This is a genomic window from Paenibacillus sp. J31R120 (assembly GCF_056269225.1).
On the sequence record NZ_JBWDNN010000010.1, the window covers coordinates 1 to 57,671 of the forward strand.

The 57,671-nt window shown below is 50.9% G+C and carries 48 protein-coding genes (1 of these 48 running past the window's edge); 22 read left to right on the forward strand and 26 right to left on the reverse strand.

Annotated elements, in window-relative coordinates:
- Positions 1-2,336, forward strand: a 2,336-nt coding sequence (locus AC0YNW_RS25265; RefSeq protein ID WP_475834267.1) for an InlB B-repeat-containing protein, incomplete at its 5' end; no start/stop codon positions are given.
- Positions 2,337-2,684: 348 nt separating this feature from the next.
- Here AC0YNW_RS25265 and AC0YNW_RS25270 read toward each other — a convergent pair.
- Positions 2,685-2,822, reverse strand: coding sequence for a hypothetical protein (locus tag AC0YNW_RS25270; protein ID WP_165861395.1), 138 nt, complete (start codon positions 2,820-2,822; stop codon positions 2,685-2,687).
- A gap of 273 nt (positions 2,823-3,095) precedes the next feature.
- On the opposite strand from AC0YNW_RS25270, the gene AC0YNW_RS25275 reads away from it, so the two are divergent.
- Positions 3,096-3,275 (forward strand): hypothetical protein, encoded by a 180-nt coding sequence (locus AC0YNW_RS25275; RefSeq protein ID WP_387479874.1) that lies wholly within the window; start codon positions 3,096-3,098, stop codon positions 3,273-3,275.
- A gap of 125 nt (positions 3,276-3,400) precedes the next feature.
- Here AC0YNW_RS25275 and AC0YNW_RS25280 read toward each other — a convergent pair whose 3' ends face one another.
- Genes AC0YNW_RS25280 through AC0YNW_RS25295 form a run of 4 tightly spaced genes read right to left on the reverse strand, consistent with a single transcriptional unit; the run spans position 3,401 to position 7,324 of the window.
- Positions 3,401-3,865, reverse strand: coding sequence for a RidA family protein (locus AC0YNW_RS25280; protein ID WP_387479873.1), 465 nt, complete (start codon positions 3,863-3,865; stop codon positions 3,401-3,403).
- Between the two features lie 38 nt (positions 3,866-3,903).
- Entirely contained in the window at positions 3,904-5,514 is a 1,611-nt protein-coding gene (locus AC0YNW_RS25285; RefSeq protein WP_475834268.1) for an N-acyl-D-amino-acid deacylase family protein, read from the reverse strand.
- A gap of 27 nt (positions 5,515-5,541) precedes the next feature.
- A complete protein-coding gene (locus AC0YNW_RS25290; protein WP_475834269.1) occupies positions 5,542-6,666 on the reverse strand; it encodes an alanine racemase in 1,125 nt (374 codons plus the stop codon).
- Between the two features lie 25 nt (positions 6,667-6,691).
- Complete coding sequence (locus AC0YNW_RS25295) at positions 6,692-7,324, reverse strand: helix-turn-helix transcriptional regulator (protein WP_387479870.1); 633 nt, start codon at positions 7,322-7,324, stop codon at positions 6,692-6,694.
- Positions 7,325-7,506: 182 nt separating this feature from the next.
- On the opposite strand from AC0YNW_RS25295, the gene AC0YNW_RS25300 reads away from it, so the two are divergent.
- The 5 genes from AC0YNW_RS25300 to AC0YNW_RS25320 all read left to right on the forward strand — a co-directional run bounded on the left by AC0YNW_RS25300 (position 7,507) and on the right by AC0YNW_RS25320 (position 13,979).
- Positions 7,507-9,285 carry a cache domain-containing sensor histidine kinase gene (locus AC0YNW_RS25300; RefSeq protein WP_475834270.1) on the forward strand — a complete coding sequence of 593 codons (1,779 nt, stop codon included), beginning with the start codon at positions 7,507-7,509 and terminating at the stop codon, positions 9,283-9,285.
- Complete coding sequence (locus AC0YNW_RS25305; protein WP_475834271.1) at positions 9,282-10,817, forward strand: response regulator; 1,536 nt, start codon at positions 9,282-9,284, stop codon at positions 10,815-10,817. Before AC0YNW_RS25300 ends, AC0YNW_RS25305 begins: the two co-directional genes overlap by 4 nt.
- Before the next feature lie 94 nt (positions 10,818-10,911).
- Complete coding sequence (locus AC0YNW_RS25310) at positions 10,912-12,249, forward strand: extracellular solute-binding protein (RefSeq protein ID WP_475834272.1); 1,338 nt, start codon at positions 10,912-10,914, stop codon at positions 12,247-12,249.
- A gap of 11 nt (positions 12,250-12,260) precedes the next feature.
- Positions 12,261-13,280, forward strand: coding sequence for a CobW family GTP-binding protein (locus AC0YNW_RS25315; RefSeq protein ID WP_475834273.1), 1,020 nt, complete (start codon positions 12,261-12,263; stop codon positions 13,278-13,280).
- A 111-nt stretch (positions 13,281-13,391) separates the two neighbouring features.
- Positions 13,392-13,979, forward strand: a complete 588-nt coding sequence (locus tag AC0YNW_RS25320) for a hypothetical protein (protein ID WP_475834274.1) — start codon at positions 13,392-13,394, stop codon at positions 13,977-13,979.
- A 116-nt stretch (positions 13,980-14,095) separates the two neighbouring features.
- Here AC0YNW_RS25320 and AC0YNW_RS25325 read toward each other — a convergent pair whose 3' ends face one another.
- On the reverse strand, positions 14,096-14,404 hold the full coding sequence (locus AC0YNW_RS25325) for a hypothetical protein (RefSeq protein WP_387479864.1): 309 nt from the start codon (positions 14,402-14,404) through the stop codon (positions 14,096-14,098).
- Positions 14,405-14,621: 217 nt separating this feature from the next.
- Here AC0YNW_RS25325 and AC0YNW_RS25330 point away from each other — a divergent pair, with 217 nt between their 5' ends.
- Both AC0YNW_RS25330 and AC0YNW_RS25335 read left to right on the forward strand, forming a co-directional pair.
- Positions 14,622-15,452, forward strand: a complete 831-nt coding sequence (locus tag AC0YNW_RS25330; protein ID WP_475834275.1) for a MerR family transcriptional regulator — start codon at positions 14,622-14,624, stop codon at positions 15,450-15,452.
- Positions 15,442-17,187, forward strand: a complete 1,746-nt coding sequence (locus tag AC0YNW_RS25335; RefSeq protein WP_475834276.1) for an ABC transporter ATP-binding protein — start codon at positions 15,442-15,444, stop codon at positions 17,185-17,187. The genes AC0YNW_RS25330 and AC0YNW_RS25335 overlap by 11 nt, the downstream gene beginning before the upstream one ends.
- 73 nt (positions 17,188-17,260) lie before the next feature.
- Here the strand turns inward: AC0YNW_RS25335 and AC0YNW_RS25340 are convergent, their stop codons facing one another.
- From AC0YNW_RS25340 to AC0YNW_RS25365, 6 genes are all read right to left on the reverse strand, one after another.
- Positions 17,261-18,151, reverse strand: coding sequence for a DUF4358 domain-containing protein (locus AC0YNW_RS25340; RefSeq protein ID WP_475834277.1), 891 nt, complete (start codon positions 18,149-18,151; stop codon positions 17,261-17,263).
- Positions 18,152-18,339: 188 nt separating this feature from the next.
- On the reverse strand, positions 18,340-19,380 hold the full coding sequence (locus tag AC0YNW_RS25345) for an aliphatic sulfonate ABC transporter substrate-binding protein (RefSeq protein ID WP_475834278.1): 1,041 nt from the start codon (positions 19,378-19,380) through the stop codon (positions 18,340-18,342).
- Positions 19,381-19,427: 47 nt separating this feature from the next.
- Complete coding sequence (locus AC0YNW_RS25350; protein ID WP_475834279.1) at positions 19,428-20,774, reverse strand: LLM class flavin-dependent oxidoreductase; 1,347 nt, start codon at positions 20,772-20,774, stop codon at positions 19,428-19,430.
- Positions 20,775-20,828: 54 nt separating this feature from the next.
- Positions 20,829-22,040 carry an aminotransferase-like domain-containing protein gene (locus AC0YNW_RS25355; protein ID WP_475834280.1) on the reverse strand — a complete coding sequence of 404 codons (1,212 nt, stop codon included), beginning with the start codon at positions 22,038-22,040 and terminating at the stop codon, positions 20,829-20,831.
- 98 nt (positions 22,041-22,138) lie between these two features.
- Positions 22,139-22,942, reverse strand: a complete 804-nt coding sequence (locus AC0YNW_RS25360; RefSeq protein WP_387479857.1) for an ABC transporter permease — start codon at positions 22,940-22,942, stop codon at positions 22,139-22,141.
- Between the two features lie 53 nt (positions 22,943-22,995).
- Positions 22,996-23,787 (reverse strand): ABC transporter ATP-binding protein, encoded by a 792-nt coding sequence (locus tag AC0YNW_RS25365; protein WP_475834281.1) that lies wholly within the window; start codon positions 23,785-23,787, stop codon positions 22,996-22,998.
- Between the two features lie 108 nt (positions 23,788-23,895).
- Here AC0YNW_RS25365 and AC0YNW_RS25370 point away from each other — a divergent pair, with 108 nt between their 5' ends.
- Positions 23,896-24,792 (forward strand): LysR family transcriptional regulator, encoded by an 897-nt coding sequence (locus AC0YNW_RS25370; RefSeq protein WP_475834282.1) that lies wholly within the window; start codon positions 23,896-23,898, stop codon positions 24,790-24,792.
- A gap of 109 nt (positions 24,793-24,901) precedes the next feature.
- Positions 24,902-25,591 (forward strand): M50 family metallopeptidase, encoded by a 690-nt coding sequence (locus tag AC0YNW_RS25375; RefSeq protein ID WP_475834283.1) that lies wholly within the window; start codon positions 24,902-24,904, stop codon positions 25,589-25,591.
- A gap of 73 nt (positions 25,592-25,664) precedes the next feature.
- Here the strand turns inward: AC0YNW_RS25375 and AC0YNW_RS25380 are convergent, their stop codons facing one another.
- The 6 genes from AC0YNW_RS25380 to AC0YNW_RS25405 form a co-directional block, all read right to left on the reverse strand.
- On the reverse strand, positions 25,665-26,111 hold the full coding sequence (locus AC0YNW_RS25380; protein WP_475834284.1) for a hypothetical protein: 447 nt from the start codon (positions 26,109-26,111) through the stop codon (positions 25,665-25,667).
- Positions 26,112-26,223: 112 nt separating this feature from the next.
- Positions 26,224-26,874, reverse strand: coding sequence for a hypothetical protein (locus AC0YNW_RS25385; protein WP_475834285.1), 651 nt, complete (start codon positions 26,872-26,874; stop codon positions 26,224-26,226).
- A 69-nt stretch (positions 26,875-26,943) separates the two neighbouring features.
- Entirely contained in the window at positions 26,944-27,375 is a 432-nt protein-coding gene (locus AC0YNW_RS25390) for a hypothetical protein (RefSeq protein ID WP_475834286.1), read from the reverse strand.
- A 51-nt stretch (positions 27,376-27,426) separates the two neighbouring features.
- A complete protein-coding gene (locus tag AC0YNW_RS25395; RefSeq protein ID WP_475834287.1) occupies positions 27,427-27,750 on the reverse strand; it encodes a hypothetical protein in 324 nt (107 codons plus the stop codon).
- A 147-nt stretch (positions 27,751-27,897) separates the two neighbouring features.
- Positions 27,898-28,620, reverse strand: coding sequence for a hypothetical protein (locus AC0YNW_RS25400; protein ID WP_475834288.1), 723 nt, complete (start codon positions 28,618-28,620; stop codon positions 27,898-27,900).
- Between the two features lie 7 nt (positions 28,621-28,627).
- The gene (locus AC0YNW_RS25405; protein ID WP_475834289.1) at positions 28,628-29,866 is read right to left on the reverse strand and encodes an SPFH domain-containing protein; all 1,239 of its coding nucleotides are present in this window, start codon (positions 29,864-29,866) and stop codon (positions 28,628-28,630) included.
- Positions 29,867-30,091: 225 nt separating this feature from the next.
- On the opposite strand from AC0YNW_RS25405, the gene AC0YNW_RS25410 reads away from it, so the two are divergent.
- Positions 30,092-30,622 (forward strand): type 1 glutamine amidotransferase domain-containing protein, encoded by a 531-nt coding sequence (locus tag AC0YNW_RS25410; protein ID WP_475834290.1) that lies wholly within the window; start codon positions 30,092-30,094, stop codon positions 30,620-30,622.
- 493 nt (positions 30,623-31,115) lie between these two features.
- Here AC0YNW_RS25410 and AC0YNW_RS25415 read toward each other — a convergent pair whose 3' ends face one another.
- A complete protein-coding gene (locus tag AC0YNW_RS25415; protein ID WP_475834400.1) occupies positions 31,116-32,447 on the reverse strand; it encodes an FAD-dependent oxidoreductase in 1,332 nt (443 codons plus the stop codon).
- A gap of 215 nt (positions 32,448-32,662) precedes the next feature.
- On the reverse strand, positions 32,663-33,439 hold the full coding sequence (locus AC0YNW_RS25420; protein WP_475834291.1) for a TSUP family transporter: 777 nt from the start codon (positions 33,437-33,439) through the stop codon (positions 32,663-32,665).
- Between the two features lie 177 nt (positions 33,440-33,616).
- Here AC0YNW_RS25420 and AC0YNW_RS25425 point away from each other — a divergent pair, with 177 nt between their 5' ends.
- Positions 33,617-34,387, forward strand: a complete 771-nt coding sequence (locus AC0YNW_RS25425; RefSeq protein WP_475834292.1) for an SDR family NAD(P)-dependent oxidoreductase — start codon at positions 33,617-33,619, stop codon at positions 34,385-34,387.
- A 137-nt stretch (positions 34,388-34,524) separates the two neighbouring features.
- On the opposite strand, the gene AC0YNW_RS25430 is transcribed toward AC0YNW_RS25425, so the two are convergent.
- Positions 34,525-35,547 (reverse strand): M23 family metallopeptidase, encoded by a 1,023-nt coding sequence (locus AC0YNW_RS25430; RefSeq protein WP_475834293.1) that lies wholly within the window; start codon positions 35,545-35,547, stop codon positions 34,525-34,527.
- A gap of 218 nt (positions 35,548-35,765) precedes the next feature.
- On the opposite strand from AC0YNW_RS25430, the gene AC0YNW_RS25435 reads away from it, so the two are divergent.
- Positions 35,766-36,515 carry a response regulator transcription factor gene (locus tag AC0YNW_RS25435; RefSeq protein ID WP_475834294.1) on the forward strand — a complete coding sequence of 250 codons (750 nt, stop codon included), beginning with the start codon at positions 35,766-35,768 and terminating at the stop codon, positions 36,513-36,515.
- A 17-nt stretch (positions 36,516-36,532) separates the two neighbouring features.
- Complete coding sequence (locus AC0YNW_RS25440; RefSeq protein ID WP_475834295.1) at positions 36,533-38,296, forward strand: sensor histidine kinase; 1,764 nt, start codon at positions 36,533-36,535, stop codon at positions 38,294-38,296.
- Positions 38,297-38,322: 26 nt separating this feature from the next.
- Here AC0YNW_RS25440 and AC0YNW_RS25445 read toward each other — a convergent pair whose 3' ends face one another.
- Complete coding sequence (locus AC0YNW_RS25445; protein ID WP_475834296.1) at positions 38,323-38,997, reverse strand: PspA/IM30 family protein; 675 nt, start codon at positions 38,995-38,997, stop codon at positions 38,323-38,325.
- 53 nt (positions 38,998-39,050) lie between these two features.
- Positions 39,051-39,281 carry a PspC domain-containing protein gene (locus tag AC0YNW_RS25450; RefSeq protein WP_119801129.1) on the reverse strand — a complete coding sequence of 77 codons (231 nt, stop codon included), beginning with the start codon at positions 39,279-39,281 and terminating at the stop codon, positions 39,051-39,053.
- Positions 39,282-40,126: 845 nt separating this feature from the next.
- Between AC0YNW_RS25450 and AC0YNW_RS25455 the strand changes: the two genes are divergently transcribed.
- The 3 genes from AC0YNW_RS25455 (at position 40,127) to AC0YNW_RS25465 (ending at position 49,494) form a co-directional block, all read left to right on the forward strand.
- Positions 40,127-46,726: a cellulose binding domain-containing protein gene (locus AC0YNW_RS25455; RefSeq protein WP_475834297.1), complete on the forward strand. Its 6,600-nt coding sequence runs from the start codon at positions 40,127-40,129 to the stop codon at positions 46,724-46,726.
- Between the two features lie 16 nt (positions 46,727-46,742).
- Entirely contained in the window at positions 46,743-47,291 is a 549-nt protein-coding gene (locus AC0YNW_RS25460) for a hypothetical protein (protein WP_475834298.1), read from the forward strand.
- A gap of 502 nt (positions 47,292-47,793) precedes the next feature.
- Complete coding sequence (locus AC0YNW_RS25465) at positions 47,794-49,494, forward strand: FAD-binding dehydrogenase (protein WP_475834299.1); 1,701 nt, start codon at positions 47,794-47,796, stop codon at positions 49,492-49,494.
- A gap of 185 nt (positions 49,495-49,679) precedes the next feature.
- On the opposite strand, the gene AC0YNW_RS25470 is transcribed toward AC0YNW_RS25465, so the two are convergent.
- Both AC0YNW_RS25470 and AC0YNW_RS25475 read right to left on the reverse strand, forming a co-directional pair.
- On the reverse strand, positions 49,680-49,895 hold the full coding sequence (locus AC0YNW_RS25470) for a hypothetical protein (RefSeq protein ID WP_475834300.1): 216 nt from the start codon (positions 49,893-49,895) through the stop codon (positions 49,680-49,682).
- Positions 49,896-50,149: 254 nt separating this feature from the next.
- Positions 50,150-50,317: a helix-turn-helix transcriptional regulator gene (locus AC0YNW_RS25475; RefSeq protein ID WP_475834301.1), complete on the reverse strand. Its 168-nt coding sequence runs from the start codon at positions 50,315-50,317 to the stop codon at positions 50,150-50,152.
- A 283-nt stretch (positions 50,318-50,600) separates the two neighbouring features.
- Between AC0YNW_RS25475 and AC0YNW_RS25480 the strand changes: the two genes are divergently transcribed.
- From AC0YNW_RS25480 to AC0YNW_RS25495, 4 genes are all read left to right on the forward strand, one after another.
- A complete protein-coding gene (locus tag AC0YNW_RS25480) occupies positions 50,601-50,759 on the forward strand; it encodes a hypothetical protein (RefSeq protein ID WP_475834302.1) in 159 nt (52 codons plus the stop codon).
- A 48-nt stretch (positions 50,760-50,807) separates the two neighbouring features.
- A complete protein-coding gene (locus tag AC0YNW_RS25485) occupies positions 50,808-53,315 on the forward strand; it encodes a GH39 family glycosyl hydrolase (protein WP_475834303.1) in 2,508 nt (835 codons plus the stop codon).
- A gap of 243 nt (positions 53,316-53,558) precedes the next feature.
- Entirely contained in the window at positions 53,559-54,797 is a 1,239-nt protein-coding gene (locus tag AC0YNW_RS25490; protein ID WP_387479835.1) for a PTS sugar transporter subunit IIC, read from the forward strand.
- 72 nt (positions 54,798-54,869) lie between these two features.
- Positions 54,870-57,149: a beta-glucosidase gene (locus tag AC0YNW_RS25495; protein ID WP_475834304.1), complete on the forward strand. Its 2,280-nt coding sequence runs from the start codon at positions 54,870-54,872 to the stop codon at positions 57,147-57,149.
- A 180-nt stretch (positions 57,150-57,329) separates the two neighbouring features.
- Here the strand turns inward: AC0YNW_RS25495 and AC0YNW_RS25500 are convergent, their stop codons facing one another.
- Positions 57,330-57,671: the 3' portion of a hypothetical protein gene (locus AC0YNW_RS25500; protein WP_475834305.1), read on the reverse strand. It continues 153 nt past the right edge of the window; 342 of the gene's 495 nt are visible here — the last part of the coding sequence; its start codon lies beyond the right edge, outside the window; the stop codon is at positions 57,330-57,332.

A 57,671-nucleotide genomic window follows, 5' to 3' on the forward strand; every position in this document is an offset into this window, starting at 1 on the left:
TCGGCACGTCCAACGTAACGCTTTACGCGATCTGGACCTTGCTGCCAGAAGCAAAATATTATGTGACGTACCAAGGCAACGGGATTACATCCGGTGTAGCGCCGACGGATAACCAAGGCTACACGGCTGGTTCTACAGCAACGGTACTCGGCAGTGGAAACATGGTGAAGACAGGCTTCACTTTTGCGGGGTGGAATACGAAAGCTGACGGAACAGGTGCGATCTATGTTGAAGGCCAACCCATCACCGTGCTTTCCAATGTCACCCTGCACGCGCAATGGACGGCTGTTCCGATAGCAACCAATTCCATTACGTATTCGGGTAATGGCCATACTGCAGGCGAAGCCCCGGTTGATAACCAGGTATATCCGGAAGGAGCAGCTGCTCAGGTTGCTGACAGCGGCACGCTTCAAAGGCCCGGCTATACATTCGAGGGCTGGAACACCAAAGCCGATGGAACAGGAACAAGTTATTTGGCAGGAGCAACGATTACGGTTGGTTCGGACAAAATCATATTGTATGCGATCTGGATGAAAGTCCCAGAGATCACATACTCTATCACCTATGAGGGCAACGGTCATACATCAGGGGATGCTCCTTCGGATAGCATCAGCTATCCAGGCGGTTCCACTGCAACGATTCAAAACGTTGGCACATTGGCGAAAACAGGATACATCTTTGCAGGCTGGAACACAAAAGCGGACGGAACAGGTACTTCGTATACACAAGGGACAACACTGCAGGTGTCCGGTAATGTCACCCTGTATGCGCAGTGGTCGGCTGTACCTGCAGTCACCTATACAGTTACGTATAACGGAAATGGGCATACAAGCGGCAATGTTCCAGTAGACGGTATCGCATATGAATCTGGCGCAACCATAAAGGTTGCGGAAATCGGAACCGTAAGGAAATCCGGTTACTCCTTTGGCGGTTGGAATACAAAGGCGGACGGAACGGGTACTGCGTATGCGGTAGGTTCTACAATAACAGTAGGGACAGAGAATATCATCTTGTATGCCAAATGGATCGTTACTTCCAATCCGGGAACGCCTGGAACGAATCCAGACACTGGAACGGACACGGGAAATAGCATTGTATCGGGCAAAGTGGTCGGAGATTCGGAAGATTTGGTGGGCAAGGTTAACACATCTAACCAGAATAAGACGATCGATGTTCAATTGAACGAGGAGAAGGCAGCGCAAAAGCTGGATGAAGAGGGTCAGCAATCCCGATTGATTCTGGTTGTTGCTGCCGATCCGGAGCAACTTACTGTGAATCTGAGTGGTAAGCTGTTGGCGAAGATTCATGAACGAGAAGCTACACTGGAGATTCGTACCGAAAGCGCAGCCTATACGCTGCCGGCGTCGCAACTGAATCTGAATCAGGCTGCCGAACAGCTGGGAGCAAATATAGAGGATGTGCAAATTATTGTTGAGATAAAAAAAGTCTCTCCACAGCAACAAGCAAGCTTCGGTCAAGCGGTCGAACAATCGGGGGCACAGCTTATAGGCCAGCCGGTTGAATTCACGATTACCGTAACGAATGGCAGTCACTCTGTTCAGTTGAACAAATTCAACAGTTATGTAGAACGGGAGATCGTACTTCCAGAGGGTACTGATCCTTCTAAAATTACGACTGGGGTCGTGCTCGACAAAGACGGGAAAATTATTTATCATGTTCCGACAGTAGTATCTGTACAAGACGGACAGTATTCTGCTCATATTAACAGCTTGTCGAACAGTATGTATTCGATAATTTGGAATCCCGTTACATTCGCGGATGTGGAGAAGCATTGGTCGAAGCAGGACGTCAATGATATGGGCTCCAGACTAGTCGTGAAAGGAACGAGCAAAGATCGTTTCAATCCGGAGGGATCGGTCACCCGTGCAGAATTCGCTGCCATATTGGTTCGAGCGCTAGGTCTGCAGGAGAACGGTTCATCCAGTTCCTTCAGCGATGTAAGCAAGAGCGCCTGGTACTATCAAGCAGTGAGCAAGGCCGTAGAATACGGCATTGTTACGGGGTACACGGATGGTACTTTTAAGCCAGGTGCTACCATCAGCAGGCAGGAAGCGATGGTGATGATCGCTCGGGCTATGCGAATGACCGCTAGTCATCCAGCTTTATCGGATGCGGCGAAAGCAACGGCCTTGTCGAGCTTTAAGGATAAAGGCCAGGTAGCGGAATGGGCAGAGCAGTCCGTAGCAGAGACTGTATACAGCGGTTTAGCGAAGGGCAGCCCTGACGGCAACTTGAAGCCAGAGGCAACCATGACAAGAGCGGAGACGGCTGCGATGGTACGCAGGTTGCTTCAACAAGCGGGATTGATCAACTAATCCTAACAGGTACCTGGAATGATGGATATGAGAAAGAGAGCTGCCGCGGCAGCTCTCTTTTTATGTTCGCGCATCGGTTAAGAGCTTTGCTCGTGAGGCTCATCCATAAACCAGGAGATATACGTGCACTGCTCACAGATCAATATAACCACATTGCGATTAGCCCAGTCGATGCCGAAGAAGGTAGCTCCTCTTGAGTTGAGCTGTCTTTAGTCTTATAGCGGCCAGAGCTTTAAGTCTTGTCCATCGCAAAACGGAAGGAAAGGCCCGCCTGAGCGAGCCTTTCCGAATGTGTCAAGGGCATCTGAACATGTCTGCATGCATGGAGGATACATATCAGACGTTAGATTACCATTTACCGCCGCCGAAACCGCCATAGCCGCCGAAGCCAAAGCAACTGCAAGCGATAATCACCAACAGGATAAAGAGTACCAGGATCGCTCCAACGGAGTTGTTGCCGTAAGCACCACCAACGCAACCGGACATTGTTACATGCACCTCCTTACGTTTTGAGTACTCTGTATGTTATTCGCCTCTGGTTCAATATGACTGGGCAAGTAACATGAGGACATTAAACTTCGGCTATCGCCTAGATAACGGGGCAACGGGCTAGAGTAGCCTGGCCACATGCCGTGGCACATGAACAAAGGTGTGGGCACAAAGCAAAAATAAGCAAACACACAATTTTCCGATTCGCCTATACATCCCGGGGGAGAATACATAGGATACTGTACCTTCAAAAAAAAGGAGCTGAACAACTTGAATTACGCGGCAAACATGTCTGCAGCCAATGTATCTGGCGCAAATATATCCGGCGGAGCTAACGCCCACTACCCAGTAGCAGGCGTAGCTTGCGGAAGTCCTTGCTCAAACAGCGCTGGCGCTATCCTTGTTCTCTTCATTCTATTGGTTATCATTACACGCACGATTCTGTTCTAATCCAAATTCGACTCTGATCTTGCAACGAACCAAATCGCAAGCGTGTCCACATGCTGATGATAACGACAAAAAATCCCCAAGCGACAGAATCGCTTGGGGATTTTTACATTGTACAGACGTCAGAACTAGTCACGAACCTCAGCAATCAGTTCGATCTCAACCGGTGTATGGAACGGAAGATCGCTTGTGCCGATTGCGGAACGAGAGTGACGGCCTGCTTCTCCGAATACGTCGATCAGAAGCTGGGAAGCGCCGTTAATAACGTAAGGCTGATCGCCGAAGCCAGGAGCGCTGTTAACGAAAGCCAAAATTTTAACTACCTTTACAACGCGGTCCAGATCGCCAAGGTGTTGTTTCATAGCAGCAAGCAGGTTGATGACAACTTGGCGAGCCGCTTCTTGGCCTTGCTCGATGGTCAGATCGGAGCCAACTTTGCCTTCATACATAAGTACGCCGTCGATGCGGCAGTCGAAGCCGGATGTGTAGATCAGGTTGCCCGTTTGGTTCACGGTTTTGTACAGAAATTTTGGTTCTGGCAATACCGGCAAAGTAATTCCTAGTTCAGCAAGACGTTGTTCGATTTTAGACATGTTCATTTCTCCTTTAAATCTTTATTGGTTGCTGCCGATTAATGAGGATGCGAGCAGCAGTGCTGAGCCCGGATTAACGAGCCTTCGCGTTTATGTGTATGGACGCCATGCGACAGAGTCAGCTGGCCTCCTACAACGACATGTGAGATCCCTGTTGGGAATTGGCGCGGATCGGCGAAAGTAGCCGTATCCTGAATCGTTTCCATATCGAAAACGGTAATATCGGCAGCATAACCCGGCACAAGAAGTCCGCGTTTGCCCAGCTTGAAGCGTTGAACCGGGAAGGAAGTCAGCTTGCGGACCGCCTGCTCCAGCGACAATATCTTGTCATCGCGTACAAACTTGGCGAAGACGCGCGGGAATGTGCCGTAGGTGCGAGGATGAGGCTTGCCGATCTCGCAGTTCAAGCTATCGGATGCGATAAGCGATTTCTCGTACGAGATAACTTGCTTCACGTCATCATCAGACATATGGAAGTAGACGATCGCGATTTGTCCGTCTTCCTCCAGCAGCAGATCCATCATGCAATCTACAGGGTGCTGGCTGCGCATCTCGGCGATTTCCGAGATAGGCTTGCCTTCCAGATGCTTGTTTTTGTCCGAATTCACGGAAGACACAATAACGCTGTTCCAGCCAGTGGAGCATACGAGGTTATCCCATTCTGTCTGCTCGTGGCTAAGCTCTTCCTTAATGCGGGCACGCAGGCTCGGGTTGCGGAAGGTTTCCAGCGTCGCTTCAATGCCGCCCTCCAATACCCATGGAGGCAGCACTGTCGTCAGTGTAGTCGAACCCGCATTGTACGGATAGACGTCTACAGTTACATCCATGCCGCGCGCTCTTGCCGCTTCGACAAGCTCCAGCGCATCCATTACTTTGCCCCAGTTGATTTTGCCGGCGGCTTTGAGATGGCTGATATGAAGCGAGATGCCTGTTTTCTCGGCAATCCAGATGACTTCGGCTACCGATGGGAGCAGATTGTTGCCTTCGCCGCGAATATGAGTGGACAGCAGGCCGTTATACTTCGGCAGGACACTGCAAAGCTCAGCGAGCTCTTCACGGGACGTATAGCTGCCCGGTGCGTAGAGAAGACCGATGGACAAGCCGATGGCTCCCGCACGAAGGCCTTCCTCCAACAATTCCTTCATACGCACGATTTCAGCGGAAGTAGCGGGACGATTCTCGAAGCCCATGACGGCGATACGCAGCGCGCCATGCGCGACATAGGTGGCAATATGCTCGGAGATGGAAGACTTGGCGACATGGTCCATATATTGACCTACGGTCTCCCAAGGCCATTCCCAGCTTGTATTGCCGACAACGGGCTGAATGTAGGTTTTCAGCAGCTCCGCATTGCTTGGAACGAGCGGAGCAGGAGCCAGACCGCAGTTGCCTACAACTTCAGTTGTTACGCCTTGCTGCAGCTTGATATCACTGTTCGGATGATCCAGAATCATCAGATCGGAGTGGCAGTGACCATCGATGAAGCCGGGGGAAATAATTTGATGGCCGACATCGATTACTTTATGCGCTTCTTGATCGATGCTCCCTACCGATACGATGATGCCGTCCTTGACGCCGATATCTCCCCGAAACCAAGGGTTTCCGGTACCGTCGACAATTTTACCGTTCTTAAATACTAAGTCAAGCATGGTTAGCCAATCTCCTCTCGTATGGCGCTACTCCAGCAGGCCGCGTGCGGCTACTGGCGCTTGTACCAGCGTGCCGTCGGCTTGCTGCAGATAGACGAAGTTGTGCAAGTTGATCGTGCTGCAGATGTGATTAGGAATAATGGCAATGACGTCGCCGACTTGATATGGACTATCGGCTTGGACCGAGATGACGCCATGCTCTTCGTTCATGCGCTCGAACACAGCATCGGGATCGCCAACGATATGACCGAAGCCCTTCAGATGAAGCGGCGCTTTGTCCGGCTGCACGTCCGTTGCGAACGTCTTGCTTCCCCCGTCGATGACAATCCGGGTTGGCGTGGGACGGCTGACGACGGTAGCCATAACAGCGCCTGCGCAGTCGCTTGTCTCGCAAAGCCCGAATCCCGCTTGCATGACATCCTGGTAAATATAAGTACCAGGACGAACCTCTGTAATGCCCTCAATCTCTGCTGCGTACAGAGCCGTTGGCGAGGAGCCGACGCTAATGTCGCGAATCGCTACGCCAGCGGCGCGTATCGCTTCAGCCGTCTGTACCATAAAGCGGCCTTCCTCATGACCTGCCGCCTTAAGGTCCATTGTTGCCGAGCCGGCGAGCATCGCGCCGCGATAGGTGAAGATACCGCCTAGCAAGACGCCGTCCAGCTTGGAGATTTGCTGCGCCAGGGCTGGCGCTGCTTCTGCATCGACACCCGTCCGGTTCAAGCCGGATTCGACCTCCATTCTCACTTCCAGCTGCACACCGTGCTTCGAGGCAGCCTGCGAGATGCGCTGGGCTCCATCCAGGCTGTCCACGCCGATGATGAGGCGAATGCCGGATTGAACGAGCTTGACGGCTCTCTCCAGCTTGGACATCGCTACAATCGGATAAGCGACAAAAATATCGGTAATGCCGCCGGCTGCCATAACTTCCGCTTCGGCGATCTTGGCAACCGTAATGCCGATAGCGCCCGCATCAAGCTGACGCTGCGCCATCTGAGGCAGCTTATGTGTCTTGGCATGCGGACGAAGCTGAACGCCGGTCTTCTTGATCGCTTCGGCCATCTTGGCAATGTTGGATTCCACCGCTTCCAGCGAGATGACAACGCCAGGCGTTTCGATTGCTGCAGCGATTATGCTTGCGTTACGGCTCATTGTATAAGAACCTCCCATTATTCCTTCAAGATTTCGATTCTTCTAAGTAGTTATATAACGTAAATTTGGAGATGCTTAAATACCCGCATATTTTCTCTCCCGATTTCTTGATCAGGAAAGCGCCCTTCTGATCCAGGAGCTGGATCAGTCGTATCTTGTCTTCTTTGGTCATGAGCGCCGGCGGTCTGCCGATCGTCTCCTGGGCCTCCATGATTAGCGTATCCAGCAGCTCGTTCACATTGCTGACGAATGATTCGCGTACAGGCTGAAGGCCGCTTCCCGTCAAGGATTGAAGTGTCTTCTCCGCCATCATGATATCGGTTATATCCAGGTTAATGCACACGGCCCCGATAATCTGACCGGCTTTATTCTTCACGTACATCGAGGTAGAGCGTAGGATGCGCCCGTCCGCCGTCTGGGTTATATAATTGTGGCGGTTGTCGCCGTCGGAAGTACCGCGCATAATTTCCAGACCGAGATTGGTACTGGGATCGCCGACTTTGCGTCCCGTTACATGTCCGTTCTCAATGGCGACAATGGTGCTGTCGTAAGGCTTCGACCAGTCATGAATGACCACTTCGCAATTGTCCCCGAATTGTGCGGCAATGCCTTTGGCAAGCTCGAAAAAAAACATGAATTCTTGGGATATAGTCTCCAACGTACGCCCCCTTTCCATACCTCTAACCTTTATCTAGTCCAAATGGTACACCTACACAAACGAAAAATCAAACTAAAATTTTGTTATACTAAAAAAAAGTATGATAGGCTGTGAAGCCGATAGCCAATGGCCGAAATGGTCATTCTAAATAGAGGTTTTTTTGGCAGGAGGAATGAGGTTTTATGCGTTGGATCAGCAGCTCGTTGAAACGTAAACTATCCGTATTTTTATTATTGGCCGTTCTAATTCCCTTACTTGCGCTTGGTTTGTTCGCTTATAATATGGCGGCAACCGCAACGGAAGAGAAGGCTAAGCAGTCCGGCACCGGAATACTGAGGCAGATGGCGACCAATCTGGAATTCATCGTACAGGACGCCGACAATTTATCGCTTTTTATGATCGGACAGAAGGATGTGCAGCAATTTTTGAGCGGGACGGGAACAGATCCGGTTCAACAAACGAAAATGATTGAGTTTTTATCTAATTTGGTCTATTCCAAACGATATATTTCCGATATTACTATATATCCGGTTCATTCTTCTCCGCCGATTTCGAATACGACCATATTCCATACGGATCTGCAAAGTGCGGATGAACGGATAGAGGATTTTCAGTCACGAACCAAATTTTGGACGGCCAAATATGAGACGGACACAGCTACAGGCACGAATCAGGTTATTTCGCTTGTCAGGCCGATACGCAGCTTAACGAACTATAGACATTTGGGTACGCTCGTCATCAGCTTGAATGAACGCGCCATTACGCAAATATTGAATCAAGCCAGTATTTCAGAAAATGGAGAGGTGTGGCTAAGCAACAGCGAAGGCGTCGTACTGTCTGGTACCGGGGAGAATCCGGCGGAGTCAGGCAAGCTTGCTGAGCTGCTTACGGACCCGAGGCTTGAGAATGAGTCGGGCTGGCTATATGATGGGACTGGTGAAAAGAAGCGGACCGTGTTATATGACAAAGTCGATGGCGTGGAATGGACCGTGACGGGCGTTATGCCTATGGAAGACTTCCGCAATGAGAACAGCTATGTGCTGAAGCTGATGGTAGCCGTTATTGGCGTGTCCATGCTCATTGCTTCTTTACTTGTCTTATATTTTGTACAACGAATTACGAATCCGCTTATGATGCTGACGAGCTTCCTGAAAAGCTCAAGTCCAGAGGATTCCTTCCAGACGTATCCCGTCGAATCGATGGACGAGGTTGGCCAGCTTGTTCGAAGCTACAATGGGCTGAGCGACCGAATCGTCCAGCTCACTGAGCAGGTCAAGCAGGAGGAATCCAGCAAGAAGGAAGCGGATATGCAGGCGCTGCAGGCGCAGATCAACCCTCACTTCCTATATAACACGTTATCGTCGATACATTGGATGGCGCTGATGAACAGAGACGACAAGATCGCCGATATGGTGGGAAGCTTGAGCGATTTTCTGCGGTTCAGCTTGAACAAGGGGGAAGAGTTCTGCTCCGTGGAGCAGGAGGTGGCGCATGCCAAGCATTACGCCAATATTCAGTCGATCCGGTTCCCGGGCAAGTTCTGGATCAAGCTGGAGGTCGATCCTGACCTGGGCGCGGAACGTATGCTGAAGCTGCTGCTGCAGCCGCTGATCGAGAATGCGCTCATTCATGGCATCCAGCAGCAGCCGGAGGCGGGGGAGATCAAAGTGACCGCGGAGCGGGCAGAGGGGCGGATGCTCTTCAGCGTAGAGGACAACGGGGTCGGCATGCTGCCCGAGAAGCTGGCCGAGATCAGGCAAGAGCTTAAAGGCCCTGAAGACCAGAAGAAGGATATGGAGCGGCTGGAGCGAGGGAGCTACGGACTGCGCAATGTGCATAAGCGGCTTCAGCTGCATTATGGCATGGAGTCGGGATTGCGCATTGAGAGCGCGTATCAAGAGGGGACGAAGGTATCCTTCGCCATACCGCTTATGCTTAAAGAGGAGGCGGAGTCGGAATGAAGCTATTAATTGTAGATGATGAAGTCATTATACGCACGGGTCTAAGTACTGTGATTCCGTGGTCGGAATACGGATATGAGCTGCTTCGGCCTGCGGCATCCGCGGAGGAAGCGATCGCAAGGCTGGGGTCGGAGCGTCCGGATATTGTACTGACCGATATTCAGATGACCGGGCTTAACGGATTCGACCTGGCAAGAGAAGTGAAGCGGCTGCTGCCCAGCACGGAAGTCATTATCCTGACGGGGTATGATCAATTCGAATATGCGAGAAGGGCCATTACGGAGGGGGTAAGCGATTATTTGCTCAAGACGAGCCGTCCCGACGAAATCAAGAGCGCGGTAGGCAACGCTCGCGAGCGTATCATTATGCGAGGAGAAAGCGGCAACCGGAATGAGCTGCGCGAGAAGCTGATTGAGACGCTTATCCAAGGCGGCGAGGTGGACTATGCGACAATGCGCCAGAGCATGAGGCTCTTGCCAAGGCTCCGGATGGATACGGCTTCGCGTTATGTCGTCTGCTGTATTGGGGCTACCGGCTGGGGGACAGAGAACGGTTATGGCAAGCTCCTGCTGTTCGCAGCCCATAATGTGATCGATGAGCTGGTCGAGGGAGAAGCGGCTTTGCGGGAGGATCAAATTCTGTTGATTCTTCCTCTTATGAACGGCGAGGAAGGCAGCTTGGTCAAGCTGGAAGACATTCTGATGCGAATAGAGCGCAAGCTGAAATGCAAGCTTTACGCCGCGGTAGGCGAAGAGGTCTGCAGCCTCGACGAACTAAAGCGTTCCATTGGCAGCGCGCAGCACACATTCCTGTATCACGGATTGCTGCCCGATGTTCGAATGATCCATACTCGTGACGTTAGCAGCCGCAAGGGCAGCCGCCGGGCTTGTTCGCCGGGGGAGAAGGAGGATTTGTATGCACTGCTGCAGGAAGGGGATGCGCCCGCGCTTCAGCTTTGGCTGGAAGGCGTGGTAGATGCGTTGGAATCAGATGAAGAAACAACGCCGGAATCCTATCATGCTTATCTGAATTCTATGCTGCTGGAGGCGGAGGAGTCAGTCCATCGCTTAGTACAGGAGGCAGGCGCACAGTCCCCGGCGGCGATCAAGGCGCAGCCGATTCCGTTAAAGCTTGCTGCTGAGAACGGGCGCGAGGAGATAATGAATCGCGTGCTGGAACTATTGAAGGATTATTTAACCGCTTCCGGCCATCACAGCACGCCGCCTATGAATCGTGCGATCACCTACATACAGGAGCATCTGGAAGAAGACCTGTCGCTGGCTTTGGTTGCAAAGCGCGTCCAGCTTACTCCGCATCATTTCAGTGAAGTGTTCCGCAGGGAGACAGGCCGTACGTATGCTGAGTTTGTGGCAAAGACCAGAGTGGAGAAGGCGATGGAGCTGCTCAAAGAGTCAGATGCGTCTTTCAGCGAGATTGCAAGTCGTGTGGGGTACGGAGACGTGGAGTTTTTCAGCGGGCTATTCGAAAGTCAAACGGGCTATACGCCGTGGGAATATCGCCGCAGGGGATAAAAACAAGAGGGCTGCATAGGACATACAGTCTAAGCGGATTCACAAATTCGTTATCGTACCAATCGATTACATTATCATTTGGGGGGAACACGGGATGAAAAGAACTGTATTGGCAGTTGTCGCCTTGACCGTTCTTCTTGCCGTGTCGGCTGGTTGCAGTATCCTTAAGTCTTGGGATGCCAACAAGTCCGGCAATATAAAGGCAACCATTTCGTTGTGGCATAATTTCACCGGAGATGATCTGCGCGCGCAGACGATGCGTGCGATTATTCAAGAATTTGAAGAAGCTCATCCAAAAATCAAGCTTAAGGTAAGGGCGATTGCGCCTGACGAATATCGAAAGCGGCTGAAGGAAAGTGCGGAGACGGGCCATATGCCGGATGTGTTCGTCTTATGGAGCGGGTCAATGACAAGGGAATATGCAGCCGCATCCTTAATCCAACCGATCGATGAGCTGGTGGATGCGTATCCGGAATGGAGGGACGGCTTCCTGCCGAATTCGCTGGAAGCCTTCAATGATAGAGGGCTTGTCTATGGGGCGCCGATGGGGTTGTCGCCAACCTCAATCCTGTATTATAACAAACGGATCTTTGAGGAGAACAGACTGAGCGTGCCGAAGACGTGGAGCGAGCTGCTATACGTGATCGGTAAGTTTAACAGCAAGGGGATCACGCCAATCGCTCTAGGCAACAAGGCGGGATGGCCTGCTCAATCCAGTATTTTCAGTTCGCTTGCGGACCGTGTGACCGGTTCGGATTGGCTCATGTATGCAGCACGCCAGGAAGAGGGCGTCCGCTTCACAGACCCGGCATTCATCACAGCGCTGAATTATATGAAGCAGCTCGGTGATGCGGGAGCATTCCAGGAAGGCTACCAGCACATCGATAATGTGGAGATGGAGCTTATGTTCGCAAGAGGAGAGGCGGCCATGATGATCAATGGCGGGTGGGCGCTGACGAATCTGGCAGCGAATGCGACACAGGATGCGATGAGCGAGATGGGAGCGGCGCTGCTGCCCGTTGTTCCGGGCGGCAAGGGAGACCCGAATACGCTGGCAGGGGCAGTCGGCGAAGGCATGGCGCTGGGTGAACATGTTGATGGCGCTGAAAAGGAAGCCGCTTTTGAGTTAATCTATGCAATGTCCGGTCCGGAGGCTCAGCAGCGGACGCTGGATAGTAACCAACTGGTCAGCTATAAAATTGAACTGGACAAGAGCAAGGTATCTCCGATCTTTGCAGAAGTGTATGATTTGGTGAATAGCGTTAGCCTGACTCCTGTCTATGACGGCGTGCTGACGACAGAAGGCGCAGAGGCGTTGAACGACGGACTGCAGGAGCTGCTGGAGGGAGGAGATCCGAAGAAGATAGCCGCCAGCGTTCAGGAAGCGCATGCCAAGGCGCTGGGACAGCTGCTCGGGAATAGAATTGAATAAGGAGAATGAAAATGATGAGTGAGCAAAGTCAATCTGTTATAGCATCACAGAAGACGCCCGTCTATTTATTGTCAGGTTTCTTGGGCAGCGGCAAGACGACGTTTTTGAGCAGCATGCTGACCCGAATGAAGGAAGAGGGAAAGCGTCCGGCTGTTATTATGAATGAACTTGGCGACATTAATCTGGATGGTGAATTGATCGACCGCGATGTTCCAATGGCTGAGATGCTTGGCGGCTGCATCTGCTGCTCCATTCGCGGCGATCTAGGGGTAGAGATTGCATCCTTGATCGGCCAGCATCATCCTGATGCCATCATCATCGAGTCGACGGGCGCAGCCAATCCGATGGAGACGCTCGACGGGGTAACCGATGCGGCGATGTATGCTTCCTTGGAGCTCCGCTCCGTCATTACAGTCGTAGACGGACCCGAGCTGCTGGAGCGAAGAAAGCTGGGCAAGGGACGCACCTATAAGCTCATGGTGGAACAGATTAGATGCGCTACGCTCCTGTTGCTGAACAAGACCGACCGTCTGGCGCCAGATCAGCTGGTGGAAGCGCAGCAATTGCTTAGGGAGCTGAATGCGCATGCGGCGATTATGCCGACCGTTCGTTGCGGGATAACCGACTGGGAGTGGATGAGTGAAACGGCCCTCCAAGAGACGACTGACCGGCATGTGCAGGGGCAGGACGGGCATGGCGAGCATAGCGAGAATCACGAGCATCACGAGCATCATCATAGTCATGGACATGTCATGGCGTACACCCATTATTTGGACGGCCCCGTTCAGAGCGAGGCGTTCGAAGCGTTATTGCAGCAATTGCCGGATTCCATCTATCGCGCGAAGGGAGTGGTATCCTTCTCGGATATGTCCAGCGGGAGCCGTTATCTGTTCCAATATGCGTATAAGGAATCTGATTTCATGCGTATCGAGCCTCAGGGTCATGTGAATGATGTCGCTGTATTTATTGGCGAGCACTTCTCCAAGGCGGAGCTGCTGAAGATGATTGAGGAGATGAAGGCCAAGTCATAAATTGTTGAATCATGTCTATCTGACGTTGTGTATGGGAACAATACTCCAAATGAGGGGAATGCGCACACGCATCCGCTCCACATACATTGCGACAGAAGGGTGAGACAGCAAATGAAGAAGGTCAACATATACCTGATTATGGCGGCCGCAATCGGCATCGCAGCAGCCTCCGTAGGCTCGTCCCATACAGCCATCTATGCGGACCATCAGTCCGTGGCCCAGATGCTTGAAGGGCCGGTCCTTCAGGACGAAAAGGATATGAAGCATCATCGCGGCGGGATGTCCAAGGAGCAATTCGAAGCTTACCGGCTGAAGAAATTGCAGGAAATGGCTGTCTACTTCGGCATCTCGACAGATGGCAAATCCGCGGATCAGCTGAAGAAGGAGCTTCTTGTTGCCAAGGAAGCCAATAAGGAGAAGTGGGAAGCCTTCAAAGCGGAGCATCGGGCGAAGCGTCTGGAGCATCTGCAGAAGATTGCGGAGAAGCATGGCATCGAGACAAAAGGTAAAACCGAGGATCAGCTTCGCGAAGAGCTCGAGAAGGCTCACGTCGACAAGGAGAAGCATCACTGGAAGGAAAGAAGCGAGGAGCGCCGCGAGGAGCCTACTCCGCAGCCAACGGCTGCGCCAGAGAAGGAAGCGACGCCTCTGCCAACCGCTGCGCCAGAGAAGACGGCGCCTAAAGGGAAGAAATCCTGATTGCATGCACGCAGGCATAGAAGTTTGCCAGAGAGGTTCTGGCAGGCTCCTATGCCTTTTTTATATGCGCGCTTTGGGAAGCGGTCGCTGGCAGGTGCCAGGCTTGAAAGGCCATTCTAAAAGGTCGTCGCAAAAATCGTCCCGAACAATAGCACGACAATTAACAGATAAAAGGCCAGTATGATGGCCGCCCATATGAGCGCTGCCTTGAAGTAATTCTGCTTCGACGGGTTGCCTTCCCCGAAGGCGAATACGAACATCATGATAATGTTCACAACAGGAATGATCATAAGCAGCATGGTGAGCATCCATTCCTTGACCGACACGATAGGCGCAGTGTCCTGAGACTGCTGCAAGACATGCTGATGGTATGCTTGCTGAGGGCTGCCTTCGCTGAATGGCGGCGGAACCGAGTTGTTCTCCACATTAATCGCTCCTTCCGAACGGGATAGGTAGCTGAAGAGCCACAGTTCATTATATAGAGGAATGCTGTAATTAAAACCAAAATTATCGAGGTGCTTATCCAACATTCGACCGAAGCTGACAAGCTATGATGAGCCATAGTTTTTTTTGAAAAAAAGGCTTGCGCTTGACGTTACGTCAAGTGATATGCTCGTATCATAGAGGGAGGAGGACGACAGGATGGAGAGTCAATCGGCTACGGAAAAGACCTACGCCATCGGGGCATTCGCCAAGCTGACCGGGGTGACGGAGCGCACGCTTAGATTTTATGACCGGAAAGAGCTGCTTACGCCCTCCGGCCGCAATGCGCAGGGTCATCGCTATTACACGGAACGGGATTTGCTTCGGCTGCAGCAAATATTGACGTTGAAATATTTGGATTTCAGCCTGGAGGAAATTGCAGAGCACTTCGCAGAGCCACGGGCTGATCTGGAGCAGTCGCTGGCTCTTCAATACGAGATGCTCAAGAAGAAACGGCAGCAGCTGGATCAGGCGATCTTTACAATAGAGCGGCTTAGAACCTATGTGGACGGAACGGAAAAGCTGGATAGCGGCTTGCTGCTCATGTTCATTCACAACATTCAGAATGAAGAGGGCCAGAAGCAATATTTGTCCGAGCGCATGCCTTCCGTTCTGGTAGACGCGATCTACCATGTGGGCGTGGATGAGGAGGTCAGGCTGGAGCGGGAGCGCATAATGACCCTTACGCTGGTCGAGCTTCTGTCGCATTGCAAGGCCGGCAAAAGTCCGACCGATCCAGAGGTGCTGGCTGTCGGCAGTAAGATGGTACAGATCGTGACCGAGGTGCTGGCACCAGCGATAAGCCAGTTGAGCAAGCAGGAGCTCTCGAAGCTGGAGCAGGAGATTGAGCAGAGCCTTGACCCGGTTCTGTTCCAGATTAGTCTATCCAAGGAAGAGGAGACTTTTGTGCAGACTGTCATGGAGGAGCTTGAGAAGAGAGAGAAGGAGAAAGAGAATCAGGAGGATGGGGGGAATTCCGATGGACATTAAACCGTTTTTCTCATTGATTGGCAAGCATAGGCCCGCCAAGTGGATCATAGCGGCGGCTATCGTACTGGGACTGCTGGAGACCGCCATGTCGCTGCTTATTCCGCTACTGACAAAGGATGTGGTGGAGCAGTTGTCGGCATCGGCGCTGGAGACCTTCACGATTGTGTCGCTTGCAGCCATATTTATTCTACAGACCGTGTCATCCGGCTTCTCGGTCTATACGATGTCCTACGTCGGCCAGTTCATTATCGGAGGCATTCGCAAGGAGCTGTGGGAGCGTGTGCTCCGCCTTCCGGTTCCATTCTACGACCGGAATACGTCCGGAGAGACGATGAGCCGCGTGACGAATGATTCGAATGTCATTAAGGATTTCATCATTAGCCATGTGATCTCGTTCCTCGGAGGCATCGTCTCCATTATCGGGGGCATCGCGATTCTGCTCTATATCGACTGGAAGATGACAGTGCTGATGTTCATCGCCGTGCCGCTCGCGATGCTTATTCTATGGCCGCTCGGCAGCAAGATGTTTAAAATTTCCAAGTCCATGCAGGACGAGACGGCGCTGTTCCAAGGCGACCTCGGGCGGGTATTGTCCGATATCCGGCTCGTCAAGGCTTCGCTGGCGGAAGAGGTAGAGTACAAGCAAGGCAAAGGACGGATTAAGAGCCTGTTCCGCTTCGGCTTGCAGGAAGCGAAGATTATGTCGATCGTAACACCGCTCATGATGACGATTATGTTGCTTATTCTTGTACTGCTAATCGGCTACGGCGGCGTAAGAGTCGCGCAAAATTCCTTGTCCACGGGCGAGTTGGTAGCGATTATTTTGTACATGTTCCAAATCGTCATGCCGTTCACGCAGATGGCGTCATTCTTCACGCAATTCCAGAAGGCGATGGGCGCTTCGATGCGCATCATTGAGCTGCTGGAGGAGCCTGCAGAGTCGTCGAGGGCATCGGCGAGCGGTGCGAAGGGACAGCCGTTCGCACTCAGTAAGGATCTGACATTGGCTTTTGAAGGAGTCAGCTTTGCCTATTCGCCTGATAGGCCGATCGTCAAAAATCTAACTTTCCAGGCACAACCCGGCGGCATGACTGCTATTGTAGGACCAAGCGGAACCGGCAAGACGACGTTATTTTCCCTCATCGAGCGATTCTATGACCCTAGTGACGGCATCATTCGTTATGGAGATGTGCCGATTGCGGATATTGGACTTGACGGCTGGCGCAGCCGCATCGCTTATGTCTCTCAGGATAGCCCGATGATGGCGGGAACGATTCGCCATAATCTCACGTATGGCCTCGCAGAAGCAGATGAATCCCGAATTAGAGAGGCGCTCGCGCAATCCAATCTCTCTGAATTTATTGCCTCGCTTCCGCAGGGCTTGGAGACAGAGGTAGGCGAGAGAGGCGTGAAGCTGTCCGGCGGCCAACGCCAGCGTCTGGCGATCGCAAGAGCGCTGCTGCGCGATCCCGATATTCTGTTGCTGGATGAAGCGACCGCGCATCTGGACAGCGATTCGGAGAAGCTGGTTCAGGAAGCGCTGAACGAACTAATGAAGGCTAGAACGACGCTAGTCATCGCACACCGGCTGTCCACGATCAGCAATGCGGACAAAATCATTGTGCTGGAGAAAGGCGAGGTGACGGGGCAAGGCACCCATGCTGAACTGCTGCAAACTCATGAGCTGTATGCAAAGCTGGTGGAGCAGCAATTTATCGACAATCAAGCTATGTAGTTACCTAGCACGGGCCTACAAAAAAACAGCGGCTGACGTATAATCGTCGGCCGCTGTTTATGATTAGGAGAGCTTATTTTTTGAAAAAACCATTGAAGATGTCGATCACTTCGTCCTGCTTGCTCGAGATGCAGAAGAGGACATAGTTGCCGTTCTTCACGATCTTAAAGTTTTTGGCCAGCTCGTACTGGTCCGGCAAATATTCCTCAAAGGTCTTCTGCACGGCCGCTGCACGGAATTCGAAGGCTTCCTTTATCGTATCGTATTGGTCAGCGGACTTCAGCTTTACAACCGAGAATTCGCTGGCGGAGATCATAAAGCTCGCTTGCTGAAAGATCCCTTCATCCAGGAGGCTGTCCGGATCAATGCCGTTGTAGAAGTCGGGAACCATGGCTTTCTCAATCGTTACCTGTCCGACAAATTCGAGATCGGCCGTAATCTTATCCACGATATTCTGCGCCGTAATCGTTGGAGCTGGATTCGGCTTTTCTGTTGGCGTCGGTGATGGCTGCTTCGTCGGCTGTGGTGTTGGGCTCGGCGATGAAGTTGGCTTCGGTGTAGCGGAAGGCTTCGCGCTTGGTTTTGGCGAAGGCTGCGGCGTCGGCTTTCCGGTTGGCCTCACGGATGGCTGCTGAGTTGGCTTGACTGTAGCGGAAGGCTTCACACTTGGCTTGGCCGTGACGATAGGCGTCTCTGTAGGCTTTGGCGTCTCTGCCGGAGGCTCCGATGGCGCTTGGGACGGCTGCTCTTCTATGTCAGATGAGCCGTCTTCCCCGGGATCAGGGGTTGCAGTTGGCTCTGGTTCTGGTGTCGCAGAAGGCATTGTCGTCACTGCCGGATCTTCGCTGGCGCCAGGCCCTGTATGGGAATTGTTGTTCGAATTGCCGCTGCCGCAAGCGGACAGCGCGAGTGAGATAGCAAGCGCAAGCAGGGCTAGATTCAAACGTTTCTTGTTGATCAACATGATCTTCTCCCGTTGTTCGTCATAGGTTATGTAAACTTATTACTAGTAAGGACGCTTGGACAAAAGGAAAAGTTGCGAATTTATTTGAAGGATCGTTCATCAAATGAAGCGAGCAGACGTAGACGAAAACAGCAGGGGACCACATATTAGCGGTCTCCCTGCTTGATATTGCAGATGCAAGATGCTGATTATTCAGCTTTGAGTTCCTCCAGCGCTTTTGTAATGAACGAATTGTCCACTACAGCAGTCACGTCGACCTGTTGTTTGATCTCGCCCAGCTCAAGCAAAATATCTGCCGTTCTTTGCTGGCTCTCATTCGCCGTATCGGATATTGGCAGGTTAAGAGGAACGTTGTTCGCAATGGAGACACGGACGGTCTCTTCATCAAGGTTTTTCAACCCTGCCAGGAGGGCAATCGCTTCGTCGAGATTTTCGTTCTCCCAACGGAGTGCGCGTTCATAGGCCTTCAGATAGGCGACGACCAGATCAGGATGCTCCTCCGCGAACTTGGTGCGGACGATGTTGTAGCCTGGCGTATAAGCGCCGATACTCTTCGAATCGGCGACGATTTTGGCGCCGAAGTTATTCACTTGGTTGGAGCGCGCAGGCTCCCATACCGCCCAAGCGTCTACTTTGCCAGACTGGAAGGCGCTTTGCGCTTCATCCGGCTGCAGGTTGATCATCTCCACGTCGGACGCTTTCAGGCCTTCTTTGTCGAGCGCGCGCAAGATGAGTCCCCATGAGCTGCTGCCTTTGGCAACGGCGATTTTTTTGCCCTTCAAGTCAGCAGCGGATTGAATAGGGCTATCCTGTTGAACCAAAATGCCATCTCCTGCGCCGTCGCTTCCTTCGCTAATCGACAGGAACGGAATATTTGCGGTCTGCCCGGTAATGGTGCCAATGTAGCCGATACGGGCAAAGTCGAGTCTGCCTGCGGCAATGCCCTCCAGGAATTGCGACGAGCTTTGCAGCGGCTGATAGTTGACGGTAGCGCCGAGTTTGGCGAATTCCTCTTCGAAGAATCCTTTTTCCTTCGCGATCAGAATCGGTCCGATCTGGCTGGACTCGATCGAGACGACGACGCCTTCGGCGCTTTTTGCTCCGTTGCTGCTGCCGTTGTTCGCATTGTCCGGATCATTGCCCGATGACGATTTGCCGCAAGCTGCCAATACGGAAAGAGCGATAATAGCGGATAAGATAAGCAGCAAAGATGTGCGGTTGGTTTTCATAGAGTGAAGCCTCCTCCATCATGATGGAATAATCCATTTTAGTTGCTCTAAGATGATTGCCTGTTTGTTTCCAGCAAGCTATACCGGCTGTCAGGACGACTTAATCCAAGATGCTCGCGGAGCGTGTTTCCTTCATAGTCGGTACGGAACAGGCCTCGTGCTTGCAGCAGTGGAATGACGCGATCGACGAATTGCTCCAGTCCGCCTGGCAAGTAAGGGGGCATAATGTTGAAGCCGTCACAGGCCTCGCTTTCGAACCACTCTTGCAGCTTGTCCGCAATCTGCTCCGCTGTTCCGGTCACAGTCAGATGGCCGCGCGCTACGGAGAAGTATAAGCCGAGCTCGCGGATTGAAAGCCCGTCTTGCTTTGCTTTCTCCATTACCATTTTGGCTCTGCTGGAATTGCCTTCGACCGGGATGTCCGGCAGCGGACCGTCAACCGGATATCCGCTCAAATCGTAGTTCAGCAAGCGGGAGAGATACGAGGTGCTCGCTTCCGGCACGATCAGCTCGTGGAACTCGGCTTCTCGGACCTTTGCTTCTTCTACCGTATCTCCCAGGAAGAACATAACGCCCGGCATTACCTTCAGTTCATCAGGCTGACGGTTGAACGCTGCCAGCTGAGATTTTAATTGGTCGTAGAATTGCTGGGCTTGCCGCAGATCGGCGCAAGCTGTGAATACGACGTCTGCGGTTTGTGCGGCCAGCTTTTGTCCGGCCTCAGATGTTCCGGCTTCGACAATTACCGGTTTTCCTTGCGGAGGCCGTGGAATATTCAGTGGTCCTTGCACTCGAAAGAACGGTCCGTCGTGCAGCGTAGCATGAATTTTCGTGGTGTCGGCGAATTGACCGTTTTCCTTGTCGAAGACCAGGGCGCTTTCTTCCCAGCTATCCCATAGGGCATTGACCGCATTCAGAAAGTCATGCGCCCGTTCGTAACGGTTGCCATGGTGCGGCAGATTATCGGCTCCAAAGTTGCGCGCTTCCGTGTTTTTGGTCGAAGTCACAACGTTCCAGGCCGTTCTGCCTCCTGTCAAATGATCTAATGTGGCGAATCTCCGCGCAAGGTTGAAAGGCTCATTGAATGTCGTCGATACCGTCGCGGCCAGTCCAATCCGTTCTGTAACGCCAGCCAAGGCCGAGATGACGGTAGAGGCATCCGGGTAGACGGAGCTGACGTCATGCACGACATCCTCTTTGTCAGGCAGCGAGAGGGCGTCGGCGAAGAAGATCATATCCATCTTGCCCCGTTCTGCTGCCTGCGCATTCCGCTTGTAGAAATTCATATCGATGACGCCGTTCGCTTCCGTCAGAGGATGGCGCCATGCGGCAAAGTGATGGCCGAAGCTGAACAGGAAGGCTCCAAGGCTCATTTGTTTCCGTTGTCGGTTCACGTTTAAGGTACACCTAACCTTTCTTGATGTGGAATATCTGGCGAATGATGCTGATTAATGATCGCGGTTATCGAGATAGCTATAGTAGGATTGCGCAAGGAGCGCTACGCCTTCCCGGATTTGTTCCTCGCCGCAATAGCTGAAGGATAGCCGCGCATGGCGGGCGCCGCCCCCGTCGATATAAAACTGTTTGCCGTCAATGAAGCTGACGCCACGCTCCTCCGCATCCTTGACGAATTCGCCGGTATTGACTCCTTCGGGGAAGGTTAGCCATATGAAGAAGCCTCCATCCGGTATGCTGAAGGTCACGTCGTCACCGAAGTGGGTTTTCAGCGCTTCTACCATTGCATCGCGGTTATTGCGGTACAGATCGTTCAATTGGTTCAAATGCTCGTCGAATGGAAGTCTAGTCAGCAGCTGCGCGACAATTTCTTGCGAGAAGACACTGGCCTTGCTTCCTTGGAAAAAGGTATTCACTCTGGCAATCGTGTCCTGGCTCGCAATCGCCCAGCCAAGCCGAATGCCGGGGGCGATAATCTTCGAGAAGGTGCTAAGGTAAATCGTCCTTTCCGGTGCAAAGGAATAGATAGCGGGAGGCGACTGTTCGTTATAGGAGAGCTCTGTATAGGCGTCGTCCTCCAAAATATAAAAGTTATAGCGGTAGGCCAGCTCGCCCAGCTTCTGCCGTCGCTCAAGCGATAGGCTGATTCCTCCGGGATTATGAAAGTTTGGCATCGTATAGAGGAGTTTCGGCATCGGCCTGCCCAGCCGCTCGGCTTCCTGAAGAGCTCGCTCTACTTCTTCTACGATGAGGCCGTTCTCATCGATCGGGAAGGAAGTAAGCTCCGCCTCTGCTGTGCGGAATGTGCTGACCGCTCCGAAGTAAGTCGGTCCCTCCAGCCACGCATGGTCACCCGGATCGAGCAGGGCGCGGGCCACGTAATCAAGCGCCTGCTGCGAGCCGTATGTCATCAGAACCTGGCTGGCATCGACTTGAATCGAGCGGAGCGCGGAACGCTGCGCAACCCAGTCCAGCACAATGCCGGGGCCTCCTGCGCCGCCATATTGGAGCGATTCGCGGCCATGGGTCCAGATTGCGTCCGTCGCAGCCCCGATTAATGGCTTATATGGGAACGTATCCGAATGCGGCGACCCAAAGGATAGCGGAATCACCTGGCGCTTCTTGGCAGCTTGGGCAGCCCCCATTGGAGCGATGGCCGGCAGCCTGCTGGCAAAGGAATAAGGTTTCAAGGGTACGTTTGTCATAGCTTAATTCCACCTCGTATATAATCGTTGCGGAGCCAAACGCAGGGTTCAACTTCCGTTAATGAACATTACTTCCGGGTCATTCGCGATGGGACTGCCTACCCTCTATAACTGTCTTGCCACTTCAGCAACTTGTTCTCCAGCAATCGGACGAATGAATCCGCCAGCTTGCCGACGATGGCGAACGTGAATACGCCAACGAATACGACGCCAGTCTGCATGAAAGATCGCGCATCCTGAATCAGGTAACCGATGCCGCGGTCTGCACCCATCAGCTCGGCTACGACAAGGCACAGCCATGCCATGCCGAGCGACAGCCGAAGGCCAAGCAGCACATTCGGCAGCGCAGCTGGCAGCACGAGCCTGCGAATCTGCTTGGCACGGCTGAACTCCAGAATGCGGGCAACATCGAACAGCTTGACGTCCACACTGCGGACGCCCAGGAACGTATTGACGTAGAGCGGGAAGAAAGCGCCGACTGCGATTAGCAGCACTTTCGACAGCTCACCGAAACCGAACCAAAGAATGAAGAGCGGCGTAATCGCGAGCAGCGGAACGGTGCGAAGCATCTGAAGCGTCGGATCAAGCGCTTCCTCCGTGCGTTTGGACAAGCCTACGGCAAGCCCGATAACGAGTCCCGCTGAGCCTCCGATTGCAAATCCCAACAGTGCACGGTAGACGCTGATTTTCAAATGACCGAAATATTCTCCCGATGCAACCAAGTCGTAGAAATCCTTCAAAATGGAACTCGGGGCAGGGAACAACTGTGCCGAGATGAAGCCCGCGCCCGACGCAAGCTGCCAGATGAGCAGCAGAGCTATCGGTACAATAAAGCCGATAAGCGATCTTCTTAGGCCGTTCCTTCGTTTCTTGCGGGCGGCGGGCCGTGTTGCCTTGTTCATGCGGTTGCTCCTTTCAGGTGCCTGATGCCATGCGATCTGCTGGGTGGATATTGTTAAATCTCCCAGTCCTGCTCTGTTGTTTCGGACTGATGCAGTGCGGTCATGACGCTGGCTCTAAGCTGCTGGAAGGCTGAGCCTGTCCGGCTGCGGGGATGGGGCAAATCGATTGCGATCTCGCTCTTAATAGTTCCAGGACCTGCACCCATGACGAATACTCTGTCTGACAAAAATACCGCTTCATCGATGTCATGCGTGACGAGCACCATGGTCGTCTTGTTCCTGGCCCATATCTCAAGCAGCGCTTCCTGCAGGTGGCTCCGTGTGAAGGCGTCCAGCGCGCCAAACGGCTCGTCCAGCAGCAGCACATCGGGCTGTCTAAGCAGGGCGCGTGCGATGGCGACCCGCTGGGACATGCCTCCAGACAGCTCGCGCGGGTATGCTCTCTCGAAGCCTTTGAGCTTCACCAGTTCGATCATGCTATCTACCTGCGCTCTGACGGCTGTATCCTTAAGCGACAGATCTGCCGCAATGTTCTGTTCGGCGGTCAGCCACGGGAACAATCGATGCTCCTGAAAAATAAATCCTTTATCTTTGCCGGGACGGATAACGGGCTTGCCGCTTAAGGAGACGCTGCCGTCATAGTCGGTATCGAGTCCGGCTATAATTTTGAGCAGCGTGCTTTTGCCGCAGCCGCTCGGACCGATGAGCGACACGAATTGGCCCGGCTTCACATGGGCACGAATATGGGAGAGAACGTGGAGGCTGGAGCCGTCGCGCTCAAAGCTTTTATTCACGTCTTGAATGATCAACTCGCCTTTGATTGACAATATATCACCTAATCTCATTGAAATAGTAGGATATAAACTGATACTATTAACTCATATTCGCAGGGGTAATGTAAAATAGTTAATAGTTATTGTCGTATTATTTAAACTTATACAATGGGGGTTCATATGAGAATTGAGCAGCTGCAGTATATTGTTGAAATCGCCAGCACCGGATCTTTTTCCATCGCCGCAGAGAAGCTTCATGTCTCGCAGCCCAACATTAGCCAGTCGGTATCCGCGCTGGAGCAGGAGGTGGGCGTACAGTTATTCCATCGTACAAGAGGCGGGACGGTGCCAACCGAGGCTGGCGAAGCTGTCATTGCGAAAGCCAGACATATTCTAGCCCAGCTTCATGAATTGAAGGCGACAGCGAATGAGCATACGGAAGTGCTTCGGGGAAAGCTGCTAATTGGAGCAATCTCGGGAATTTGCACCAGCTTCTTGCCGCGCACGCTGTCCGCCTTCGCTATCCGGCACCCGCATGTTGAGCTGGAGATTCTGGAGGAGCATTCTGGCGGTATCGAAGAGAAGCTGTTGGAGGGCAAGCTGGATCTGGGTCTGATGGGCATTACAGGCGAATATGCGAATAAGCATCTAAAGGCGGAGCGGTTTCTCTCTTGCGAAATTATGGCGTGCGTCGGGGTGCAGTCGCCGCTTGCTGCGAAGAAGAGCATCTCGTTCGCCGATATCCTTCATTATCCGCTTGTTGGCGTGTCTGGTCATATGAAGGAATTGCTGCTGCGCTACGGTTCACCGAAGCAGCTGTTTCATTCTAAAGGCACAGAAGCGGCCAAATATGTTACGGCTGAGGGAGTTGCGATCAGCTTCTCTATGGATATCTCGCTAAGGAACGATCCGCATGTCGCGATGGGCAAGATTGTCCCGATCCCGATCGAAGAGAAGCCGGCTGTCCATTTGTATTGGGCACATGACCGAAAAGGCATGTCGGCGGCAAGTGAGGCGTTTTTGAGCGAGTTTCTGATGCAGGTGGAGAAATACAAGCGGATGTCCCGGTTCGAATAGCGTGATTTTTGGGTCTGTCGATGAGGTTAATGGTATAGTAGATATTGGAATCCTGTGAGGATAATAGGGAAGGAATATAGGGCAATTTCAACATAGAGGGGGAACTTTATTGTTTTCATGGTTTCGTACGGCATTGCTGTTTATTGTTGTTCTTGTGTTGACTCGATTCATTCCGTTTTCGGAGTTTTTCCGCAATGTGAATACGCTGGTGCATGAGCTGTCGCACGGGCTAGCCGCGCTGCTGCTGCAGGGTCGGGTGATGGAAATTCATCTGTATGCGGATCAGAGCGGAGTGACATGGACGCAGTTTCAAGAGGGATGGATGATCATACCGATTGGTCTGGCAGGGTATGTGGGGGCGTCGCTATTCGCGATGCTGCTGTTCGTACTCTACCGCAAGGATAATTTGACAACGGGCCTTACGATCATTGCTCTGATGGCGGGTCTCGCAGCTATATTGTTCGTGCGCAATGGTTATGGACTCGCGTGGAGCGCCGGCTTTGCAGCTGTAACGGCCGCAGTCGCTTTTTTGGCTCCGAGATGGCTGCAGCAGGGCTATTACTTGTTGATCGCGTTTCTGTGCCTGGTAGAATCGGTTGTCTCCGCATTTGTCATTCTATATCTGGCTCTGCAAACTCCAGGCTCTGCGGGCGACGCAACCAACCTTGCCAAAGCCACAGGTGTTCCAGCTTTGCTATGGGGACTCGTATTTGTCGCTTTTGCTCTGTGGTGCGCGCGCATCTCGCTTAGCCGGTTGCTGGGAAGAAGAAGAGGACAGGAGCAGAAGGTTATGGCTTAAGTTATAAAAGAGGAAGGCAGGTCTGGCGTATGAAACGTCGGGCCTGCCTTTTTGTGCTGCCAACGCACTGCCTTTAGCCTCTTGCCGTTAATGGGGAGCCACAATAATCGCATGTCGAGCTTTCGCCTGCTATGACAGCCTTGCGTGCGCCGCAGCCTTTGCATTCCACGGATACGGACACCGCTTTTTTCGGAGCGGGCGCGGGCCTGGATTCCACCACATTGACGACCGTTCTTGTTTCCACACGCTGCTGGACGGGCGGTGGAATGACTTGAACCGGACTAGGCTGCGACGGAGGTGGGACTGACATTTTCAACCGCAGTTTTTTCCGAATGCGATGGCCGAAGAACAGGAGCAGGAACGTTGGTATATAAAACATGAAGACAAGTGCTGAAATGGATGTAGAAAGATCAGAGTCGCCTGTTTCTGAGGTGATCAGGCCAACTACAACTGTGAACAGAAGCGAAGCAATGGCGAATAAGACGCCAAAAATAGTCAGGATATGTGAGAAGAAACGCATAAAATTTAAACCCCTCCGTCATCTACTGGCAACCAGTTGCAGGCTGATGGGTAAAGAAAGTTACTACATGTACGCCGTTAGCGCAGTGCGCAAGCAGGATAGATGTTGTACCTTAATAAGTATTAGCTGTTAGGGGTGAACCGCAATAGTCGCAAAAAGATAGCTCGTCCTTTATAATCGCTTTCCGGGCACCGCAGCCCTTGCATTCCACGGACACAGCATTTTTGGGGACAGGATCCGGTTTGACTTTCACGACTTTAATGATCGTGTTTGTTTCCGCTTGTTGTTGGACAGGTGGATCGTAGCACATCGGATGGAACTGCGGAACAGGCTGGCATAAAGCCTGCTCTTCTAATTTCAGCTCTTTTCTCATGTGGTGTCCACGCCTTAATAACAGAAAAGAAGGAAGGTAGTATATAAATGTAAGAATGATGAAAGTGAATAAATCCTTTTCTACAAGAATAGTAGTTGCTATTGATAGTATGGAAAGCAAAACGCCTATAATTGTTACTATGTACGATTTGCCATACCTACTCATTGGTATAACTGCATTTTGATTTAATTTCTTCCGAATGCGCTGTCCGTAGAACAATAGCAAAACAGGAGGCGTATTTATTAATAGAATAAAGATAATCATCCAAGGAGAAGCGTCGTCACCCGCAATTTGCAAGAAAATAATGAATGTAAATCCTACGGAAAACAGGATGTAAATAGCTCCGAGTATGGTCATGACAATAGACATTATATATTTAAAACTACGCATAACTTTCCGTACCTCCGATATTAGCTTTCAACCATGCAGGAAGAAAACCCAAGGCTGAGCGTAGCAAGCTTATGCCGTTAAAGGCGAACCGCAATAGTCGCAAGGAGAGCTTTCGCCTGCTGTAACAGCCTTTCGGGCCCCGCAGCCTTTGCATTCCACGGACACGGTCTTTTTCGGAGCCGGTGGCGGTGTCGGCTTGCTTTCTACAGTTTTGATAACGGTATGGACTTGATTCTGCACGGGCGGAATAAATGAAGCAGGGTTAGGATGCACCGGCAAATCCTGTTTCTTCGGCTTCTTCTTTCTGATCAACCGATAGCCAAAGTATAGGAGCAGAAAGGATGGACCATAGAAAAGCAAGAGCTGGCCAATGTAATGTCCAACTATCTCTCCAGAGGTATTGCCCGGGCTCATCTCAATGGTTGCTAGAATAGAGAGAATGGCATACAGGATACCGATGGCGAGTAAAATAAACCCTATTACTGTTCTGATTATACGCATAGGTTAAATTTCATCCTCCGTTACTTATCGGTGCAATCGACCTATATCAATTTATTGAGCGCTTGCGGCCAGAGGCGATCCGCAATAGTCGCAAGACGCACTTTCTCCTTTAACTACAGCACTCCGAGCGCCGCAGCCTTTGCATTCGACGGACACGGAAGCCGCTTTTTTCGGGGCGGGAGCAGGCCTTGATTCTACGACATTGATGACTGTTTTGGTTTCCACGCGCTGTTGAACAGGCGGGACATGGTATACCGGATTGTACTCAGCGGCCAAGGCCGCTGCTGTAAGCTTCAGCTTCTTCCGAATGAGATGCCCGAAGTAATAGAGCGCGAATGTAGGAAGATAGAACATAATGAAAAGTATTAAAAACATGAAGATGCCTTCATTTACAGAATCAGAACCCGAAGACATAAGTATGGGTGTAAAGATAATTGAAACCAATGTGTAGATAACCCCAGCCACTGTTAAAATGACAGAAATGACGAAAGCAAAATTGCGCATAGCGTTCTGTCCTCTCCGTTATTTGCTCGCAACCAATTGCTGGTTACGGGCTTTCACTTGTTCTCGCAGATGATGAATGGAACCGATGAGTTGTTTGGCGGCTTCGTCTTGGGCAGTTGCTTGTTTTGCCGATTCAATGACGCCATTGATATACTGGATGTCCAGTTGCATCGTATATTCCAGCTCCGCAAGAGCGGGAAGGGATGCAGGATCGCTATACGCGATATCATCAATTAGCGAATCAAGGACGGGTGCCACTTTTGAACGTTCTGATGGTTCCCATCGCTGTAGCGCAAGCTTGGCATTCCGCGCTGCTGTCAGCATAAGCTTCCAATCTGCAGTCCGCTCGCTGTCTCCTTGCTCGACGTTCTGGACATGAGCGTATGATACCCGGACAAGCGCAGATGCAATGATCGCAACAAGCAGCAGCACACCATGGAGCGTGATATAGACGCCAAGCGGAAGAAAAGCCAGGAATGCCGCAACAACAGCGGCAACGAAATAGAGACCGGCTATTATTCCGTATGTCATGTAAGAACCTTGGTATCCTGCTCGTGAGCCTTGAATTAACCGGGATATCATCAGCCAAGCTACCAGCTCCGCCAATAGAATGGCTGAGAGCGCCAGGATCTGGCGCAAGTCCCAGGTAACCATGGGATTAAGGCCAAAATAAATAAACAACGTAAGCCCTGCAATAAGCAGGAAGATAATTGAATTTAAAGCTTGCGGACGTATCGTCATTAAATGATCACCCTCCTTGCTTCTGGCTTGCGCCGCAATGGCTGCAGAATGCAGATCCGCCGAGTATCGTTTCTTTGCAGCTTACACAAGACTTCGGCAGCGCCGTTCCACATTCAAGGCATTTTGCGCTATCTTCTGCCGTATCGGCTCCGCAAGACGGGCATGCATGATACTTGTCGCCGCAATTGGCGCAGAACTTGGCGTTTTCGGCTATAGCGGTTCCACATTTGTCGCAATGAGGGACCTTTTTGGCCGGGGGCTCCGGAGCCGCTGGCTCCTTTTCACGCATGCTTTTGCCGCAATTGCTGCAAAAGGGCACTCCCGCCGAGCCGCTCGCTCCACAATGCGGACATTTCGCAAGAGCAGGAGGAGGCGATGCGTTCATGGCGTCGCTGACACGATCCATCTGGCCGCTGAACGTGCCGCCAAGCGTGCCCCCCAGATTTGCGCCGACAAAGAGCGGATGAACGCTGCCCGGATTTTTTGCAGCGCCTTCCAGAATGTCGAGGGAGCGCTGCTGTTGATACGAGAAGCCGACCATTTCCATCTCCAGTCTCTTGTTCAGCAGACTGCGAAGTTTCTCAATGGAGGGATCGCCATCCGGCACGCTGACATTTTCGATGTAGAAATGATGGATTTTGATTCCGAATTCATCCAACACATCTGCGATTTTAGCCTGCGCATGCGAAGAAATTTCGCTGATATACGCGTTAATTTCCAAAGAGCTTACTTTTTTATGAATCAGATACGATGTAATTATTTCGGTAATATTCATCATCATCACACCGCGAATATGCTTGGATAACGATTCCTTCGTAAACTCTCCCAGCGTTCCGACCATCTTGATCAGGAATTTCCGGCTATCCTCGACGGTCAGTCCGAAATGGCCAAAAGCGCGCACAGGAACCAAAATATGATACAGGGGGTCCTTCACCTGAATCGGAGTGGCTGTACCCCATTTAATATCAAGGACGCTGCCTTTGTTGACGAACCATACTTCTGCGGTAAACGGCGACTTGCCGCCAAACGGCAGGTTGACAATATGGTTCAAAAGCGGAATATTGGCTGTGCTAAGCGTATGTCTTCCTGGCCCGAAGCTGTCTAACGCCTTGCCTCCTTTGAACAGGATCGCTTCCTGCGATTGATTGACAATCAGCTGCGTCCAAGTGCCCAGCTCCTGATGCGGAAATTTCCAAGCGTACACATCCGGCGTGCCGTCATATTTGACGATATCAATCAAGGACATTGCGTCATCACCTCTTTTATGTAATATGGGAAAATGGTCCCTGTAACTATCTCTTCCTATATTAATGGATAAAGGTCGATAGGGCTAGAAGTTTGTCCCATTTTGATATACGAGATTGAGAAGATATGGATGCGATATTTTTTTTAGGGGTAGAAGCCAATTGCTTCAAATCAGGGTGAAGAGGGTAAAGTATACGTATTCCAGGTTCGAGAGGAGCGATTAATAATGACGAATGCAAAGAAGGTTGCGTTTTTGCTGGCGGACGGATTCGAGGATTCGGAAATGAAAAATCCGTTCGATGAAATGGTGAAGAACGGTCATGAGACTGTAATCATCAGCGAGCGGGCGGGTGAGGAGCTGAAAGGCAAGAAGGGAACGATCGTATATACGTCCCACCTTTCCATTGATGAAGCAAAAGCAAGCGATTATGCTGCCGTCATCATTCCTGGCGGAAGCTCCCCGGGCAAGCTGATGGACAACGAGAAGGTCCAACAATTTGTTCAGGAGGCCGACTCTGCCGGCATCACAATCGCCGCGATTTGCCATGGTCCGCAAATTCTGGCTGCCGCCGGAATATTAGAGGGACGCACATTGACATCGTATCCAGGCATCGCATCCGAAGTGGAGAAGGTGGGCGGTCGCTTTATCGATAAGAAAGTTGTCGTGGATCAGAATTTGATTACATCGCGCACACCGGAGGACGAGCCTGCATTTATTAGTGAAATTCTGGAGAAGATTGGCGTGAATGCTTGGTAGGAGTTAGGCACTATATTGATATAAAAAGGCGACGCCGGGATGGTTCCGGTGTCGCCTTTCATAGTTGGTGCGTACTGTCTTCGCCTTTCGGTGCAAATCTTTCATGCTGCCGCTCCTTACATCCAGTATGCAGTGGACTAGTGTGGGGAGGATGGTCGCGATTAACTTCATAAGTCGATGAAATCGACTTATGGCCCCGAGTCCAGCCGATTCAAGCGCTGTAAGTCGATCAGAACGACTTACAGCGCTTGGTGATGCTGTAGGTGACTGAATAGGTCGATTTCACCGACCTACGTCCCCGAGTCCAGCCGATTCAAGCCAATAGGTCGATCAGATCGACTTAATTGCTCGGAAATGGTTCAGGTAACGGACTAAGTTGGTCTCATTGACCTATATCCCCCGCGTACAGTCACTTAAAGAATACAGGATTCCGCGCAAGCACGCACCATCCCGCTTCCTGCAATTAAGTTATATTGTCCCTTCCATTCGCGGCTTACACCGCCTGCAGACCTGCTTGGTTCAGCAGATTCCATGGCTTGTTGTAATGCGGCTGGAAGAAGAAGTCGACGAAGCTGAGCTCATCCATGGTCATGCCGTTTTGGATGCAGACCGACAGCGTGTTGATCGACTGGGTTAGATCGATTTTCGATAGCAGCTGGGCGCCGAGTATTTTGCCGCTGTCTGCCTCGTAGACCACCTTAAGCGTAACCTTCTCATACGTTGGCATGAACTCCGGCTTGTCATTATCAATGATTGTGACATTTTTCACGTTCAATCCCGCAGCGATTGCAGCGGTTTCCGTCATGCCGGTCGAAGCGATGTTATATTCATAGATTTTAATGCCCGATGTGCCCTGCGTGCCGAGATATTTGACGGTAGGTTCAACAAGGTTTCTGGCGACGAGCGTTCCCATACGGACAGCATTGGTGGCAAGCGGGATGTAGGCATGCTCCCCGGTCGGGTTATATTTGACTGCGCAGCTGTCTCCTGCGGCGAATACGTCGGGCCTGCTGGTGCGCATATATTCGTCGACGATGATCGCGCCATTCGGGAGCATATCGACCTGCCCTTTAAGCAGCTCCGTATTAGGCCGGAAGCCCATGCACAGCACAACCATATCCGCTTCATGCACGCAAGTGCTCGTGACAACGGCTTTCACTTCGCCTTTCGCATTGCCTTGGAACGATGTGACCGTCTCACCCAGCGCAAGCTTCACGCCTTGATCAGCGAATGCGCGTTCCGCGACATCTGTAAACTCCTGGTCCAAATATTTGTAGAGCACACGCTCCATGTTGTCGATTAAAGTTACATTTTTGCCAAGCATCTCGAAGGCTTCAACCAGCTCGATTCCGATATAACCTGCACCGATGACGGCGATGCGGCGGGCAAGTCTAGCTTTCTGGATGATAGCTTGTGCGTGATTGTAGTTTTTGCACAAGACGACATTCTCCAGATCGATGCCTTCCAGCTGAGGAATAATCGGCCACGATCCGGTTGTGACGACCAGCTTATCGTACGAGTGGACGAATTCTTCGCCGGTTTGCAGGTTCTTCGCTCTTAGTGTCTTCGCGTCTGTATCTACATCGAGTACATCGTGGCGGACCTTCATGGTCACGCCAAGCTCTTCCATTTTCTCAGGCGACGAGTAGAACAGCCCCCTCGAATCCTTCACGACACCGCCGACATGAAGCGCGATGCCGCACGACAGGAAGGAGATATTATCATTCCGCTCGAAGACGGTAATTTGGGCGTCAGGGTATTGCTTAGCCATTCCAGTAATGGCGGCCGTGCCAGCGTGCGTGCATCCGATAACAGCAATGTTCATGTTTCTCATTCCAATCTCCTCCTTGTGTGGAACGAAGGACGCTAGGTTCACCCTTCGCCAAGTGAATCTTTTCACAATCTAATTTATAATGTGAAATGATTCACAATCATCTATTTGTTATTATCATATGCGATCGGAAAGAGGAGTGCAATAGCCTCGAAAAGAATTATGTGATTTTTTTCACAACATGTGGCGAAAAGATGGCGGAGGGTCCATTACCCCACCGCCGTCACCCATATTTGCCTTGTGATCAGCAATGCGCTGACGCCGATAAATAACGGCCTTACATACCGAGCTCCCTGTCTAATCGCTACTCTCGATCCCACAATGGAACCCAGGACCATAGCTCCGCCCATCAGTAATCCTACTCCGTAAGCCACTGAGCCTAGCGCAATAAAAGCAATCAAAGAGAAAAAGTTGCTGGTGAAGTTAAGGAGCTTCGCATTCCCCGCTGCCTTTACAAAGTCCAAACCGATCAAGAGGAAAGCGAAGATTAGGAACGAGCCCGTTCCCGGTCCGAAAAATCCGTCATATCCGCCAAGCAGCAATGCGGCAGCCGCCATGGCGAGCCAGCTTCGGCGAGACAGTGCCCGCATGGTGCTGACCGCTCCCCAGTCCTTCCGGAAGAGCGTGTAGAGCGTCACCAGCAAAAGCATGACAATGACCAGCGGTCGCAGCCAGTCCGAAGGGACAAGCTGCAAAAGCAGCGTACCTGCCACCGCTCCGATTGCAGTTAATGGCACTAGTTTGCCGGATAATCGGAGGTCTACATGCCCGGACCGGAAAAAAGCGATCGTGCTCGTAAGCGAGGACATTGATCCTGCAAGCTTGTTCGTTCCGAGTGCCAGATGCGGCGGCAAGCCAGCGGCGAGCAATGCCGGGACGGCAATCAGTCCGCCCCCGCCTACGACTGAGTCAACGAATGCCGCAATAAAGCCCCCTGCGACGATAATTAATATGACTTGCCAAGTCCATTCCCATTCTATGCCCATAGCGGTTCATCCCGTTCTTTTTATCTGACTGATCATTTGATGTATGCTGACAAATCATATCGTATTTTTTGCCCTTTCGCCAGATGCGATTCACATTTTGAACCATGGATTGGAAGAGCTATAATAACAAGAGATCAGGACGCATAGAGCGATTACAGATCATGAAGGAGGAGCAGAATGCCGGGATTAGAGCAGGTACAGACACGTTTTGCAGGTAAGGTCGTTCTCATTACAGGAGCGGGAGCGGGGATCGGACAAGCGCTTGCGCTGGCATATGCGAGAAGCGGAGCGCGCGTCGTCATAGCCGATCGTAATGAAAGCGGTCTGGCAGCAACTTCAGCTCAGCTCGGAGAGGAAGGCTGGGAAGCGATCTCGGTCACAGCCGATCTAAGCATCCCTGGCGATATCTCCACTATGTTCCTGAGAATCGAAGAGCTGACCGGGGGCATTGATATCCTCGTCAACAATGCTGGCTTCGGCATCTGGAAGTCGCCCTATGAACTGTCGCTGGATGAATGGGATAGCGTTATCCATACTAATTTGCGGGGGACCTTCCTCTGCTCCCGCGAGGCTGCGGTTCAGATGAAAAAGCGTGGCGGCGGCGCCATTGTTAATCTTTCTTCTACTCGGGCGCATATGTCAGAGCCGAATTCAGAAGCATACGCGGCATCCAAAGCCGGTATTCTGGGACTGACGCATGCGATGGCGGTCTCCCTTGGCCCGGATCATATCCGCGTGAATGCGATTTGTCCCGGATGGATTGAGACCGGGGATTACAACGCTCTCCGCTCTGAGGATCATGCCCAACATCCAGCGGGACGCGTAGGTAGGCCCGAGGATATCGTCAAGGCATGCTTTTATTTGACCCACCCTGACAATGATTTCGTAACAGGCACCCATCTGACTGTGGATGGCGGCATGACCAGGCGGATGATATACGAAGAGTAGCTGATAACATACCGTTAAACGAGCATCCTCGATAAAGAACAAAGACTGCCGTTCTCACCGAACTGTACCTCCGTTTCTAGAGAGAATCTAGCGTTGGAGATGCAGACAACTAAGGGGCAGTCTTTGTGCGTTAAACGTTATTTTTGAGCGCTAATCGTTTTTCCGCGAATCGGTTCGAGTTCATTTGACCATTTGATGCGAATGGAGGAGGATTCGAACAAGTCGCTGCCGTCCGATACCTGGAAGTGCATATGCGCTTCACTGGAGTTGCCGGAATTGCCGACTTCGCCGATTTTGTCGCCACGTTTCACGTGGTCGCCGACTTTAACCGTGGCTGATCCTTTTTTCAAATGGGCGAGGTAGCTGTACTCTCCTCCATGGTCGATAACGACGACATTGCCAGCAGGGTCTTTTTCGTTCATCACCCCGACAGGCTCGTTATCTGCGATATCGTTAACAACTTCAACGACCGTTCCGTCAGCAGGCGCGACGACTTCTTGACCGAAAGCATAATAGCTTTCATTCTTGGCGGGATCTCCTTCATAAGACATGCCATTCTTCTCTTGAATTAGGTCATAGGCGTATCGCTGGGAAGGATGCGCATAATGATAGTTGTCGAATACATTCGTTCCGCCCCAAAACACGAACCATTCCCCGTGCATAGGCCAATCATAGGTGGCCTTCGTATAGAGTTGGTCGGTATCGGCATGCTGCTCTAGTGCCTGGAATTGAAGGGCTACAATTACGTTTTCTTCGTCAAATGCGGCAAACATCCCCACTTCATTAGAGGTGCTTAACCATAACCGCTGCTCCAGACCATTCAGCCTCAGTGAACTGGATTCCTTAAAGGATTCAATTCCTGCTGTAGCATCTGCAGCTATCGCTTTGAATTCCTCCTCGCCTACTTGAGAACGAAAATCTTGGGATAATTGCTTATAGATGCGCGAGTATTCGCCATCCAGCATAGCTTTTGCCAAGTTGGCGGCCTCAATCTTATCCGTTTCCTTCTCCACTTGTTCCCCTCCCGGGCTAATCTGTGATGCTTGCGGCGTGGGGGCAGGCTTCGCTTCCCCTCCGCAAGCGGTTAGCATTCCCGCAATAGCACCTGTCGCGAGGATTACTCCAATGATTCTGTAGCGTTTTGGAGTTTGGTTTTTCATACGTCTCCACTCCTTTATCTCGTTCAGCTTTACCCTTTTGTCATCTACATCGTAGCACCTTAGTTTAAAGGCGTATGAAACAGAACCTAAACGGAATCTTAAGGATTGTCGGTTGCTCAGCTTGGAAAATTAAGATTCCGTTAAGACAGCTATCGATAAAGGTTTATACCCATCGTGTTAAAATAGAAGCAAAGCTGGACACCCATGGGAGGACGATTATGAACGACGCTTCTATTCTGCTTGTCGATGACGAGCTCGCTATACTTGAAATGATGAAAACTGTATTGCGTAAAGAAGGCTTCGCCGATATCGATATGGTTCGTTCCGCAGAGGAGGCCTTGGAAGCATGCTCTGCGAAGACCTATCATCTTATTGTGCTCGATGTAATGATGCCGGGACGCAGCGGCCTGGAGGCAGCTCCATTTCTGCGGCAATATACGGATGCGCCCATCTTGTTCCTGACAGCGCGAACCTCCGATTTTGACAAGCTATCCGGATTCGCCGTAGGCGGAGACGATTATATTACGAAGCCGTTTAATCCGATGGAGGTTGTGGCACGAATTCGTTCCCAGCTGCGGAGATATATAGCGGCGCTCAGGCCCAACGAGCCGGGAAAAGTCCGGGCTGATGGGCGGGGAGCAACGGTCTATGATTACGGTAGATTCCAAGTCTATGAAGATGCGGGTGAGCTGGTCGTGAACGGCCAATCCGTGTCCTGTCCTGCTCTTGTTTTTCAACTGCTGCTCTATCTGTGCAAGCATCCGAACCGGATTTTTGGCAAAAGCGAGCTGTATCAGCAGGTATGGGGCGTCGATGCGCTGAATGACGACAATACGGTGATGGTTCATATCCATCGCATACGGGAGAGAATAGAGGAAGATCCTTCCCGCCCGAAGTTTATCGTTAATGTAAGAGGCATGGGCTATAAGCTGGTTCATAAGCCAGAACAGGAAAAGGGACATCTATGACTATGAAGAGGAGGCTTATGTTGCGATTTACGCTTCAGCTGTCGATCGCTGGCGTTGTCGCACTGCTAATCGTAGCTGCGGGATTCCTATGGATTACGCATCGTTATGCTGAGATAAGCATCACGAAGGATTTTTCAACTGTCGGTCTGGAGAAGCTAGTAGAATCATCGAAGCTGACGCCTGAGGGCATTCGGTTCGATCCGGAGCTGCTGGAGCAAGTGAAAGAGAATAATGGCTGGTTGCAAAGCTTGGATGAGAATGGCGTAGTGGAGACGTCCTATAATGCGCCAAAGGATGTGCCGCTGAAATATGCGCCAGGCGAGATCGTATCTTATTGGCTGGGCAAAAGCCCGTTTCCTTATCATTTGTATTTGTGGATTCAGGAGAAACATGGGCGGGTCTATACTGTTGTCTATGGCGTGAAAAACGAGATTGGACCGATCCTGGAAGCAGTCGCGTCACAGGGGAGTTTTGATGAAGACGAGAAATTGCATTTGCCGGAAGGGGTCGCCAGTCGTCTGCAGGTGCTTGGCGGCTATCTACAGTTGCTGAATCGTGATGGAGTAGAATTGGCTTCCTACAATAAACCGCATGATGTGACGGATCAATATAGCGTTCATGAACTGGCTCTTCGAACCATATATACGGAACGCTACAGTTATTATATAGATTCGATCTATGATCATGTTACGGACAGAACATGGCTCGTTGCTATGCCGAATGCGTATGAGCGTGCGCGATCCGATACGGCAATGCTTCCGCCTGAGAGTAAAGTGCTGCTGATTGCCGTCTCGGCAATGTTCCTGGCTTTGGTGCTGGTCTTCTTCTTATTATCCTTATGGAATGCTCATCGATTCGGATCTCCTATGCTGCATATGCTGGCATGGCTTGATCTATTGGGCAAAGGGGAATATAAGGAACCGGCAGACAGGAAAGGAATTCCGAGAAGCCGCCAGCGCCAAGGCGGATGGAGGCCGCGCTACCGCATATTTTCTGACGTGCTTCACTCGATTGAGCGATTATCTGCTACGTTGCTCAGAGACCGGGAACTTCGCGTGCAGAACAAGAGTCTGCGAGAAGAGTGGATAACGGGCATCACTCATGATTTGAAGACGCCGCTCTCATCCATCAAAGGCTATGCTCACATGCTATCGGAAGAGCGGTATGAATGGAGTGCGGAAGAAGTGCGCCAGTTCTCCAGAACGATGCTGGAGAAATCCGCGCATATGGATACGCTGATCAATGATCTTGCCATTACGTACCGGATTAGTGCAGGCGTGCAGCCGCCGCAAGGAGAGGAGATTGAACTGAACAGTTGGCTTCGCCGTTCGGTTGAACAAGCCGCTTCTCACCCCTCATTTGACAATCATAGGGTAAGGTTTGTGCCGTGGGGGCAGGATATAGCTATAAAGCTGCATGCGCCATGGCTGGATCGCGTAGTTATGAATTTAACGGCTAACGCCTTGCTGCATAATCCGCCAGAGACGCAATTGACAGTTACGGTCATGAATGAGGATCAAGCGGATTGCATATCCATTCTGTTCTCCGATAACGGCATAGGAATGGATGACCAAATGGCAGGCAGGCTGTTCGACCGCTATTACCGCGGGACAGACAGTATGGCGATGGCAGAAGGCACGGGACTTGGGATGGCGATAGCGAAGGATCTGGTAGAAGCGATGGGGGGACATATTACGGTCGATACCGCTCTGGGTCAAGGCACGACGATCAGGCTGAGTTGGCCGAGGGGAATACAGAAGAAAGAACGCCCTGCCAAATAGCGGGGCGTTCTTCATCTATATGAAGGCTAGCTGCCGGATTGCTTCTGCAGCAGGCGTTGCAGCTGTTCTTCGACTTGCGCATTGCGTTGCTCCTGCTTCTGGTCATGGACAGCAGGGCTGACGTAGCTGCCGGCGGATGTTTTGGACAGCTCGCGTGCAGCTTCCCACTCCATCACCTTCTGCTCGATTCGCTCAAAACCGCGTGCAGCGGCGCTGCCTTGCAGATGGGGAGCAGCGAATCCGTTGCCGCCAGCTTGTGCCGATGACTGGCGAACGCGGGCAACCAGCTCAGCGCGTTTGCTTTGCAGACGTGTTTTTTCTTCCTTCAGCGATTCAACACGCAGCTGCAAGTCGATTGCGGCTTGCCCCGCGATACCGCGCAGTCGATCCGTATCCTCCGCTTGCTCCAGATACAGGAGCTTCGCTTCCAGAGCAGTACGGGCTTCAGCCTCGCGGCCTTCCGTAGCTGCCTGTACCGCTTTTTCCTCATAATAACGGGCTTGCGTATTCAGCTCTTCGAATTTGGAGCCCATCATGCGCTCCTGTGCCTGTTGCTGTACCAAAGCGCGCTCGGCGCGGTCAATTTCCTCGTCCAAATCTCTTAAGTAATGATTCAGCATCATCACCGGATTTTCTACCTTGTCCAGCATTTCATTAGCAGCAGCTCTAGTCATATTCACGACGCGTTGCAAAATTCCCATATCTCATCTCTCCTTAGAATGTGTTTGTCGATTAATTGATTGGACCGATTAATTTAATAATGCTTGTGATTATAGTTATTCATGAAGGACATATCGCCTAGCGGCGCCTTCGGTACAAGAATCGTACCTATGAAGTACAGCACCACTACTGCTCCGAAGCTGAAGAATGCGGTGATGACAACCAGCAATCTTACAATGGTGGAGTCGATGCCGAAATATTCAGCGATGCCTCCGCAAAGTCCAGTCAATTTATTGTCCGTGTTAGATCGGAATAGTTTTCTCATGTTCCTCATCCTTTCCTCTCGCTCGTTTCTATGTCTTTATTCTACCGGGTACGCCGCCTTCCGGTAACGGTCCCGGGTCTATTCTTCATGCTGGCCTTGAGTCGGGGAGGGACTGGGACGGACGGCGGGGGAAGGTGCATTTGTTTAGGAAAGTTCGGTCTTTCCGGACCTGCAGGTCATGTCGTATATCTAAATCAAATTTCTCCAATCAAGTCGAATGACTTGGGTCAACCTACGCAGGTTATTTGGCTGGATGCCGGTTTAAGAAGGAAATCTTGGGTTATCTATACCCAAGTCATATATCCAATAACAACATGCTGTTTTATATATTTGATCGAGTTTGGAAATGAAGGCTTCGGCTGCAGGCGAAAGATAGTTGTTGCAATGGTAGGCCGGTATCCGTAAAGACTGCGTCACAGGAGATAAATAAAATGGACTGGCATATGGAGGATGGGGACATTTGATGGGAAATGATTTTGTTCGTACGTTGCATGGTTCTATGGAACGCGTGAAAAAACAAGGAAACTAGAATGAGAATTAGAGAACCATCTATACGATAGCCATAACAATGTTGCCAAGAAAGACGATATCTGCGAGGATATCGTCTTTTCTATGTCTTGGTTTCCCTTTACCAATGAGGGGGAGTTATGGGGTGAAGATATGGTTCAATCATTAGCTAACCTAGGTCACTTTATAGTTGACTCATACGAAAATGTGAATTTTCGGGACTAATAGCATGCCTATCATTACGATATTAGTTCTATCATCCTACGAAATGGAAAATTGTATCAGTCGATAAATAGGGATAATGACATCATTTAGGATGAAGAATGGAGAGGACGTAATTGAAGGCGAAAAAGTTATGGGCACAATGGATTAATTGGACGCTGATTATAGCATTGATATGGTCGATCGCGCCTGGTTCCATCGTAACGGCGCAAGGCGAGCTGCAAGCTTCGGAGAATCCTAAGTTTATTCAGCTTCTTCCGTCTGTATTTAACCCATCTGCTGGCGAGGGCACGACGATTCGCTGGAATTGGGAGATTGACCATGTCACCGCCATTGAGGTTAGGGATGGGGACCGGCTGGTCGAGACGCTGGCAACGCAAATGTATACGGGCGGTTATGCTGTTCATAACTACCAATGGGATGGGAAGGATAAAAGCGGGAAGGTGCTTCCTGCAGGCACATACACGATTGTCGTACGCCCTACCGAACCGAAATACGAGAAGTGGGCACATGCGGCGTCGATCACCATTGTAGACGGCGATGCTGACAAAGTCTATGTCGCGCCGAATGACGACAAGCGAAGCAATCAATTTGTTGTATATGGATTGAATGGCAGCAACAATGGCGTAACGAAAGTTCAGTTAAAGGCAACTGACGTAGAGAGTCAGAAAGTGACAACATATGAAACTACAGTGCAGGAGAATCAGTGGTTTGCAAACGTAACGCTGCCGCCGTACAAACAGATGAAGCTGGAGGCTGTTTTTACGGGAGGAATGATTGACAAGGCGCATACGGTTGTCGTGAACCATCGGTTCCGTTTGTTCGATGATATGCGTTTGCTAGCTTTACACTACTTTAATGATGATAATTTAATAGATAAGCTGAGAAAGGAGAACAAGCTGCCGGAGGGTGAGCTTAATCCGAGCGGATTGTTTGGAAGAAGTATTCTTGTCTATGAGCCAGCTCAGATTGTTCCCATTGCTCAGGAAATAGATCCGCTTTCCAATACGCATGGCGTCATGGACGGATACGATGGGCTAACGTTGCTGTCCCCTGCCAATATGTCGACGGGCAATCATGTCGGTCTGGCCGTGGACGTACTTATTGACGGTGCAGTCCCGCTCTTCTTCAACCGATTTTATAATTCCAGAAGCGAGACGATCAGTGAATTTGGCCTGCATTGGAATCATACCTATTCCTATCGTCTTCGCGATTTGGGTGAGCAAGCCGTCATTATGTTTGAGGATGGACATACGGAGACCTTTACTGCAACAGGCGGAGGTAGCTATACGAAAGCCGAAGGCAGGAACCACGCCTTAACAAAGCAGTCTGATGGAACATATCAATTGTCGATTGACGGAATGACATTCCTTTATTTTAACGGACAGGGCCTCTTAACGAGTGTTGCGGATCTGAACAATATTCAGACTGTGCTGCATTATAACGGAACCAAGCTTAGCCGAGTCGAGAAGAACGGCAAGTCGATTCAGTTCCATTACAACGACAAAGGGCAACTGCTCAGCGTCACGGCTCCTGGGCAGAATACCGCCCAATACAGCTATCAATCCCAACAATTAAATAAAGTTGTTCTGGATGAACAGGATTGGCTCTATAACTATGACGAAGGCAAGCGGCTTTCCTCGATTATCAAACCATCCGGGGAGACACTGCGATCCTTTACTTATGACAGCCAAGGCAGATTGATTAAGGAAACGAACGGCAACGGTCATTCCAGCACGTTAAGCTATGATGACTACGAACGCAAGGTCATTTTGACCAATCCAAAAAACGAGCCAATCACTTATTATTACGACAAAGACTATCGCCTGGTGAAGGTGCAGGATAAGACGGGGACGAAAACCTATCAGCACACGAATGCTTCTGCTGTAAGCAACGTCGCTTCCTTGGCTTCTACAAGCGTTAATGTGCCGCAAGCCGCTATTGCGCAGAGCAGCAAAAGGCAAGAAGTAAGGACGCTAGGCGCTACTTCTTCCGCTTCAAGCGACGTGTTGAAGGTACAGATGTACAATGTCAGCGATCTAGGCAAGCAAGACCCAACGAATACGATTCATCCAATGATGCGCATCTACAATACGTCGCAGGGAACCATCGATCTGAGCGATGTAACTGTACGTTATTATTTTACGAATGACGGCATTACGGAGCAGGTCTACTGGTGCGATTGGTCGGATATTGGCTGCTCTAAGGTGAAAGGATCGTTCCTGAGTGTCGCCGAAAAAGGCGATACCTCGCTGGAGGTCGGTTTTACAAGCGATGCCGGTGAATTGAAGCCGGGCGAATATGTGGAGGTGCATAATCGATTCAACAGCAAGAACTGGAGCGATTATGATCCGACCAATGATTATTCTTATAACGCTGGAGATAACATATTTGTCGATTGGAACAAAGTTGATGCGTTCTATCGCGGCGTGCTTGTATGGGGGGATGGCAGCGGAGGCGGAACGCCGGAACCAAGTCCAACGCCAACTCTGCCGCCGAGCCCAACGCCTGATCCGGGTGAGTCTCCAAGTCCGAGTCCAACACGAAGTCCGACATCTGAGTCGGGCGGATCGCCAAGTCCAACACCAACTCCGGCACCAACGCCTGAACTGGAGCCTGATCCGGAGAAAGTGGCGTACATCGAGGCATCGGACAACGGAACGCGCAGTATACGGGCCGAGATGTTCAACTTTAACCGAAGCGCCAACTACAACACCATCTATCCATGGTACCGCCTTGTGAACGAATCGGATGAACCGATCCCGCTAAAGGATATCCGCATTCGTTATTTTCTAACGGCGGATACTGCGGAGGAGCTCATCTTCTGGTGTGACTGGGCAAGCATTAGCTCAGGCTCGAAAGTTTCAGGTACCTTCATGAAAGTTTCGAAACGGGATGGTGTTGTAGATAGCGTACTGGAGATTTCGTTCATGGATCAGGATGCGGTACTAAAGCCTGGACAATCTATAGAACTTCATACGCGCATCGGCAAAAAAACGTGGCCTGACTTCAAGCAGATCAATGACTTTTCGTTTAATCCTAAGTCCACTCAGTATGAACCTTGGAAGCGAATTGCGGTATTTGTAAATGGCAGATTCGTATGGGGGCAGGTACCGGTAGCTGCCGCTGATATTGCTCCGCCGGAAGAAACGCCGCTGTATGTGCCGAATGATTTTGCGAAAAGTAAGGCGATTCTCATTACGGATCAGCTAGGCAATAAATCCTCGTATGTATACGATGCTAATGGGAATTTAACGCAAATTACGGATGCGCTGGGTCAGACGTCAGTATGGACATACAACGACAGATCGCAGGTCACCAGCCATACCGACCCGGAAGGCCGCCAGACGACTTATGCCTATGATAACCGGGGGAACCTGACCAGTGTGAGCGATGGAGAAGGTCATGTGACCTCATATCAATACAATGCGCTTGGACTGCCAACCTCCGTGACATTGCCGGATGGCTCCAAAATTCAGGTGGTGTATGATGGGAACGGCAATCCAGTTGAGTATATAGAAGTGGACGGAAGCGTCTATAAGCAGACATTCGACGTGAGCAACAAGCTTGTGAAACGGGTTGATCCGCTAGGACAGGAAATCAAGCTACGATATAACACGCAAGGACTGGTTGATCGTATCGAGCATGAGGACGGCACCTTTGTCTCCTATCAATATAATGAAGATGGCGAAATGGTAGCAATCGTTGATCGCAATGGTGGCATCGTGCGCTCTGAATATGATGCAGCAGGTCTCAATACGGCTATTGTGGATGCACTGGGCCAAAGAACAAGCTACACCTATGACGAGCTCGGACTGCTGGTCGAGACCGTAGATCCGCTTGGTAACAGCGAGAAAATGGTAAGGGATGGCTTCGGTCAAGTAACAGCGAGATTCAATAAACTGAACCAAAAGACGGAATATCGGTTTGATGCGTTGGGTCAACTGATGTCAACGATCGATTCCGCAGGCCATACGACCCGATATGAGTATGATGCGATTGGTCAGCTCAAGCGGCAGATTCTGGCAGACGGCTCGATCACTACTTATTCGTATGATGGCTCCGGCCTAATCGTTGAACAAAATGCTCAAGGTGCCATAACCAAATTCGAATATGACAAACGTGGTTCTTTAATAAAAGAAACGGATGCGCTGGGATATTCGAGGTCCACGGTTTATAATGCCAACGGCTTGGTTGAGAAAGAGCTTGATGCTTCCAACCACGCGACCCGGTATGAATATGATACAGTGGGCCGTTTGAAGAAGATAATCAACGCGCTAGATCAGGCGACCTCATTTGAAAGAGACAATCTAGGGAGAACGATTGCCGTTACCGATCCAAACGGCGCAGTTACACGATATGAGTATAACGACAGCGGTCAGGTATCTCGTGTCGAGAACGCAGATGGACATGCTACCGAATACCAGTATGATGCGCTGGGCCGTAAGATGTCCGAGCGCGATCCGCGAGGCCATATATCACGATATGCATACGATGCGGTGGGGAATTTAAAATCGGTAACCGATGCATCTGGTCTGAAGACGGAGTATCGCTACGATGCTGCTGGAAAATTGCTGGAGCAGGCGCGCCAGGATTCGACTGGCATGAAGAAACAAATAACATCGTATACGTACGATGTTGTGGGACACCGTCTGACAATGACGAATCCGCTGGGCAATGTTACGAAGTATACTTATAATGAAGCGGGCTCATTAGCATCTATGACAGATGAAGATGGCTATACCACTACGTATAAGTATGACGAGTTGGGACGCCGCACCGCTGTAGATTATAACGGGGTATCGCTCGAGACATTCCGTTATGACGAGAAGGGAATGCTTGTTGAGACGGTCGATGCTTCTGGCAAAACCACCTATGTGTATGATGCACTAGGCCAATTGTTAACAAGCACCGATCCAAACGGGAAAGCGGTAAACTATAGCTGGACACCGACAGGCCGAAAAGCTTCTATTGCTTACCCTGGCGGAGATAAAATGTATTATGAGTATAACGAGCTGGATCAAATTGTGAAAGTAACAGGGCCGAGAAATATGTCGGCTCAGTATCGTTATGACACCAAGGGCAATGTATTGGAAAAGCTTATGGATGACGGCGTTTCTACGACGTACGACTATACGACGCTGGGGCAATTAAAGTCGCTGAACGAGCAATTGCCATCCGGAGAGTTGCTTCGCTCCATGACGTACAGTTACGACGCTGCAGGGAATATAGTCAAGCAGGATGAGAAGGCAAGAGGCAACGTTCGCAACCGTCAATATGAGTATGATGCTCTCAATCAGCTTGTTGAGGCGACAGATCAAGGTGTGAAAACGTCTTATGCGTATGATGCCTTCGGCAACCGTGCCCAGATGCAGGAAGGCAATTCGTCTCCTGTCCTTTATGAGTATAATGGGGCCAATGAGTTGCTCAAACGGACGCAGGGTGTGGATACGACAACCTATTCATATGATAAGCGCGGAAATCTGGTGGAAGAGAAGTTGAACGGCATGACTGCTGCGACGTATACATTTAACGAAGCGAATCGGCTTTCAGAGTTGAGGAAGGATGGAAAGGAAACGATCTATTCCTACAATGCCGCCGGACATCGTACGGGCAAATCTACAGGATCGGATAATTTCACTTATATTCTCGACCCGCTAAGTCCTTATGGCGAAGTGCTGGAAACTTATCAGAACGGCAGCCGGGCTGATTCCATCGTGTATGGCGAGGATCGTTTGGGTGTAGTGAATGGACAAGGAGACTTCTACAGCTATAGCCTTGACCATCTTGGCAGCGTGCTTGAGCTTCGCAATTCGGATGGGGTAGCGGCGGAGAGTTACCAGTATGATGTTTTTGGTCAATTGTTGGAAAAACCAACAGGTGATTCTGTCATACAGACTCATTTGACCTATACAGGTCATGAGTATGACCGCGAAAGCGGTTTGTATTATGCTAAAGCAAGGTATCTGGATGCAACGTTGGGTAGATTCATTAGTGAGGATTCGTACGAGGGTACACTTTTGAATACGCAGAGCCAGAATCTTTTTGCGTATGTAGCAAATAATCCAATGAGATATATTGACCCAAGTGGTCACCAATATATAGACATAGGAGTAGTATATTCACAAGAGGATAGGGATTTAATAGATATCTATAAATCTATTTTCAATACGGGTAAAAAAGAAAATAACAAATTAATTATGCAAACAGCTCATGATGCAGCAAATTTGATTCGTTTAAAATATGAACCATATGTAGATAGAATAGATTTTATTAATGAAAAAGTGTTCCAATCTCTTACGAAAGATATGTATAATGAATTTTTATTTGGGAATGCTAGGGCAATTCCTTTATGGGAAGATCCAATGTTTTATGTTCTCGATGGTACTTTTGCGATTGCGTACAAGGCACTCTCCAAATTGGCGCTAGGTAAAATAAGTAAAGAAAGTGTAGATCAGACTACAAAATATCTACTTGAATTAGATTTACAGTTGTTTGCTAGGGATTTATATAAAGGATTATCAAAACAAATACTTGATGGAAAGAGAGTAAAAATAGAGTTATTTGAGAATGGAAAGTACAAAGGTTGGAAACTAGAGAAAGATAGAGCCGTCAATAGTGGAGCGGGTGTACATGGAGGCTCTTATTGGAAGTTGTTTAATCGAGAAGGTGAGCGATGGACACTTGATAAGGTGGGAAATGTGTTGAGAAGATGAGTGAAGGAGAAATGAAATGAAGGAATGTAATGAGACTGAAAGACAACATATTACTCGATTATTTACGAGATTGGACGTAGAAAACTTGCAGTCACCATCTGTATTTTGTGATGGAATTTTAGATATATATCCTGGAGTATTGAGCAATGAAGAATCAAGCGAGATCGTATTTCTTGATCTTTACAAAACCCATGAAAAGAAATTCATTAGTTTTTTTTCTCACATTTTCCTTCTAAATAATAAAGTTATTCATATTAGACCGTATTCAGTGATAAACTCATCTGAGAAATACATGAAAAAACGTGGGTTAAATCAAAAAGAACAAAATATCATTAAAAAGTTGTGTGTTAATCACAATAAATTGTATAGAATTGAAGACATTGAGGAACTTATTATAATCGTAAAAGCAACGATTAGAGAAGCGGTACTTTCAATCTTTTATTTAGAAAACACTGTTTTTATTGGGAATTTTGATTTATCTATCCCGGTATTTGCTCGTTCGAAAGATGAAATGATTAGTATAAGGGATTATGCAAAAAGAAACGAGCTTTTTCTAAGAGTGTAAAGTCTAAGTACTTCGGACCACAATGCGGCCAGAACTCGTGTTGTGGTTTGTTTTTTATAAGGTTTTTAATCCTATTCTAGGCCCGTATTAATAAATATTTGAAGGACAACTTGTATGCTTAGAAGAATACTGAGTAAATTTAAATTTAGATCATGAGGGTCAGCTGTAAGACTAATTTTGATCGAAGTAAGAAAACCAATAAGGAAAAATATTATTTATAGATTTTCATCAGTCATCATTATAGTGATACTGAAGTCGTTATTTTTCCTGAATGATGGTGGATAAGAACTGGGACCAAGGACATTATTGATCATGATTCAACGAATATCAAGCAAGAAATGTCGGTTCGAAAGAGTATAATGCTCGAATTGAAAATAAGACAGAAGAAACATTATGGAGGTACTGGTGCTTTGTATTCTGCTTGATTTTTGAATTGGAAAATAGTATTGTCTGGCTACCGGATAGCAGCGATAAGCTATTGTCATTTCCTCCATCGCATATAATGATAAATATACGTGGAAAAAATCGCTCGTTTGGGGGGATTACTGTGCATCGATCGGACGCGATCGTAATTGGCGCGGGGCTTGCGGGACTTGTAGCGGCGGCGGAGCTTGCCGATGCTGGCAAAAAGGTTACGCTGCTGGATCAGGAGCCGGAAGCTTCGCTTGGCGGCCAAGCCTGGTGGTCGTTCGGAGGACTGTTCCTGGTCGGTTCTCCTGAGCAGCGTAGGCTGGGCATTCGGGATTCCAGGGAGTTGGCTTGGCAGGATTGGCTTGGCTCGGCCGGATTCGACCGCGAGAACGACGAGGATTACTGGGGCAGGCAATGGGCCGAGGCCTATGTCGACTTCGCGTCGGGTGAAAAGAGGGCTTGGCTGCATGGGATGGGCGTCCGCTTCTTCCCGGTGGTCGGCTGGGCGGAGCGAGGCGGCTATTTGGCGGAAGGACACGGCAACTCGGTGCCGCGCTTTCACATCGTATGGGGCACAGGCCCCGGCATTGTAGCGCCATTCGAGCGTCGTGTGCGGGAGCACATCGCACAAGGACGGATCGATTACCGTCCGCGCCATCGTGTCGATCAGCTGATTCAACGGAATGGCGCGATTGTTGGTGCAAGCGGTTCCATTTTGATGCCTAGCAATGCCGCGCGCGGCGAAGCAAGCTCAAGAGAGATTGCGGATACGTTTGAGTATGAATCGGGAGCGGTGCTCGTCACAAGCGGAGGCATTGGCGGCAACCATGAGCTGGTTCGGCGCAACTGGCCGAGCAGACTGGGCCAGCCTCCTGCGCGCATGTTGTCCGGCGTACCGGCCCATGTGGACGGGCGAATGCTCGGGATCACGGAGGAAGCGGGCGGACGCATCGTGAACCGCGACCGGATGTGGCATTATACGGAGGGGCTGAAGAACTGGAACCCCATATGGAGTGATCATGGCATTCGCATCCTTCCGGGTCCTTCGTCGATCTGGCTTGATGCGACAGGCAATCGGTTCCCCGCGCCGAACTTCCCAGGCTTCGATACACTTGGGACACTGGAAGCGATTCAGAACAGCGGCTACGATTATTCCTGGTTCATTCTGACGCAAAAGATTATCGAGAAGGAATTTGCATTGTCCGGCTCGGAGCAAAACCCGGATTTGACCGGCAAGAGTGTTCGCAAGGTGCTGTCACGAGTGCTGCCGGGCGCGCCGGGGCCGGTTCAGGCTTTCATGGATAAGGGGGAGGACTTCGTCATCGCCCGCGAGATCAAGGAACTGGTCGACGGCATGAACAAGTTGGCGGGTAGCCGAATGCTCGATGCATCTGCCATCGAACGACAGCTTATCGCGCGTGATCGGGAGATGGATCATGCGTTTACGAAGGACTTACAGGTGACGGCGATTCGCGGTGCCCGCAACTATATTGGCGACAATCTGATCCGCACGGCGAAGCCGCATAAGCTGCTGGACCCGAAGAACGGACCGCTGATTGCCGTGAGGCTAAGCATTGTTAGCCGCAAAACGCTGGGCGGGCTCCAGACCGACCTGTCAGGCCGCGTGCTGAATGCCACAGGTGAGCCGATTCAAGGGCTTTATGCGGCGGGAGAAGCTTCCGGTTTTGGCGGCGGAGGTGTGCACGGCTATCGTGCCCTGGAAGGAACATTCCTTGGCGGCTGCCTGTTCTCAGGCAGAGCTGCTGGGCGTGCGGCGGCTGCAGAGTTGTAAACTCGCAGGGAAGCGATATGGCTGACGGATGAAAAAGGAGCCTTCGTTCCACTAACAAAGTGGATTCGAAGGCTCCTTTGCTGACAGGTGCCAATAGTGGCGGCCGGAGCTTCTGATGCGGACTTCCATTTCAAATAGCTTAGCTGTGTCACGAGGCTCGGATCAGTATGAATTGCTGCGGTTAATTATCCCGCTTTCTTCCCGCTGTCCGCTTGCTTCTTCCTAACAGACATCGTAATGAGCACGTTCAGCAGGACGGGCGGGATAGCGGCAAGCAGGAAGCGCCACTCGCCTGTGAGAACGGAAATGGTGGCGAACACGATCAGCATTGATACGCCGATTGCAATGTTCTGTAAGAGCTGAATCTTGCCTTTGCTCGTGTCGTCGGGATCGTTAGTCATACGGGCTTGAAGGGTGAAGAAAGTCAGCCCCCAACTGCCCAGCGATGGTATCGTGCCAATGGACAGGCCGAATACCTACAGAGACATTAGAACATAGATCGCCGAAACCGTGAAGTACCACGAGGTCGAGCGGGACTTGGCTGCTATATAGTTGTGCACTTCATCCAGACCGTTTTTTTGGCTGCGGCGCGCCTGTCGAAGTACCAGCCAGCAATCCCGAACAGAAGTCCTCCATTTATGCCCAGGTATACCATCTACTTCTCCTCCTTCTCTTCAAATACGAATACATCCTCGATTTGCATGTGAAACGCTTTTGTGATTTTGAAAGCCAGCTCCAGCGACGGATTGCATTTCATCGTTTCAATTGCGATGACCGATTGTCGGGTGACACCGATGATTTCCCCTAGCTGCTCTTGCGTCATGCCATGATCGGATCACAATGACCGGATTTTATTTTTAATACGGAACCCCTCCAAACGTGGCAGTCTGCAATAATGTAAAGCTAACTTTACGTAAAGTGCTTTACATTACTGTGGCTGTCAATGTTTTCCTCACACGACTAGTCTGTAGAAATAAAAAACGGGATGCCCCGCATAGAGGCAGCATGTTAAAATGGCAGGCGTTAATTCGCCTTGTTCGAGAAAGTAGCTTGAATGAGAACAACTTCCGCTTGTGATCCGATACGAATCGGGGGATCTGGCCGCGATGGGTGTGGTCGGAGACGACCAGGTCAATGCCTTGCCGTTGCGCAATATCGAAGTCATCCAACTGATGGTCCAGCAGCACCAGAAGATCGATCAGCTCCAGGATCTTGCCGTTGAAGCGGTCAGAAATGTTACGGATTTATTTGCAACGCTGTTGTAGCCGCCCTTCAATCCATCCATAATAGAAGGATGGAAGGGAGTACGGGCCATGCGTTATTACTACGAAATGATTGAACATCAGGATGACTTGCCGATTCGCCTCTTCGTCAACAGCGTTGAGCATATCCCGTTTCACTGGCACAAAGAGCTCGAATTGATTTATGTGCTGCAAGGAACCGTTATCGTCCATGTGGATCAAAAGCAATATCAGCTGGAGCAGGACGGGATCATTGCGATTAACAGCATGGCCGTCCATCAGATTGAGCGAACGATACAGGACAATGTGCTGCTTACATTGCAATTCAATCCTGAGCTGCTTGGCGATGGAGTCAGCCTGAACTGCATCTCGGCTCAAGGAGAAGGAAACCATCGTGGGGCGTTCGACCGGATCCGCAGCGAGCTGGCGCGGATGGCGTGGGAATCCAGCAAGAAAGCTCCAGGTTATCGAAGCTTTGCGCTGGGAAGCCTGCAACTGCTGGCGGGATGCTTGCAGCGATACTTCGCCAAGGATGCGGGACAAGTCGGCAACAAAGATGCCAAGGATTACGATTATATAAGGCTGAGTCGTGTCCTTCAATATGTAGACAGCCATTACAGCCAAAAAATTACGCTGCAGACGATGGCTGATCAGGAACATCTGAGCTTGCATTATTTCTCTCATTTCTTCAGCGATAAGATCGGAGTGCCGTTCCAGAAGTATCTGACCTCCGTCCGTTTGGAGAAGGCGGCTGCCGCCTTGACGGAAACCGGCAACAGCATGACACAGATCGCGCTGGATTGCGGATTTGCGAACGTCAAGCTGTTCAACAAATATTTCAAAGAAAAGTTCGGCTGCACGCCCAGCGTCTATCGGGAATCGGCGTTGAATGCCGGGTCGGCACAAGGGAATCGCAAGCCGTTAACCTATGAGGAATCCTCAAGCGGCGATTATTATGAGACCGATACCATTCAGGCGATGAAATCGCTGTTCCGTTATCTGGAGCAAGATGAGTCGAAGGATCGGGAAGCAGGCCATCGTCTCTCGCCGGTCGCTGCGGAAGAGGAGGTGCTCCTCTCGATTGATGCCGCTACGGAGGGTACGCCTTATGCGCCGCATTGGAACAAAGTGACGACAGCGGGAAGAGCGGCGGAGGGACTGCGCTACGATTGGCGTGAGCAGTTTTTGGAGATGCAGAGGGAGATGCGGTTCAGCCACATCCGCTTTCATGGTATTTTCAACGATGAAATGATGGTTTATCAGGAGAACGAGGAAGGCGAGCCGATCTATAACTGGGCTTATGTAGATAAGCTTTACGACTTCTTGCTGGAGGCAGGCATTCGTCCGTTCGTTGAGCTCGGCTTCATGCCGAGCCTGCTGCGTCGATCAGGGGAGACGATTTTCTGGTGGAGAGGCAACATCTCCCCGCCTGCGGATCAGAACAAGTGGAACAGCTTGGTTCGTGCCTTTCTCATTCACTGTCTCAATCGGTACGGTATCGAGGAAGTGAGGCAATGGTACTTCGAGGTATGGAATGAGCCCGACCTGTCCGGGGTCTGCTGGGCAGGGAGCAAGGAAGAATATTTCTTCTTCTATGAAGCAACCGCACGAGCCATCAAGGCCGTTGATTCCAGCTTGAAGGTTGGCGGGCCTGCGCTTGGCTACGGTTCATTATGGAATGACGAATGGACAGAGGACTTCATGGCTTATTGCCGGGATAGAAGCGTTCCGCTTGACTTCTTCTCCTTCCATGTCTATTCGGAGTACCCGCAGCGGAAGGATGAGGCTGACAAGCTTACGAGAATCATGCCTCCTTCCTATTACCTTGACAGCGTACTCAGGCTGAGGTCTAAGCTTGGCATAGAGAAATCGCCGTCTCTGGAGCTGTATATGACAGAGTGGAACTTCTCGTTATACGACCGGAATCTGATTCACGATACGATGTTTATGGCGCCATTTGTCATCCACCATGCCGCAGCGACAATCGGGACGATGGATGCGATAGCCTTCTGGTCGTTCACGGATGTGTTCGAGGAGAGTGTTGTCCCGCCATCACCATTCTACGGAGGTTTCGGTCTAGTGAATCGGGACGGCCTGAAGAAGCCGGGGTATTTTGCGCTGAAGCTGCTGGGCAAGCTGGGAGAACGACTCATAGCCAAGGGTGACGGATATATCGTGACTCGGAGGCAGAGAGGCGGACTGCAGCTTTTGTTCTATCATTACACGCATGTCGACAAGCTGTTCGCAAGCGGAGATTGGTCAGGCTTGACGGAACTGAGCCGTTATTCTGTCTTTGAGGAGAAAGGGCATAGAGCCATCACAGTACTGCTGGAAGGGCTGACGGGAATCTACAAGCTGACAAGCTATCGTCTGGATCGGGATTGCGGCTCTGTATTCGACGAGTGGGTAAAGCTCGGCGCGCCTCTGCACCCTACGCATGAAGAATTGGAGTATTTGGAAGGAAGAAGCGGACCGGCCCTTGCGGCGACAACGATTGAGGCACATGGACGATATGAGCTGAACTGCATGCTCTCGCCGCATGGCGTAGCGATGTATCTCCTTGAACCGATTTACGAATAACCAAGCAAGCATGGACGATATGCTCTTGGAAGAAAATCATCATAGACAACGAGCACCCCTGAGGCAGGGGTGTTTTTTGCTGTATAGGTACAATTTCCTCTAGGCAATCTATAGCTAACAAGCGATAATACGGCAAAATAACGACCTATCCAGGGCAAATAACGACAAGAAAGCGCTATCAAACAATTTTATACTAAATAAGCAATCATATGAGGCAATCAAATTGTATAGGGGGATTTGCGGATGGATCGTCTGATGAAATGGATGACGGAAAAATTTGCTCCGCGAATGGAGGCCATCACCAAAAATGTGTGGGTGGACTCGATACAAGAAGCAATTATGGTGACGCTGCCGATGATCTTTATCGGTTCGTTAATTACGCTGGTTTCGATATTGAAGGATTTTATACCCGCAATGCCTGATTTGACGCCGATTACGACGTTCAGTTTCGGATTGCTGGGGCTGTTTATTTCTTTCCTGACGCCTTATATGGTTATGCAGAAGAAGGAGCGACACAAGATCAAGCTCATCTCGGGCTTTACGGGCTTGTCCCTGTTCCTGATGCTGCTGAGTCCAACGTTCGGCGAGGACGGCTCCGTGCAGTTCGTGCTGGAGCGCTTTGGTCCGACAGGCATGGTTGCGGCGCTGCTCGTCGGTATTGTCGTGGCGGTCGTCATGAATGTATTCAACCGGTTCTCCTTGTTCAGCAAGGATACCAAGCTGCCCGAATTTATTGTGGACTGGTTCGATTTCCTTGTACCGATCGCTATCATTCTGGCAGGAGGATGGGTGCTGATTTACCAGCTTCACTTCGATATCTTTGCACTGATTATTAGTGTGTTTGAACCGTTGAATGCGATCAGCCAGACGCTGGCCGGGTTCGTTTTGTTCAACTTTATCGGTGTAGTGCTCTATTCCTTCGGTGTCAGTCCTTGGGTGATGGTTCCGATTTTCTATGCGATCTGGTTCCCGGCGATTGAGGAGAATGCGGCGCTTGTGGCTAAAGGGATGGACCCTATTAATATCAATACGTTCGAGACGTTTTTCTCCGGCTGGGTAGGCGTGGGGGGATTAGGTGCAACGCTGCCGCTGGCTATTCTGTTCCTGTTCGCCAAGTCGAAGAAGCTGAGCTCCATCGGCAAAGCGACGGTCGTGCCTTCACTCTTCAACATTAACGAGCCGGTCATCTATGGCGCGCCAATTGCGTTCAATCCGATTCTAATGGTGCCAATGTGGATTAACGGCATCATCATCCCGGTTATCGTCTATTTGGCTCTGGACTGGGGACTCGCGGATATACCGAGCCAGCTGTTCCAACTCTGGTATACGCCAATCGGCATTTCGACCTATATTGTATCCGGCATCAATGGATTGGTGCTGCTCGCCTTTGTCCTGTTGATTATGTTCGTCGTATGGTACCCGTTCTACAAAGTATATGATCTGCAAGAGCGCAAGAAAGAGGATGCGGAAGCTCAAGCGTAAAGCAGCCAGCACGAAAGAAGCTGCGAACGATCAAGAGTAAGCCGCAAGCTATGATAAAGGAGTGGGAGAATAATGAAACATACTGCCGAAGACCTGATAAAAGAAATGACGCTGGAGGAGAAGGCCGCCTTGTGTGCCGGACTCAATATGTGGATGACCAAAGGCATCGACCGGCTCGGTATCCCGGCTATTCATATGTACGACGGAACCAACGGCATTCGGAAGACCAGCAGCGATGAGGAAATGGGCATTACCAGTCAGAACTTGCCGGCAACCTGCTATCCTACCGGCTCGGCAATCGGCTCCTCATGGAATACGGAGCTGCTTAGGGAGATCGGCGTTGCTCTTGGCGCCGAAGGCAGAGAGATGGGCGTGGAGCTGTTGCTTGGCCCGGGCATTAACATGAAGCGTACACCGCTGGGAGGCCGTAATTTCGAATATTATTCGGAGGACCCTTGTCTGTCTGGCGAGCTGGGCGCAGCATTTGTGAACGGACTGCAAAGCCAGGGCGTTGGCGCTTCGGTGAAGCATTTTGCCTGCAACAATCAGGAGCACGAGAAGATGGTGACCAGTTCGGAGGTAGATGAGAGAACGCTTCGCGAAATCTATCTCAGCGCCTTCGAACGGATTGTGCGAAAAGCTAATCCATGGACCATCATGTGCTCATATAACTTGCTGAATGGCACGTATGCCAGCGAAAATGAGCATCTGCTGAATGATATCCTGCGCGAGGAATGGGGATATGACGGTGTCGTGCTGTCCGATTGGACGGCTGTTAACGACCGGATTCGAGGTCTCAAAGCTGGCCTTGATCTGGAGATGCCAGGTCCTGCAGACTACAACGCCAAAGCTATCGTTGCTGCCGTGCAGAGCGGAGCGCTGTCGGAAGATAAGCTGAACGCTTCTGTGCGCAGAATAGTGGAACTGGTTCGCAAGACGACGGCAGCCACCGAATCAGCTGGCGGTGCAGCAACCTCCTCCGATTATCACACGCTTGCAAGAAGGGCTGCGGCTGAAAGCATTGTTCTGCTTAAGAACGACAGCAGCATTCTGCCGATCAACCGCGAAGCGGTCAAGTCTATCGCTGTCATTGGACGTTTCGCAAAACAGCCTCGCATTCAGGGCGCAGGCAGTGCCGAGGTTACACCGACGTTCGTTGATATTCCGCTTGACGAGCTTCGTAAGCTTGCGGGAGACGAGATTGCCTTCACCTATGCGGATGGATACCCTCAGCAGGATATCATCGACGATGCCCTGATCGAGGAAAGCGCGAAGCTGGCTGCTGCTGCGGAAATGGCGATACTGTTCGTCGGCCAGCCGGAGTATGCGGAATCGGAGATGCATGATTTGAGCGGGATTGATCTGCCTGCCCATCAGGTGAAGCTGATCCAGGCCGTTGCCGCCGTTCAGCCGCGCTGCGTCGTCATTACAAGCAGCGGCACCGCTCTCGCCATGCGCCCATGGGTACAGCATGTACCAGGCATCATTCATATGTGGCTGACCGGACAAGGCAGCGGACGGGCGATCGCAGAGATACTGCTTGGCCATGTGAATCCGTCCGGCAAGCTGTCGGAGACGTTCCCTGTCAAGCTATCCGACAACCCTTCTTATATGAGAATTCGCGGCGAGAACGGCAAGCTCTATTACCGGGAGGGACTGTTCGTCGGCTACCGCTACTATGACAAGAAGGAGCTTGCTCCGCAATTCCCGTTCGGCCACGGACTGTCGTACACGACCTTCGCTTATGCCGGGATGAAGGCGGTCCAGCATGAGGGCGGCGTCACGGTGTCCTTCAGCGTGACCAACACAGGATCGGTATTCGGACAAGAGGTTGTGCAGCTATACGTCCATGATGAGGAATGCAAGTGGATCAGGCCGGATCAGGAGCTTAAGGCGTTCACGAAGATCGCGCTTGAGCCTGGAGAGTCGAAGGAGGTTTCCTTCGAACTGGAGGAACGTGAATTCGCCTATTACAACACGAAGTGGGGCAAATGGGTGGCTGAAACGGGCTACTTCCAGCTATCGGCCGGCAGCTCCTCGCGGGATATTCGGCTTCGTGAGCGGCTTTATTGCAACTTCGGGAAAGAGGAGATCTCGTTCCATAAGTTCAGTCTGCTGAATGACTGGATCAGCGACACTGACGCGCGCGACATTCTGGAGCGGACCCTAAATGCTATGAACGAGCATGTGGTAGACAAAGTAGTGTTGAATGAAGATTTTATCGGATTCTGGGGCGATTTCCCCGTCATTAAAGTCATTCAGATGTTCGGGCAGGTCTGGCTGAAAGAGAATACGCCGGATGCGGTGACAGAAGCGATGATCTCGGAATTCGAGCAAGTGCGCAGAGGGTAATCGAATCCGATTCAACTGGATTAATGCCCGCTTGACCAGACCATGAAGAAGTCATGTTTATCGTTTTCTTTATCACATAGAGGGGCTATCCCAAACGTCATCATTTTAGATGGCGGGGGGATACGCCCCTTTTTCATTTTGTAAGCGCGGACTGTTCCCGTTGGCCAGTAGCGCCAGCTCTTACCCCACCTTCTGGCCGTTGCCCGCTTGCTTCTTCCGAATGGATATCATAACGAGCACATTCATCAGAACGGGCGGGATAGCGGCAAGCAGGAAGCGCCACTCGCCTGTCACAGCGGAAATAATCGCGAACAACAACAGAAAGGATACGCCGATTGCAATACTCAGTACAAGTTGAAGTTTGCTGTTTCTTCCTTCATCAGGGTCCTCCGTCATGCGCGCATGAAGGATGAAGAAGGTCAGCCCCCAACTGCCCAGATGAACGAACAGCAGAATCGCCAGCGACGGGATCGTGCCGATCGACAGGCCGAATACTTCCAGCGACATCAGAACATAGATAGC

Excerpts from the sequence above, each read along its gene's own strand:
- AC0YNW_RS25310 (WP_475834272.1), top strand. The coding sequence starts at position 10,912 with ATGAAAAGAACTGTATTGGCAGTTGTCGCCTTGACCGTTCTTCTTGCC.
- AC0YNW_RS25495 (WP_475834304.1), top strand. The coding sequence starts at position 54,870 with ATGAAACATACTGCCGAAGACCTGATAAAAGAAATGACGCTGGAGGAG.
- AC0YNW_RS25340 (WP_475834277.1), bottom strand. The coding sequence starts at position 18,151 with ATGTTGATCAACAAGAAACGTTTGAATCTAGCCCTGCTTGCGCTTGCT.
- AC0YNW_RS25355 (WP_475834280.1), bottom strand. The coding sequence starts at position 22,040 with ATGACAAACGTACCCTTGAAACCTTATTCCTTTGCCAGCAGGCTGCCG.
- AC0YNW_RS25440 (WP_475834295.1), top strand. The coding sequence starts at position 36,533 with ATGTTGCGATTTACGCTTCAGCTGTCGATCGCTGGCGTTGTCGCACTG.
- AC0YNW_RS25280 (WP_387479873.1), bottom strand. The coding sequence starts at position 3,865 with ATGTCTAAAATCGAACAACGTCTTGCTGAACTAGGAATTACTTTGCCG.
- AC0YNW_RS25405 (WP_475834289.1), bottom strand. The coding sequence starts at position 29,866 with ATGTCCTTGATTGATATCGTCAAATATGACGGCACGCCGGATGTGTAC.
- AC0YNW_RS25270 (WP_165861395.1), bottom strand. The coding sequence starts at position 2,822 with ATGTCCGGTTGCGTTGGTGGTGCTTACGGCAACAACTCCGTTGGAGCG.
- AC0YNW_RS25320 (WP_475834274.1), top strand. The coding sequence starts at position 13,392 with ATGAAGAAGGTCAACATATACCTGATTATGGCGGCCGCAATCGGCATC.
- AC0YNW_RS25395 (WP_475834287.1), bottom strand. The coding sequence starts at position 27,750 with ATGTTTTTAATACTTTTCATTATGTTCTATCTTCCTACATTCGCGCTC.
- AC0YNW_RS25435 (WP_475834294.1), top strand. The coding sequence starts at position 35,766 with ATGAACGACGCTTCTATTCTGCTTGTCGATGACGAGCTCGCTATACTT.
- AC0YNW_RS25425 (WP_475834292.1), top strand. The coding sequence starts at position 33,617 with ATGCCGGGATTAGAGCAGGTACAGACACGTTTTGCAGGTAAGGTCGTT.
- AC0YNW_RS25470 (WP_475834300.1), bottom strand. The coding sequence starts at position 49,895 with ATGACTAACGATCCCGACGACACGAGCAAAGGCAAGATTCAGCTCTTA.
- AC0YNW_RS25330 (WP_475834275.1), top strand. The coding sequence starts at position 14,622 with ATGGAGAGTCAATCGGCTACGGAAAAGACCTACGCCATCGGGGCATTC.
- AC0YNW_RS25300 (WP_475834270.1), top strand. The coding sequence starts at position 7,507 with ATGCGTTGGATCAGCAGCTCGTTGAAACGTAAACTATCCGTATTTTTA.
- AC0YNW_RS25415 (WP_475834400.1), bottom strand. The coding sequence starts at position 32,447 with ATGAACATTGCTGTTATCGGATGCACGCACGCTGGCACGGCCGCCATT.
- AC0YNW_RS25475 (WP_475834301.1), bottom strand. The coding sequence starts at position 50,317 with ATGACGCAAGAGCAGCTAGGGGAAATCATCGGTGTCACCCGACAATCG.
- AC0YNW_RS25345 (WP_475834278.1), bottom strand. The coding sequence starts at position 19,380 with ATGAAAACCAACCGCACATCTTTGCTGCTTATCTTATCCGCTATTATC.
- AC0YNW_RS25290 (WP_475834269.1), bottom strand. The coding sequence starts at position 6,666 with ATGAGCCGTAACGCAAGCATAATCGCTGCAGCAATCGAAACGCCTGGC.
- AC0YNW_RS25390 (WP_475834286.1), bottom strand. The coding sequence starts at position 27,375 with ATGCGTATAATCAGAACAGTAATAGGGTTTATTTTACTCGCCATCGGT.
- AC0YNW_RS25400 (WP_475834288.1), bottom strand. The coding sequence starts at position 28,620 with ATGACGATACGTCCGCAAGCTTTAAATTCAATTATCTTCCTGCTTATT.
- AC0YNW_RS25480 (WP_475834302.1), top strand. The coding sequence starts at position 50,601 with ATGGGTGTGGTCGGAGACGACCAGGTCAATGCCTTGCCGTTGCGCAAT.
- AC0YNW_RS25460 (WP_475834298.1), top strand. The coding sequence starts at position 46,743 with ATGAAGGAATGTAATGAGACTGAAAGACAACATATTACTCGATTATTT.
- AC0YNW_RS25305 (WP_475834271.1), top strand. The coding sequence starts at position 9,282 with ATGAAGCTATTAATTGTAGATGATGAAGTCATTATACGCACGGGTCTA.
- AC0YNW_RS25285 (WP_475834268.1), bottom strand. The coding sequence starts at position 5,514 with ATGCTTGACTTAGTATTTAAGAACGGTAAAATTGTCGACGGTACCGGA.
- AC0YNW_RS25360 (WP_387479857.1), bottom strand. The coding sequence starts at position 22,942 with ATGAACAAGGCAACACGGCCCGCCGCCCGCAAGAAACGAAGGAACGGC.
- AC0YNW_RS25370 (WP_475834282.1), top strand. The coding sequence starts at position 23,896 with ATGAGAATTGAGCAGCTGCAGTATATTGTTGAAATCGCCAGCACCGGA.
- AC0YNW_RS25365 (WP_475834281.1), bottom strand. The coding sequence starts at position 23,787 with ATGAGATTAGGTGATATATTGTCAATCAAAGGCGAGTTGATCATTCAA.
- AC0YNW_RS25490 (WP_387479835.1), top strand. The coding sequence starts at position 53,559 with ATGGATCGTCTGATGAAATGGATGACGGAAAAATTTGCTCCGCGAATG.
- AC0YNW_RS25380 (WP_475834284.1), bottom strand. The coding sequence starts at position 26,111 with ATGCGTTTCTTCTCACATATCCTGACTATTTTTGGCGTCTTATTCGCC.
- AC0YNW_RS25485 (WP_475834303.1), top strand. The coding sequence starts at position 50,808 with ATGCGTTATTACTACGAAATGATTGAACATCAGGATGACTTGCCGATT.
- AC0YNW_RS25315 (WP_475834273.1), top strand. The coding sequence starts at position 12,261 with ATGATGAGTGAGCAAAGTCAATCTGTTATAGCATCACAGAAGACGCCC.
- AC0YNW_RS25420 (WP_475834291.1), bottom strand. The coding sequence starts at position 33,439 with ATGGGCATAGAATGGGAATGGACTTGGCAAGTCATATTAATTATCGTC.
- AC0YNW_RS25335 (WP_475834276.1), top strand. The coding sequence starts at position 15,442 with ATGGACATTAAACCGTTTTTCTCATTGATTGGCAAGCATAGGCCCGCC.
- AC0YNW_RS25430 (WP_475834293.1), bottom strand. The coding sequence starts at position 35,547 with ATGAAAAACCAAACTCCAAAACGCTACAGAATCATTGGAGTAATCCTC.
- AC0YNW_RS25410 (WP_475834290.1), top strand. The coding sequence starts at position 30,092 with ATGACGAATGCAAAGAAGGTTGCGTTTTTGCTGGCGGACGGATTCGAG.
- AC0YNW_RS25385 (WP_475834285.1), bottom strand. The coding sequence starts at position 26,874 with ATGCGTAGTTTTAAATATATAATGTCTATTGTCATGACCATACTCGGA.
- AC0YNW_RS25445 (WP_475834296.1), bottom strand. The coding sequence starts at position 38,997 with ATGGGAATTTTGCAACGCGTCGTGAATATGACTAGAGCTGCTGCTAAT.
- AC0YNW_RS25450 (WP_119801129.1), bottom strand. The coding sequence starts at position 39,281 with ATGAGAAAACTATTCCGATCTAACACGGACAATAAATTGACTGGACTT.
- AC0YNW_RS25465 (WP_475834299.1), top strand. The coding sequence starts at position 47,794 with ATGATAAATATACGTGGAAAAAATCGCTCGTTTGGGGGGATTACTGTG.